Here is a 57671-nt window from a genome sequence, read left to right as displayed (position 1 = left end):
TTTGATCCTTTAAAAGCTCACATACAGCTTCAAGCATCGTGCGAGATCCCTGCGTCACTAAAGTATAGGGTGACTGTTCCGAAGCCTGAGAAAGATAGCGCCCGTCAGTAATGAGGAATGCGTCCTTTTCAGTTACCACCACCCCGGAACTGCTTCCCCTGAAGCCAGAAATGTAATAGACACTCTGCCAGTTGGCTCCTTCAGAAACCATCAAAACAACGGCATCAAGCCCCATAGAGTTCATCTGTTGTCGTAAACGCTCTGTCCTATTGAGAACATTGTCCGTTATCACGAAATCCCTCCTATTTATAAATCCAGCAGCCGCCAAAGTTCCTCTGTGGTGTCGAAACGACAATTTCCAGGCCCTTCTACTACGGTGCCTATAAAGGCTGATGGAATATTCCGTTTTTCAAATCGCTTCAAAGCCGTAGATATATGCTCTTCTGGAACAACCACTACAAGAACACCAGAAGATATGAGATGAAAAATATCGAACTGAAGAGTTTTGTGTACTTTTCGGGTAAGAGGGTGCACCAGTATCGCCTCTGCCTGAAGTTCCAGCCCCAGACCACTTAAACGGCAAATTTCTGCAAGCCCTCCGAAAAGACCTCCTTCTGTAGGGTCGTGCATAAAGCGGGCCAAATCACGGACTGTCTGTGCATCCTCAAGAATAGAAACAGATGAGAGCCATGAAGCTACTGTCTCTATCTCTGAAGTTGAAAGCACTCTCTGTAACAGATCTGGTCTGTCATGGGCAAGAATAGACATGCCTTCAAGGCCCGCATGTTTCGTCATAATAACCCCATCTCCAGGACGAATATCTGTAGCACGGTAAAGATATGAGGTTGGACCTAGCATTGTTCCTACTATTACAGGTTTTTTATAGCGGTCGGTAAACTCCGTATGTCCGCCTATAACCGCAATCCCCAACTCCTTACATGCCGTATCTATTTCTTCCATTACCGACGTCGCAAAAGGGAGTCCCATCTCTACCGGTATAATGAGAGTAACAATAAAATAGGCCGGATCCCCTCCCTTACATGCTATATCATTAGCATTGATATGAACCAGGAACGTCCCGGCCCCCGTCGTAGCTCCCACTATAGGATCAGACGCCACTGCCAGTAATTTCCCTTCCGGGAAACGGATGAGGGAGGCATCTTCTCCTATGCCAGGACCCACGAGAACGTCGGGGCGAAAGGCTCCGGAGTATTGCAATATGTGGCGTTCGAGAATATCTGGAGGAAGCTTGCCCACTGATAATGGCTTGCCTTCACTCTCCATGGAGGTCATCTCCCTTCCTTTCGCAAGCTATAGAGACACCCACAATAGGATTGCCTATAAAGCCTCATGGCTCGACTTGCTTGAACTGACCGAACAAAGCCGTTATTTTTTCTCCACACGCGATGAAGCCAAGTTAAACCGTAACGTCTGGCCACACCTTCACCAATGTTATTAATTCGTATTGGATCTTTATGAGGACTGATGGTCAAGGTGGTACAGAGAAAAGAACACTTATTCTGCAAAGCAGCCTGAGCCGCGCCCAGAAGCTGAAGGGTAAAACAGAGAGCACAACGATACCCTCCCTCTGGCTCATGAGCTAATAAAGCTCCTTTACGAAACCATTCTTCCGGATTGTATTCCTCTATAACTACAGGGCAAGAAAGCAGAGAGGCAAGGCGTTCCACAGCCACTCTGCGCTGGATATATTCCTCTACAGGATGGATATTATGGCCATAAAAGTATCCTGTAACATCATACCCTTCTTCTGCCAACGCAGGCCAGGGGATGGTCGCATCAGGAGCACAACAAATATGAAGCAATACCTTCTTTTTTTCCAGATTCATTATTTTTTAGAAAGAACCTCTTCAACTCTACTCGCAATGGAAGTGCTGTTTAAACCCATATGGTTGAATACGTCGTCAGACTTCCCTGAATCTCCGTATCGCCAAACTCCAAGAGGCAGGAAAGAAGCGAAGAGATGCTCCTGAGCCATGGCGAAAGCGGTAGCAGCTCCGAGACCACTTTGATAGTGATGGTCCTCTGCCGTTATCACAGCACCTGTAGAACATGCCTCTTTAAGAGCTTCCGTATCTATATGAAGAGGGCAGGACACTGAGAAAATCTTTACCGTAATGCCCTTTTCCCTTAAAATGTTCCACGCTTCCAGAGCTCGCCATGTCATTGCCCCTAAAGCAAAGATAGCCCCATCTTTCCCATCTCTTATTTTTACAGCCTTCCCATATTCAAAAGAATAATTTCCCGCAAAAATTGGAAGTCCTTCCTCATCAACAAGAGTGGGGAGCTTGCTCCGCCCCATGGCAAGACACACGTTACCAGGCTCTGTAAAGGCCCAGCGAGTAGCACGGTCTGTTTGGTTGGGATCAGCTGGTACTACAAGTTTCCAACCGAACATGTTGCGCAACAGTCCAATATAATCAATAGCCTGATGGGTCATTCCATCTTCTCCCACATCAAGACCTACATGAGTGAGGGCCAACTTCAACCCAGTCTTATTAATATCGTTGAGACGCTGCTGATTGTAAACTTCGCTGAGTCCGAAAACTCCAAAATCCGCCCAAAGGCTCGAAACCCCCGCTACAGAGGCTGCCCCTGCCATAGTAGCTGTACCATGTTCCTGAATGCCAGCCTGTATAAACCAATGAGGGCATGCCTTAGCAAATCCATCAGTTTTCACCGATCCGGCAAGGTCACAATCGAAAACAAGAAGAGGTGTTCCTCCCTTCTTCTCATAGTTTCTAGCTCCAATATCAGCGAGGGCATGTCCAAAAGCTGACCGGTTATCTGTCTTTTCTGTGGGGGAATAGGTTCGAGGCTCACCTACACATAGAGTTGACTGGGCTGGCGGTACCTCTCGCCCGAGAGGGAGAGGGTTTCCGCGTCGGGGGCGAACTTCATCAATAAAATGAGGATCTCCTCCGAGCTCTACAACCGCCTGACGATACTGTTCCATATTTGGAGCTTTTCCATGATAATCTGGAATGCCCTCCATAAAAGAAACGCCCTTCCCCATAAGCGTATGACATATGATGGCTGTAGGAACCCCGTCAGAGGCTCCATCTCGAAGAGCTGCGTAAAGCTCTGTAAAGGAATGTCCATCACACTCGAGAACTCCCCAGCCATCTGCCTCCCAAAGAGCCCGAACATCAGCCGGCATAACATTTTCTGTACGTCCCGATATCTGAATATGGTTGTAATCTATCAGGGCTGTGATATTGGAGAGCCCCTCCTTTACCGCTACACGCCTTGCCTCTGCGACCTGCCCCTTCGTCTGTTCTCCGTCGCCAAGAAGGACAAAGACTCGACCGTTATGCTGGCGTGCTTTTTGAGCTAAAGCAAAGCCCACGCCAGCAGCTAATCCCTGCCCGAGGTTCCCGCTTCCCCAATCAATGCCTGGTACTTCACGCTCTACATGGCCCTGGAAAGGGCTGGCACAAAGACGGAAATTAGCCGCAGCGTCCAAGGGATCGAAAAAACCCCAAGCCGCCAAAGCAGAATATGCTCCAGGCGAGGTATGCCCATGGCTTACTACAACATAATCGCGATCTACGTTGTTACAATTTTCGGGGGTAAGATTTGCAACACCATACGTCATGAGATACATATCCATACTGGAAAGGGACCCTGCCGGGTGGCCACTTCCTGCCAAAGCAACCATAGTTAAAACGTTGATTCTCGCTTGTCGAGCCATCTCTTCAAGAGATGTAATATCCTTGCAAGATAGAGTCTCTACAGAAAACCCGCGCAGGGAGGGTTGGTAATTTGTCATAGATAAAGAAGCCTCCTTCATGAATATAACTTCGTTTGATTATAACTATTTTTTTACATCAATGGTACCAGCAATACAAAAAAGGCTAGAATTTATAAAATGCACCCCAAAAGCAGGACAGAAAATCCAGCATTTGGAGGTGCACTTCATTGACATCCAGCCTTCTCAATAAATCTCTTTTTTAAAACAAATCTTCTAAAGAAAAGTTGCTTCACCTTTCCACTGAGATTTCTTCTATTTTTACACTTTCAAGATCAGGCATTATATACCCGAGGAACTCGTTTAAGGAACATAATTGGAACTTCGTAGTTAATAGTATTTCGCGCGCAAGCTATCTCCTCTGGCGTAATGACCTCGTTTCCTTGACGTCCGATAAGCACTACTTCGTCTCCCACTTTTACATCGTCTATACCTGTAACATCAATCATCATCTGGTCCATACAGATATTTCCTACAATAGGCACCTTTTTACCATGTATAAGAGCAGGTATTTTCATGGACAAAGCCCTTGAGTAGCCATCAGCGTACCCTATTGGCAATACGGCTATTTTTTCTCTTCCGCGAGTCATATAGCGAAGCCCGTACCCAATTCCACTATGCGAAGGAACTTCTCGAACTAAGGCAACTGATGTCTTGACCTCAAAAGTCGGTTTGAGATCAATAGGGCGAACGCACTCTTCTGAAGGCCACATTCCATAAAGAATGACTCCCGGCCTCACAGCATCCAAATATTTCTCAGGAGAATGAAGAATGCCCGCACTATTACAAACATGGCGAAGGGGTATTCCAACTCCTCTATTTTCAAATAAATGGTAGACTTTCATATATTGAGAGAATTGAAACTCTGTAAAATCCAACCTTTTTTCATCTGCTGTAGCAAAGTGGGTAAAAAGACCCTCTATTTTAATACCAGGCAATCTAATAATTTCATCAATCACTTCCTGCATTTCTTCTGGGAAAAAACCAATCCGCCCCATCCCTGTATCAATTTTTAAATGAAGCAATGCCGTTTTCCCCTGATTCACAGCTTCCTGACTCATAGCTTTAGCAAAATTCATATCAGTACAGGCTGCTGCTATATCGTAATGCACATATTCTTTAGCTGCATAATAAGGAGAAGGACCTAAAACAAGCACAGGATCGTTAATCCCTGCTTCTCGAAGCTCTATAGCTTCGTCGGGAGTAGCTACAGCAAATCGTTGACATCCAGCTTCTATAAGTGCCTTTGAGACTTTTATAGCACCATGTCCATACGCATCAGCTTTTACAACTGCAAAAATCTGAGGTCTCGTCCCTATGTGTTTCCGAATGGCTTTAAAGTTGGCCTGAATATTGGCGAGATTAACCTCCATACATGTTAAACGAAGAGACATCGCCATTACCCCCATTTTTAAAAGAACCTTTCCTTCTTGAAAAGAGAGCAGGGATCCTACTTCGCTCCTGCTCTCTTTTATTTAACACAATTTTAGAGAAATACTATACATAAAAAATTATTGTAATTCTCCAGACTTTCTCTTTGCATCAAAATCTTTAACAAGTCGACGAAGCTCATTGGAGAGCAGCAGCAACGCTACAAGGTTGGGAGCAGCCATAAGGCCATTGAGAGTATCAGAGAGGTCCCAAAGGTTCGTAAGGAAGGATGAGGCATCACCAAGAAGAGTTCCACCAGCCGCTCCAAGGAATATAAAAACAATCCAAAGACCTTTTAGTATTGGAATAACTTTAGGCCCAAAAATATATGCGCCAGCTGTTTCACTATACCAGTACCATCCAAGAATCGTGGAAAAAGCAAAGAGGGCCAATCCAATGGAGAGAATTACAGTCCCCGTTCCGCCAAGAACCGATCTGAAAGCGGAGAGCGTCAACTGAGCGCCCGATAATTCTGGTTGCCCCGTAAGAACACCGCTGGTTATAATAGTAAGGGCCGTAAGAGAGCAGATAATAATCGTATCAGTAAAGACTTCGAAGAGACCATACATACCCTGACGTACAGGATGATCCACAATGGCTGTGGCGTGAACCATGGGAGCAGATCCCAAACCAGCTTCGTTGGAGAAGACACCACGAGCAATACCTTTTGTGAGCGCTAGCTTAACTGTCCATCCTGCTACAGCACCAGGCATAGCCATGGGATCGCTAAAGGCATATTTAATAGCCGAACTAATAGCCGCAGGAACTGCTGAGGCGTGAACTGCAATAACAATTACACTTCCTATAATGTAGAAAATAGCCATAAAGGGAACGAGATATGTGGTTACATCAGAAATTCGTTTAAGTCCTCCTACAATAACGAGGGCCGTAAGAATAGCGACTACAATTCCGGACCACATATGGGGAATACCAAAACCAAGGAAAAAACCTTCTGCGGTAGAGTTCGCTTGAACTGCACAACCAATGCCAAAAGAGGCAAGGAAAGCGAAAAGAGCGAAGAGCCACGCCAACCACTTCTGGCCGGCACCTTTATCCAAAATGTACATGGTGCCACCACGCCAGTTGCCAATAGAATCTTTTTCTCTGAACCGAACAGCCAGGGTAACTTCGCACATTTTGGTGGTCATGCCAAAGACAGCCGATATAAGCATCCAGAAGAGAGCGCCTGGACCTCCAAGGTGAAGAGCTGTAGCTACACCAGCAATATTTCCAGTTCCTACAGTAGAAGCCAAAGCTGTAGAAAGAGCCGCAAAGGAAGAAATAGCCCCTTCCCCTTCCTTTTTCTTCCCAATATTACCAAAAACCTCACGAAACATAAGAACAAAATACCGAACTTGAGGGAAGCCAAGAATAAGAGTTAAATAGATTCCTGTACCTACCAATAGAGCCAACATCCACGGCCCCCACACGATTCCATTCAATACCCCATTTAACTTCATAACAGCTTCCATTGATGCAATTCCCCCTTCCGTTATAAGAATTGAAACGCATGCGCTCCTGCGCTCAGTCCCTTCACGTTCAATTCCCTCTTACACATTACCTAGTGCAAAGAAAACAAAGAGCGGGAATCCAGTTTATTCTGAAGCTTCTATCACCTCCTATTTATTGTTAGATTTAAAACAATCTAAAAACTGTAAAAATTATATCACTTTTGACAAACAAAAAAAGCGGGAAAACATTAAAATGTTTCCCCGCTCAGCGTTTATTCGTTATTGATAGCTAATTTCTAAATTTTATCGTTTTTTAGAGATATCCGTTAGCTTTCAATATTTCCTTCGCTTTCTCGGTATATTTTGCTGGAAGCTTTACCACTGGCCCTGTGCATCCCATGGCAGATTCAGCATATATTTTCTCTTTCCAAAGAGCCCGTACTGCATCTTCTATGGAAAGGACGTCTATTCCATGAATCTCATCATCAGTAGGCTCTGCCGGGGGAGGGGTCACTGTCTCCTCCGCTGCGGCTGGTTTAGGTTGAAGAGCTGCAATTATATCGTCAAGCCCAGCACGTTTGGCCCGTGCCATTTCATCTGCAACAAGGGCAGGAAGTTTCCCTCGAACAGCTGCTGCATTGAAAGCCAAGGCGTTGGCAATTACAGGAGCACCAGAAGCTCTGGAGATAATGGAGATCACGTGGGGCCAACCTTCTCCGGCGGAAGGACCATATCCCCAACCAAGCGCCTCATAGGAACCGCCAGTATTGAAAGAAGAGAAGACCTTCATCAATACGTTACCTGTCAATGTATCTGTAACACATACATCTACAGCTCCCGCTAAAATATCGTTTCCTCGAAGGACAGAACCGCCATCTTTACGGATACTCGTACCAAAGGTAATATCATATCCCTTTTCCTTGAGTTGGTTTAAAGCTCTGAAAACAAGCTGAGCTCCCTCTACGTTCAAAATACCCACAGTGGGATTTTTCTTCCCTATAGATTTAGCCACAGCTATACCGTAGATGGCATTTCTAACCATTGCTTCCACACGATGAATGGCCGAAGTTCCTGTTGAAGAGGCAATGATCATGTCTTTTCCTTTCGCAGGCGTTACTACACGACCGATAGTTGTAACTCCCATGGGGAAAGGATAGTGCATGGCAACAGCTCCCTGAATCGTTCCCTCTTTCAGGGCTTTTTCCATGGCTTCAGATACATCGGCCTCACATGCTTCGGTCTCAATCCAATCTAGAGTTTCGTACCCCTCGACTTTAGGGCCTATCATTACTACTTTTACGCCAGGGTATTGGTTCTGAGCCAGAAGACCGGCACATGCCAGCTCTTCTGAACCATGCTCACTGCCCATAGCCATAAGACCGACAGGAATACAAGGCCCTCCGCTTCTTGCTGTTTCTATAATCTCGGAGAGGGCTTCTCCAACTAGATGCCTAATTTCACTCATTCCGGTCACCTCGCTCCTACTACTGGAGCTTTTCCGTGATCTCGGACAGAACCTCGAGAATCAACTCTTTTACATCTTCCTTGCTCACGGCAGCTCCGGGTCCACCGCTGCTCGGCTCTATTAAGAAAGAAGCTCCATCAGACAAGTTAGTGAGACGAGCCAAAAATAGGCTTCCCTTGCCGATGATCATAGCTCGCTTCATAGTTCCAGCCTTAATAGCCTCACAAGCAGGGCCTACGAAAGGAACACCTGAAGGAATATGTCCCTGAGTATGGGCATATCCTATAAGGCCTCTCTCCTTAACAAAATCCATCATTTTCGCTTTTTCTACAGACTTCTTCATAACTCCCAGTGCCGCAATCATCTTCGTACTGGCCAATGGCACATCTCCAGCACCAGCAGGCAACGTAATTTCAGGAATATGAAGTTCAGCCGCATATTTATCTACATCGCTGAAGGAAAGTCCCACTTTCTGAAGGGGTTCATAGACAAGAGCTGACGTTACAGCCTGGGGAGAAGCACCAGAACCAACAGAGTGCTTACCCACTGCGTCAAGACGCATTACGGGGAGAGTGCCATCATCGGGAACAAGCATAACAGCAAGGTTTCCAAGGCAGTCCTCCAATGCGGGCATTTCCTTCTTAACGTGGTCACGGCTATTCATATAGAGTTTCGGAATAGCTCCACCGGCCAAAACAACACAATTTTTCCGCAGACCGGAAGCAACCTGAGATGCTGCCGCAAGCATGGCATTCACGGGACCAGCACAGAATCCTCGAACGTCACAGCCACTCGCATTGACACAGCCAGCAATTTCAGCAACAGCTTTAGCAAAGTTACCGCCACCACGCTGGTTCATATCGCCAGCAGCTTCTTCTGAGCACTCGATTACAAAATCAATCTCTTCAGGAGCTACGTCGGCATTCTTCAACATATGAAGAAGGGCAAGAACGCCGCCTGCTTTACAGGCAATATTCTCAAGCAAAACGTAGGGGAAGAGGCACTCGTCTACTTCATGGCCACTGCGAGCACATCCCACTACTTCGTTGTTGAAGTAAAGGGGCAAAGCCTTATGTTCTGCAACTTCCTTTTCAATTTCTTCTTTATCATGGCCTGCTTCAAGTCTGGCCAACACATGATCGTTGATTACAGGGTCCTGAGCCAGCTTTTCCTTTACAGAAGAAGCAAACCCTTTTTCAAGCCAAACAATATCAAAAACATCACATATATCGATGAGCCCAAGGAATTCATCTTCGGGCATAATTTCTCCGTATTTTCCATAGCGGCTTGAGCCTTCCAAACGGTTTTCATACCATGGCTGAGCTTTCGTTTCATATTCTTCAAGGGAAATGCCGCCAATATACGCCTGGTTAGGAGCGTAATCTCTAGCTTCCTCATAAGACTGCATATGCTTCGGCAGTCCTTTCAGGTACTCACTCTCTCCTTTATGATGATGCCTTTCTACATAAGGGGTATTCCCATAGTGCAAACCTAGCTCGGGGACATGGTTCAGGCAGTAAGCGTAACCCTTAATACCAACATTGGACATGGCTGCAAAAACCTCCTCATTAACATTCTCTCTGTCTTTGTTTTTCGTTATTTCTTACTCTATACAATCTACTTTCAGTCAAATAAAAGTAGAAGAGGGGCCCAGGAACTTCCCTGGGCCCTCTCTTCGAAGCAACTAGTCTGTAAAGACCGTCTGATCCTCGATTTCTGTCTGAAGGGCCTTCAGAGCCTTCTCTACCAAACGCCGGCGAAGAACCTTCTCTTCCTCAAACGGCTTAGTGGGATCACCAAGTGGGTGAGGAATAGCGATGGCTGGAACAATTCTGTTAGCACCTACTGTAAGGGAAATAGGAACGATAGTGCAGATATGAACTACCGGGAAACCTGCTCTTTCTATTTCTTTTACCATCGTTGCACCGCAACGAGTACAGGTTCCTCAGGTAGATGTGAGGATCACCGCATCGACGCCGTCTTTTTTAAGTTTCTGGGCAATCTCGGCACCGAAACGCTTGGCGCTGGCAACAGCAGTTCCGTTACCAACGGTGGTGTAGAACTTATTGTGGAGCTTTTTAAAGACTCCTTCTTTTTCCATCTCTCTCAAGACGTCAACCGGAAGAACACGGTCAGCGTCTGCATCGGCATAGGTTGCATCATATCCGCCGTGAGCTGTGCAATAGCTGTCGGCAGTCAGATCATTTACGCCGGTGATGTCATATTCGCCGTACTTGCTTGCACTGGAAGCTTCGATGTGATCGGGGTTCCCTTTGGGGCAAATACCGCCGGATGTGACAACGGCTATTGTTGCATTTTTAAGATCTTTAACAGCTGCATGTGGTGGAACGCGGTCAAAGACAGGCATAGGATACTCAGTGGTAAAAGGTTTCCCATGAAGCTTTGACACAAACATATCCACAGCTCTCTCAGCTGCCAATTTATCGTAAAACTTGTTTACACGAACTCCGCGCTCAATGTACCCTTCCTCGGAAGGCAAACCAATCTTCTCACCCTTAAGCTGTTTAAGGATAAGAGCAGCCATTGCCGGAACAGCTTTACCCATACCTCTGGCACTATCAGCTGCTTCAACAATGAAGAGGTTCTTTCTGTACATCTCTACACCCGGGTTCTCTGGGTACATAGCAGAAATTACAGGAATACCAAGCTCCTTCGATACGGCGGAGCAAATGGCGCCACATGCTGTACCATAACGGCCAGCATTAAAGGCAGGACCAGCTACAAATGCATCAGCCTTGCATTTTTTCACCATATCAAGGATCGTTTTTGTTGCTTCTTCCATGTTGGAAGCAAAATATGTATCTCCGCAGATAACGGTGGCTACAATCTCGGCTTCTCCCTTGAAAGCAGCCTTCAGGGCCATACCAGGACCAACTACTCCTTCACGAAGTTCGGGCTTGTAATCGGCCTTCTCCTCACCGCCGATACCAGCGAAGAACTGGTTTATATAATGAACGACACGGTAAGTCATATGTCCCCCTCCTTTCTTTTAAGGATTACAGCGTATATTTGCTGTACTCTTCTCGCATAGATTTCACAGCAGCGGAAAGGGCCTCAGGATCAAGAACCATTTCCATCATGCTAATCTGCTCTTCCCAGGCAGCCTGATCGGCTTCCTCACGAATTTCTGGCTCGAATACATGATATACTGCGAGTCCCAACGGAACTCCAGCCAAAGGACCTGCATACGTCGGATCTCCGTTCGTTACGGTCTCTGCGTAAATCTCGGCACCTTCCGCATCAGAAGAACCAAGAATGACCACAACGTTTTCGGCACCGAACTTCTCAGCAGCATCTTTAATGCGCTGCTGATTCTGCAAGTCCATGGCACCTGCAGCCGTTCAGACGAAACACTCGGTCACTGAGAATACGACCTCAGCGCCGCTATCTTTGAAGCATGCCTCCATGGCAGGTCCGGGAACGCCATCGCGCTCGCCGAGGAAAAGAACTTTCTTACCAGCCAACTTACCCATGCTTCGCACCTCCTTCTTATATTTCTTTTTTTAATTATTCAAATAAGAATAGATTTCCTACACGAACTAGATGGTATAAGCGCCAAGTTTAGTGTAACCAAGCTCGCTTGTAGCACCCAAAATCGCCTGAAGTTCGACGGTGATAGTACCATCTTCAGCGAGAGATCCCTGCCAACCACCAGCAATGATATTGGCTTCTTCGGGATGGCCGATAACCTTTTTCATTGGGGGCAGCACAATGACTTCATTAGCATTTCCTGCGGTAACACAGGCATCTGCCTCTTTACAGGAGTCGGCAAGAGACTGGCTTGCGCCATCCTGGCCCGCATACTCGTCGGTAAGAAGAGTTGTTTTAATGCCAGATTGCTCAGCCTTCCAGCAGTTCATGATAAGGTCAGCGTCGGGGTTACCGAACCCTTCTTCGGAAATAAGGATGCCATCTACGCCAAGAGTCTTGGCAAGATTAATTGCATAGGAAGAGCTACGTTTCTTATCCCCAAGGGTTACGTTTTCGTTGGTAATGATGCAACCAATAAAGTTGAAGTCCTTACCATGACGATCAAACATAGCCTTAATCACAGGATTATTCAGATGGGCGTAAGTATTGTTCTTATCACAGGCAGAAACACAGTTTCCTGAAATAATAGCACCATCAAAGACTTCAGTAGGATTAATGAACGTCGGCAGGGTTTTTTTGGCATCAACACCGTACACATAGGTATCGTGCAGAAGTCCCTGAGACTGAAGCATATAGAGGTACGCAACTTTGGGCAGCTCGGGGTAGGCCTTCATCGCTTCGTTGAAAGAAGGAAGTTCAAAGGCTTCTATCTCATCGGCCTTCACATCTTTGCAGGACTGAGCCAAATAGGCAGCGGCCTTAAGACCAGCCAAACGGCAAGCAGCCTCGTGATCGTGTTTCTCAAGCCCTTCAACAGGGTCAAGAACAAGAACTACGTTATTCGTTTTCGAATATGGAGTATAGTCTGCTCCAGGACCCATCATATCGATGATACCTTCCTGGAAGCGAACAATTTTCCCTGTGGTGACGACAGCTGCACCGTTCAGGACAAGGGTTTTTCCCTCTCCTACTGTGTCCACGTCACCGACAAATCCGGGAAACACTTCATTTTTGCCCTCAAGTTTGCATCTGGGCTGAACTACATCCTTCACTGGAAGAATGCGAACGCTTTCGCCGGGCATAGCAAGATCGACATCAATTTTGACAAGACGTTCATCATCAGAAAGCTTAGCTACAAGCTCTTCCTTATTAACATAGAGAACGCCGTCTTTTACTGTCGTCTTATCGCCCCAAGCGACTTTATTAACCTTGACGTTATGGAGTTCTAACTTCAAAAGACTCCCCCCCTTTTCACGGATTCTCCTACAACAATTTTTCTACATTCTCTTTGATTGCCTCAAGAGTTACATCGGCACCGCTAATCCGCGCCACTTCCTTCCCTTCTTTCCAGAAGAGGAACGTAGGCAACCCCATCACTCTATTATTGATGGCTACGCGACGATTCTGAGAAACGTCGACGGAACAGAATTTTACTTTTCCTTCGTACTCCTCCGCCATCTTATGCACGTTAGGAAGAAGGGCCATACAGGGGCCACACTTGGGTCCCCAGAAGTCGACCAGCACCGGAAGGCTGCTCTCCTTCACTTCTGCATCAAAGTTTTCTTTGGTTAGCTCAACCATTGCCATAAACTTCACCTCCCTTCAGAAAAACGTAGGCATAGAGCCCCTACCACGACAACACAAACCCCATTTATCCCTGTTTATTCCCCAACAGAGATAATCATTGAGTACTTTTCAAGGCTTTCTTTTAAAAGTTCCCGGTCTATGCAAGAATAATCTTCGAGCATTTCATCGGACAAAGAAGAAACGAGCATAAGCCTGTCTAAACAAGATCGATAAACTGAAAGAGCATTCTCAATCAAATTCAAAGAATATGCATCAATAGGAAACTTTTCCATTTCTTTCACGGGCGATTGTATAATTATAGAACGGAAAGGGTGCTGATAAGGACGCAGATTACCATATAAGGGATGAGTCAACAGAGCCCATCCTTGATGGACGTAATCTCGAACACGAACCAGAACTTCAAATGAAGAACCTTTCACAAACTCAAGATCAGGAACGTTCTTCTTAAAACCTGCATTATTGGAAACGAGGAGCTTGCGACTCATATACTTCATGCCTCCTATATAAATATAGGTGGGAAATTCTCTGTCGCATAGCCCCAAATCTATCGAAAAGTAAGGGCGGCTAATCATTCCAGAGCCCCGTCCAGCCACAATCCTTGAGCCTGAGAGTTTCCGTCTCTGAGCGACCAAGCCCAAAAACATTGCCCCTTCGGCGCCCCTCTACCTCTAGAGTAAAAAGGTCTCTCTTGTAGCTTTCATCCGGTAATCCGTTACGATTCTACACTATATAAAATGATAGTCAAGGGACTTGTGAAAAGCAAAACTTTTCTCATATTTGCTAAAGTATACATAAGGTAGGGGGACTCCCCTACCTTATGTATAACTGCACAAATTCACTTTTTCTCTATCAAATTGAAGCAATTACTTCTCCCAATTACCACCTCAGCCCCTGCCAGAAAATAATAGCAATAGCGATAGGAGCTATGGTACGACAAACCCATATCCAAGCTTCCATGATATTAAAATGGTAGGTCCCATCGTTGCTAACTTCTTTTCGAGCTCCCTCCGTCCAAATCCATCCCACAAAGAGCGCGATAAAGAGACCGCCAAGGGGCAATAAAATATTAGATGCAAGAAAATCCGCCGCATCAAGAAAATCTTTTCCTGCTATCTTAAAATTTCCAGTAAGTGAATAGGCTGACGGAATTCCAAGAAGGAATATAGCCAACCCCATAAGCCAAGCTGCCTTCTGTCGCCCCCAGTTCATTTCATCAATAAAGTAGGCAGCAACTACTTCCAAAAGGGAGATAGCCGATGTGAGGGCCGCTATGAAAACAAGAAGGAAGAAAAGAGATGACCATAAGGGGCCTCCAGGCATCTTCGAAAAGACAGATGGAAGAGTTACGAATGTCAGGCCCGCTCCAGCTCCGGCTTCAACACCAAAAGCGAAGGCAGCTGGAAATATAACAAGTCCCGCGAGGAGCGCCACCATGGTGTCAAGGAAGCAAATTTGAACAACAGCACTAGGTATAGTTGTTTCCTTGTTCAAGTAGCTTCCATATGTAATCATACATCCCATTCCTAATGACAAAGAGAAGAAGGCTTGTCCGAGAGCAGCCAAAACTGTATCGCCCGTTATCTTAGACAAATCTGGTTTTAAATAAAACTCCACTCCCTTGCCAGCCCCATCAAGGGTCAACGATCTAGCAATCAAAATTAAGAGAATGACAAAAAGCGCCGGCATAAGAATTTTGCAGTATTTTTCAATACCTTCCCCTATCCCTCGATAGACAACCCAAATAGTGGCAAGCATAAAAAGAGCTTGATAAAATACTACCTGGAAGGTATTTGAAACAAATCCGCCAAAAACGTCGCCTGCTTTCCCAGCAGCTCCAGCCTCCATGAGGCCTGTCCATGAACTTATAATATACTTAATAGTCCAACCACCGATAACTCCATAGTAAGAGAGAATAATAAACCCTGCTGCAACGCCCATCCATCCCACAATAGCCCATGCCCCGCCTTTCAACTTCTTGAAGGATCCCACAGCATTGAGTTGGGCACGGCGTCCTATAGCTACCTCCGCAAGCATTACTGAAAAGCCTATAATAAATACAATGGCAACATAAACTACGACAAAAGCTCCTCCTCCATTTTGTCCTGTAATGTAGGGGAATCTCCATATATTGCCCAGACCTATGGCTGATCCGGCGGCAGCTAAAATGAATCCTATTTTACTTCCCCACTGTTCTCTTTCTCCATTGTTACTCATCTTCTGTAAAACCCCCCTTTACTTATTTTTACTCCAAAGCTCACTCCGTCATTCCATCACCCTCACGCGGTAGCTCTCCCACCCCCTTTAATGCCATGCACCGCAGAGCTCTGTAATAAAAAGATCAAGATTGACATTATTCAATCTTTACTTGAATGTATTGCAATTATACACCATGTATTTTGATTTTGTAGTTCTTCATTGAAAATCAAATGTAGTAAAAATGCTTTCCCACTATCCGTTGCATGAAGGATAATATAGAGTAAAATGGCATGGGGAAAGGAGTGGTTGACAAGATGTGTCTGGCTGTTCCTCATCAGATAAAAACTCTTCTCGATGAACATCGGGCCATAGCTATGGCAGGATCTGTTCAGGTTGAAATACGAACGGATTTGTTAGAGTCTGTCGTAATAGGGGATACGGTGCTTGTGCATGCCGGTTTTGCCATAGAGAAATTGGAACCTAACGAATCGGCAGAGTTACAAATTCTTTGGGATGAGATCTATCGCTATGCAGGCCAAGATCTTGAAGCCTAATATGAAATCTTCCCGCACGATAATAGAAGCTATTTCTCAAAGGGCTTCGGAACCGCTGACTTTCATGGAGGTTTGTGGAACTCATACTGTTTCCATTTTTCGTTCGGGGATCCGCTCTCTCCTCCCTCCAAATATCTCTCTTCTGTCAGGACCTGGGTGCCCAGTTTGCGTAACAGATCAGGGCGAAATTGATTGCGCTATAGATCTTCTTGATACTCCTAGTATTATGATCGCTACATATGGAGATATGCTTCGGGTCCCAGGAACTCACGGTTCCCTAGCAGGGAAAAAGAGCGAAGGTCGCGAGGTGCAAGTAGTCACCAGTGCAGCTCAAGCGCTAAACCTCGCAAAGGAACATCCTAAAAAAGAGGTTGTTTTTTTAGCTGTCGGTTTCGAAACAACAGCTCCTGCCACAGCTGCTACAATTCTGGAAGCAGCAAAGGAAAGGGTGCGGAACTTTTCTATTCTCTGTTTCCATAAAAAAACCCCGCCGGTATTAAAGCAACTTGTACAAGACCCCGTCTTACAGATTGATGGTTTTATCCTTCCTGGACATGTGAGCGTTATTCTGGGCCATTCCGGCTACAGATTTATATCAAAAGAGTATGGCATCCCCTGTGCTATTGCCGGCTTTGAACCTATGGATATTCTTTTAGCTATAGCGGATCTTACTTTTCAGAGGACATCTTGCACAGCGGCCCTCCACTCTTTATATCCCCGAGCAGTGAGACCCGAGGGGAACCTCAAAGCCCTGAACCTCCTTGATTCTGTGTTCCAATCATGCTCTGCATCCTGGAGAGGGCTGGGTGTCATCCCCCAGTCGGGGTATCAATTAAAAGACTCATATTCATTCTTTGACGCTATTCCCAAACTGGAACTCACTATACCAACTCCTCCACCGCCTCACGGCTGTCGATGTGGAGATATTCTGTCCGGACATTTAGTACCCAGCCAATGTCCCCTTTTCGCTGCTCAATGCACACCCATGACGCCGATAGGGCCTTGTATGGTTTCTAGCGAAGGTTCATGTTCTGCATACTATAAATATAATAGAAGAGGTGTATCTTCTTGGAAAAAATTACCCTTGGCCACGGAAGCGGAGGACGCTTAACTCAAAACCTAATAGAAGCTATTCTCGGTGCATTCTCCTCTAAGGATACAGTTCCCGAGCTTGAGGATTGTGCGTTAGTGTGGGAGAAATATGGCATCACTATCGATAGTTTCACCGTGTCTCCTCGTGAGTTTCCCGGGGGGGATATTGGAGAATTGGCCATATGCGGCAGTGCAAACGATTTAGCCGTTCGGGGCGTTCGTCCCCAATTCATCGCCATGAGCGTAGTGGCAGAAGAGGGGCTTCCTATATCAGAACTTGCGCGATACATGGAAAGTGCCGCCCATATTTGTCATCATCTTGATATCAAGCTCGTAGCGGGGGATACAAAAGTTGTCCCAAAAGGACACGTAGAAGGGCTTTTCATTACTACTTGTGCTGTAGGAGAACAGGTTACCTCCTACCCGCTGGGAATGGATCGCCTTAAGCCAGGGGATAGCATTATTGTTTCCACCTCTATCGGCCGACATGGCGCAACAATCGGTGCGAGTCGTTTTGATTTGACGCCAGAGGGGCTTGAGAGTGATTGCGCTCCTTTATGGAATATGCTGGAACCCCTCCTGGACATAGAGGGGCTTCGATGTATGCGAGATTGCACTCGGGGTGGTCTTGGCACTGTTATGTGCGAATGGGCGGAAGGTCGAAAGATAGGGATTGAGCTTGTAGAAAAAAACATCCCTATCCGAGAGACAGTGCAGTCTGTCTGCGATATTTTAGGTTTTGATCCTCTCTATCTCGCTTGTGAAGGATGTGCAGCCATAGCCGTGGATCCTTCTCAGACTCAAGACATTTTGAGGCAATTGCATGCCCATCCTCTCTGCAAAGAGGCATCCCTTATAGGAACGGTTACAGAGGAGCACCCGGGGATGGTGGCTCTCATAACAGAGATAGGCGGGATGCGTGTTGTCGACATGCCTGTAGGGGAGATGCTCCCCCGCATTTGTTGATTCCGCAATGCCAGCAAAAAGAGGCGTTTCATAAAAATAATTGAGAATTTCATACGTACAATAAAAAAGAGGCCATCCCGATTTTTTGGGATGGTCTCTTTTACTTACACATATTGAACCTATACTTAGTCTTCTTTTGGCAGAAATCTCATGATTCTCTGTATAGAAAGAGCTTTTCCTGTTTCTTCTTCCACATCAATAAGCACAGCGCAGAGACGAAGATCATCCTCCGCCACCTGGAATCGAGAGGGAAGCGCTGTCAAGAAACGAGGAAGAACGCTTTCAAGAGTCATTCCGATAGCACTTCGGTGAGCACCTGTCATACCCACATCCGATATATAAGCTGTTCCATCGGGTAAAATTTCTTCATCTGCAGTCTGAACATGAGTGTGGGTTCCGAGGAAAGCTGAAACTCTCCCATCTAGATAGAAACCCAAAACTCTCTTCTCAGAAGTAGCCTCTGCATGAAAATCTACAAGGACAGGAACTCCATTCAGCTCTTCTAGAATTTCATCAGCCTTGCGAAATGGACAATCCAGATCGGGCATAAAAACCCTCCCCTGGAGGTTTAAGAGAGCTAATCTCTTCCCATTTTTAGATAGCACACTAACCCCTTGTCCGGGACATCCCGGGGGATAGTTGGCAGGTCGTACTACCCGAATTTCTTCATCCAGAACAGAATAGAAGTCTGAACGATCCCATATATGGTTCCCCGAGGTAATCCCATCGACTCCCATATCAAAAAGATCATTCATTATCTTTTCTGTCAGACCTTTTCCTGCCGCAGCATTCTCTCCATTCACAATAATAAAATCAATTTTCGCAAACTCTTTTTTCAGTTGGGGTAACAAAATTGACAAGGTCTTTCGACCTGGGCGTCCTACTATGTCTCCTATAAATAGTATTCTCATAACTTTTATAGCCTACTTTGCATATTCTGTAGCTCGTATTTCTCGCGTAACGGTCACTTTGATTTGCCCTGGATATTTCATTTCTTCTTCTATTTTTCGGGCAATATCGTAGGCTAATTTATAGACTACACCCTCATCTGTTACATTCGGAGAGACCACAACGCGTACTTCGCGCCCAGCCTGAATAGCGAAAGCTTTGCTAACCCCTTTAAAGGACTTGGCAACTTCCTCTAGTTTTTCAAGTCGCTTAATATACGCATCGAGACTTTCTCTTCGTGCTCCGGGACGAGAAGCGCTTACAGCGTCAGCAGCAGCGATAATAACATCATATACAGTATTCTGTTCCACATCTTCATGGTGAGCTGCTATAGCGTTAACCACTTCTGGAGCCTCATTGTAACGCTTAGCTATGTCAGCACCGATCAGAGCGTGAGGCCCTTCTACCTGGTGGTCCACAGCCTTTCCTATATCATGAAGCAATCCTGCACGACGAGCCAATTCCTCATCAAAACCAAGCTCTGCCGCCATGATACCCGCCAAATGAGCGACCTCCAAGCTATGCTGCAATGCGTTTTGCCCGTAACTATAGCGGTATTTCAACTGCCCAATAAGATGTACAAGATCATCGTGCATATTCTTAACCCCTGTTTCGAGAAGGGCTGTTTCGCCAGCCTCCAGAATCTGCTCTTCCACATCTTTTGTGGCCTTCTCTACCAGCTCTTCAATACGGGCTGGATGAATTCTGCCATCAGCCACAAGCCGTTCCAAAGAGAGACGGGCAACTTCTCTGCGTACAGGGTCAAAACTGCTCAACGTCACAGCCTCAGGAGTATCATCAACAATAAGATCTACGCCTGTTAACGTCTCGAAAGAACGAATGTTACGCCCTTCACGGCCAATAATACGTCCTTTCATCTCGTCGGAAGGCAGGGGCACAACACTTACAGCCACTTCAGAGGTCTGATCTACAGAACATCGCTGAACTGCCGTAACAATAATCTCTTTGGCTTTCTTTTCTGCGTCTCGTCGAGCCCTCTCTTCAAGGTCTTTTACCAACATGCCGAGATCGTGCTGCATGTTGTCTTCAGTCTGGACCAACAATATCTCTCGCGCCTCTTCCTGAGACATTTGTGCAATCTCTTCCAGACGAACGACCTGTTTCTGTCTCAAGGTATCAAGTTCAGCTATCTTTTTTTCAAGATCCTCTCGGCGAAGCCGAAGCTCTTCTTCCTTGTGAGAAACCCGATCAATTTTTTTATCGAGATTCTCCTCTTTCTGCTCAAGGCGCCGCTCCGCCCGCTGCAACTCGGCTCGACGATCCTTATTTTCCCTTTCCACTTCCTGACGGAGCCGATAAGCCTCTTCTCTCGCTTCCGTCAATTTTTCACGCTTCCGCTGTTCCCCTTCTTGTAAAGCCTCTTTTAAGAGCGCTTCCGCCTGAAGTTTAGCATTTTCAAGGTGTTTTGCTCCAATAGTTTTCGAAAGCATAAACCCAGCCGCAACACCAGCAGCCAGGCCTGCAGCTATTCCTAAAATTGCAGTCATAATTTGCATAATTGGCCTATCACTCCTCATTTTATTTTCAAGGTGCTGTCACTAGATTTTTAAGACCGCACACGTCGTGCTGAGGATTATATTTTACAGGTCAATAGAAGGGCTCACAAGTCCTTTCCAAAGCTTTTCTAACGGAATGAAGAGAAAAACCTCTCCGAATCAGCCTTCCTCGTATTTTTTCAGAGACTATACCCTGAGAACTCCATTCTATTACCAAGCTGCAAGCCCGGCTTTCTTCGTCGGGTTCCGCTTCCTCCAGCACTTTCAAAATTAAATCACGATGGACTCCTCGCCTGTGGAGTTCATCGTGTAACTTTCTATCTCCCCAACTGGTATGAGATGCTATGAAAAGAATACTATAGGCCTCATCATCCAAAAAGCCAAGTTCTGTATATTTTTCCACAAGTTGCTGAGCTACGTCTTCTGTAGCTCCTTTCTTCATGAGTTTATCTCGAATCTGCCAACATGTATACGCCCCCCGCGCCAATAGTCGGAGAACATATCTTTCAAAATTATACAACACTGTCATGCGATACCCGCCAGATCCAAATATTTCCCTACTGTCTGAAGGACATGAGAATAAAGTTCAGGCTCTTGAGAAAGGTAGGGATCCTCTGCTACCAAATCAAAAGCTTCTCTACGAGCCAATTCAAGCAAAGCACGGTCTTTCAACAAATCGGCTACTCTGAAATCAGTAATTCCATGTTGTCGAACCCCACAAACTTCTCCTGGACCACGAAGTTTCAAATCTGCTTCAGCTATTTTAAATCCATCAGTGGTAGCACACATTACCTTTAAACGCTGTACGCCTCCTCTTGTTGTGGGATCTCCCAAGAGAATGCAATATCCTTGCCGTCCATCACGTCCAACTCTGCCCCGAAGCTGATGAAGCTGAGAAAGGCCAAAACGATGAGCGTCCTCAACAACCATAACAGTAGCCTCAGAAACGTCAACCCCCACTTCAATCACAGTGGTAGCCACAAGAAGATCGATTTCACCAGCAGTAAACTTCCTCATTGTAGCCTCTTTTTCCTCTTGAGGAAGTTGGCCATGAAGCAACCCTGCTCTTATATCAGGGAAGATGGAACATATCTGCTCGTATCGTTCTGTAGCAGAGGCAACGGCTAAAGATTCGCTCTCTTCTATCAACGGACAGACCCAATACATTTTCTCCCCTTCACTGTGTCGCTCCCTGAGAAAGGGCCAAAGTCGATGGGTCTCTTTTTTACGAAGCCACCATGTCTTCGTGGGGAGGCGGCCAGGGGGCATCTCATCGATAATAGATACTGTGAGATCACCATATACTGAAAGTGTGAGAGTTCTAGGGATCGGAGTAGCCGTCATAACTAATACATGAGGAGCTTGTCCTTCCTGTGTCCCTTTGTTTCTAAGAGCGTTTTTCTGTAAGACGCCAAAACGATGTTGTTCATCTATAACCGCTAATGCCAATTTATGAAAAGAGACTGGATCGGAAAAGAGCGCGTGGGTTCCAACAACAACATGGGCTTCTCCTCTTTCTATTCTTTGTAAAGCATCCTGCCGATCCCGTGAAGAAAGAGAGCCTACTAAGAGCTCGACTGATACGCCTAAGGGAGTTAGGTACGAAGACAATCTATAGAAATGTTGCTGAGCTAATATTTCGGTAGGGGCCATAAAAGCTCCCTGAAACCCTCCCTCCACAGCTTGGAGCAGGGCTAAAACTGCTATTACAGTTTTCCCCGACCCCACATCGCCTTGAAGGAGTCGATGCATAGGTATCTCCTGAGCGAGATCGCTGGAAATCTCCCCCACCACCCTCCTTTGGGCGGACGTTAAGGGGTAGGGAATAACGTCTGACAGAAAACGCTTCTTTAACTCACCCTCACGAGGCAACAGAGGTGCTTTCTCCGCCAACCGGGATCGTTCCCCACGGCGAAGAGCTAATCCTACTTGAAGAGTAAAAAACTCGTCGAAAGCCAAGCGATCCCGTGCTGCTTTCCAGGGAGCCCCTGCACTAGGATAATGCATCTCAAAGACAGCATCAGAAAGAGGTGGAAAATTGTACTTTGAGCAGATATGAGCCGGCAAATGCTCTGCAGGGCGAAATTCTTCTGCCTCAAGACAGGATCGGACTAGTTTCCTGAACCAGCGCTGTTGCAATCCCAACGTAAGAGGGTACACTGGCACTATATGCCCTACAGAATCTGGATCTTCCCCCTCGTCTAACACCTCAAATTCAGGATTCGTCACCTGCATTTGCCCATAACGACGCTCCACCAGGCCATACAAGGCGACTTCCTTCCCTGGTGTCAGAATTCGTTCTAACCCTCTCCGATTAAACCATACTGCATGTACAAAATCCCGACCATCTGTAAAAAGGGCACGAGTAAGAGTTAATCCTGCCCGCAACGTTCGATGTTTTTCCATGGTCACAAGCCGGACTATTAAAGATACTGTGGAGCCAGGCTCTAAGCTGTTCAGAGGAGTCAGGCCCCGCCTGTCTTCATATCGGCGAGGGAAATAGAGCAACAAATCCTGAACCGTCCTGATATTAAGGCGGTTCAAGAGCCTCTCCCGTACAGCTCCCACTCCTTTTACGAAGCGTACAGACACTGTGGAATCTTTTTCCCTCACTCTGGCTGACGCTCCTCAAGAGTCTCCTCTTCATGCAACGTTTCGAGCATAGAGGTGTATTTAGAGAGCAACGCGGCCATGTCGCTTTTGAAAGTACGCTTCATTTCCTGAAGTCTGAGAGCATCTCGCCTAAAAGCATCACGCTGGTTCATAGCTTCAAATACAATACGTTCCCCTTTAGCCCGTGCCTCAGAGATAATGGCATCAGCTTCCTGTTTGGCAGCTTCTGTCTTCACCTCAGCGCTTCGTTGAGCCATGAGGAGCGTCTCCTGTAATGTGTCTTTCAAGTTGTTATAGTCTTTGAGTTGGTCTTCCAAACGCTGAATATCCCTTTCCAGATCAGTCGTTTTTTCAGCCATAAGGCGAAGTGTTTCTACTATCTGGTCAAGGAAGTCGTCTACCTGATCAGGATCATATCCCCTCAATGCTCTGGAAAAGGTTTTACTTTCTACATCCAGCGCCGTTATAAGCTCAGGCACGGTGTTCCTCCTTCCATTCCTCTACAATCCCTTTTCGTGGAGAGGCGACAAAGACTCCTGGAGATATTCTCGCCACGTCACCACGCATAGCAAAAGCTACTCCACAAAGAAAATCCAATACGCTCTGCCCTACATCGCGATCCATGTTTCTGAGGTCAACGATAACCATTTGCCCTTTATGAAGGGCCTCTCCCAGCTCTTCTCTGCGATCAAGACAAAGATTCCCCCGACATAAAACCACTTGAGCCTGGACAGGAGGAGTTTTTAACACCCTGCTCTGCCGTTCCTCCAAATCCTCTTCGGCTTGAACCGAAGGACTGTCTGGCGATCCGGTCATTCCCTCTTCATCGTAATCATATTCAGCAAGACCGAGTATCGCCATGAGGCGCTCGAACATTCAACCACCTCCACATATAAGAGGATCAATACGATCGGGCCCCGAAAATAGCCGACCCAACGCGAACCATGGTACTTCCTTCCTCTATAGCCCACCCAAAATCTCCGCTCATTCCCATAGAAAGTTCCTGTAAAGGAAGACCACTTGAAACTTCCAAGCGATCACGAAGTTCCCGTAAAGAAGCGAAGGCTTTCCGTATTGACATTTCATCTTCAGTAAGTGGACCAACTGTCATAAATCCCTTTAAAGAGAGTAGAGGGCACGTCTCTTGAACATGTTCAAGCAGAGTTTCTGCCTGTTCTGGTGCTACGCCATGTTTTGACTCTTCCCCAGATGTGTTCACTTCCAGCAAAATGGGGATACTTCTATTCTCTTCAGAACAGATACGTTGTAATGTATCCGCAAGAGAAATGGAATCTACAGATTGAATCATATGAAAAGATTCCAAGGCTTTACGAGCTTTATTTCTCTGTAAATGACCGATAAGATGCCACTCTACTTCAACATCTTCTGGCCACTGCTTTTTCTTTTCCAAGGCTTCTTGAACCCTATTTTCTCCAATAGCCGAGATTCCCCCGTGCTGTATGGCAAAGACCATCTCTTCTACTGAACGTGTTTTCGTTACTGCTATTAATGTAACATCTTTTCCGCTCCGCCCGCTTAAGCGAGCACTTTCTTCAATTTTAATTCGTATAGATTCTATGTTTTTTTGAATATCCTGCTCTACCATAACTCTATTCTGCCCTCCCTAGCGTGATCTGCTCGAAGCAAAATAATATTGCCCGGCTGAAGACCATCAAAAATAAAAAAAGAATGATCCGAAAGAGGGAATCCTTTCACTTCCTTGAATCGAACATAATTTCCTCCCACCCAAAAAACTCCCAGCTTCCCCTCTCTGGAAATTATAGACGACTGGGGAACTGCCACACCTACATAGCTTTCTGTAGAGATAAGATACGATACAGACCGTTTTTTAACAATATTAATAGGGAAAAAAGGGAGAGTAAGGTAGAGTTTGCACCGATATCCTAGCTTTTTCGCCACTCTAACCTCGCCCTGATATAAAGATGTATTCTTATCTCGTCTTAAAAGGACATTTCCCCTATCTATCCTCCTTTCAAGTGCTGGAGTCATATCAGCATAACCTACAATCCGAAGATCTTGAGGCATGGGAAGAAATTTCCCTATGGGATCTCCTTTTGATACTGTTTTTCCTTGTGGAAAGAGAGAGAGTTCCGGCGTATTCGGGATTTTTTCTATCCCGGGCCAAACGTTTGGATAACAAACCTGCCCTTCCAATCCATCAAGCCCAGGAATAAAATAACCTGTCTGCGGTGCTCGAAGTATTTGTTGAGAGCCATTATTTTCTAAAATAGCTATTTTATCTCCCTGAGCGACCCTTCCACCGTATCCTTCCACAGCATATTGAAGACGGCCGTGGGACGGTGATGTGAGAATGAATTCATTCCACAAAAGAATCCCCGGGAAAGGGAGCTCTTCTTCATAGGAGTAAGGCACCGCCTGAGCTATTCTCGGATGAGTTACGAGATAGTAGTGCCACCAAAGGCCATACAACCATACAGCGCCAGCTAACGCACAGAGCACAAAAACAGTATAAACGACCACCTTGCGTTTGCTACTATAATTCATCTGTCTCAGCTACGCCCTCTTTTGTAAGAAGTGTCTTTCTGTTAAGGCAGGAGAGCGGAATCTCTCCTTTCGTTAGTTTTTCCACATTCCCCGCAACAAAATGTAAAGCCCCCTTCAAGGAGGCATCAGTTACCCCGCCTATATGAGGAGTGACAGTAATGCGAGGATGATGAAGGATAGGGTCAGTCACTAACGGAGGTTCTGTCCAAAACACATCTAACCCTGCTCCTGCAATCCATTCTTCCTCTATAGCCTTCTCGAAGGCCTCTCGTATAACTAATCCCCCACGAGCCACATTAATAAAAAAAGCATTGCGGTCCATGGCGTAAAAGAAAGGTTCAGCTATACTATTTTGCGTTTCTGAAGTCAGCCCTAGGGTTACCACTACAAAATGACATCCGGGAAGGGCTTTTTCCATTTCCGCTAGAGGGTAGAAACTTTCAATTCCCCACTCTCGAAACTCAGGACGATACGTTCGGTTAACCCCCACCACAGACATTCCCAAAGCTATAAGACGTTCCACTACACAGTGCCCTAAATTCCCCAGTCCTACGACACATGCCCTCTTTCCCCAAAGAGTTATACCTGGAGGAGTAAAGATTTTCCCTTCCGATATTTTTTCCTGGGATCGAGCATATCTCCTCGCTAAAAGCATCATATGGAGTAAGGCTATTTCCGCCACCCCTTCCGCATTGCCAGTCCCCCTGGAAGGAATATTACACGCAAAAATTCCCAACTTGGTACATGCTTCTATATCAAGCCCCTCCACTCCCACTCCCCACTGCTGTACCATTTTTAAACGGGGAGCCTTACTGAGAAGCTCGTACGTTACACTCATAGGACGAATAATGAGGACATCCGCCCACGGAAGCTTGTCTTTCAGATCCAAATCATCTGCCACATCCATCTCATGTCCCTGAAAGGCTGGGAGCAAAAGATCCCATAATCGTAAAAATGATTTCCCCGCAAAAAGTATATGCATCGGAATCTTCCTCTCTTCTCCCTTTAGCATAGGGGGTGTTTAGCCTGATACATGTCTCTCCAGTTCAGCGAAAGCATCGTGATTATGAATGCTTTCAGAGCTCACCACTCGTACCCGGTACCAAGAAATTCGAGACTCTGCCTCTAGTTCCAACGCTGTATCACGAAGAACATCCTCTACAAACTTTGCATTCTGGTACGCTTGTTCAGTTACATACTTTTCATCCTCACGCTTCAATAACGAATGGAGAGGCGCAGAACCGCACCTTTCAGCAATTTCTACAAGTTCTTCTATCCATACAAAGTTTTTCATACGCGCCGCTACTTCAATTCGAGCACGTTGGTTATGAGCTCCAAATTCAGAGATTTCCCTCGAACAGGGGCACAAGGTCTGTACAGGCACAATAACAGTAGTGATAAGATCAAAAGATGAATCTTTCTGTGCCCAAAAAATGACATCATAACGAGAATAGCTGGGGATTTTCGTTACAGGTGCATGGCGTCGGATAAAATAAGGGAACTGGAAAGTTATCTCGGCCCGATCGGCACGAAGTGTCTGTCGAAGGTGTTCCGTAATGTGCTCCATTTGAGAAAGAGTCACTTTCCCCTGAAACTCCTCAAGAACTTCAATAAACCGACTCATATGGGTCCCCCTATAATGTTCTGGAAGAGAAACAGCCATAGAAACATTGGCTACTGTATGTTGCTCTTTCTGCTCTCTATCCAAAACAACAATAGGGTATGATAAATCTTTTATTCCTACAAGGTCGATAGGGATACGACGAGAGTCTCGCTCGCTCTGCACATCACGCATAGACATCTTCCTTTCTCAGAATAACGCCACTGGTAGCCGTCTCCCAGACCTCTATCTCAACAAGACAACAATGTGGGTAGCGTAACACTTCCTCTAACTGGTTCCACACCCACAAGGCAATATTTTCTGCCGTAGGCTGAGGAATAAAATCGTTAATATACGAATGATCGAGACGGGAAAGCACTCGTTCCTTAACAAGAGACGAGAGTTCACAAAAATCTATAACCATCCCTTCGTGATCTGGAGTTCCCTCTATAGTCACAACAAGGCGGTATGTATGCCCATGGAGCTTCTCGCACTTCCCTTTATAGTGAACCAAGTTATGAGCTGCATCGAAGGTGAATTCCTTCTTCAGAAACATTGCATCTCCATCTCCTTTCATTCTTCCAAAAAACGAAATATATATTGTTTGATTTTACACCAAAAGTTTCTTCTCTCCCGAAAAAATGAAGTATATGGAATGAAAGGATCCTACCCCTCTTTTTTACGACTCCATTCAAAGGAAACCCCATAAAAACTGCTTCTGACCAACAATATATATGCAAAAAAACTATTTTAAGATCTTTTTAGCAACTATATCTGCATTATAAACATTAATTTTATAAAAACTATTGACGACCACTCCCATAAAGTGCTATAACCTCTCCATTATTTTTTCTATCCGGACATGTTTTTGTTTCTTAAGGAGGAAAGCACATGACATACGATAAGCCACGGGATATTTTTGGAATGTACGTATTTGATCGACGGGCTATGAGAGAACGCCTCCCCCGGGATGTCTACGACGCCCTTATCGCTTCCATTGAGGGGGGACAAAAATTAGATTCAAGCATTGCCGATATGGTCGCTGCCGCCATGAAAGAATGGGCATTATCTAAAGGCGCTACACACTACACGCACTGGTTCCATCCCCGTACAGAATTGACGGCAGAAAAACATACCGCCTTTTTGGTTGCGGACGAAAATGGGCTTCCCATGGAGTCTTTTAAGGGAAAGGAACTTGTACAAAGCGAGCCTGACGCGTCTTCTTTCCCATCAGGAGGAATTCGTTCTACCTTCGAGGCCAGAGGGTACAGCGCCTGGGACCCTACAAGCCCGGCCTTCATTGTAACAAGTAAAAAAGGTGGTACCCTTTGTATTCCGTCAGTATTTATATCCTACGACGGTACGCCATTAGATTTGAAAACTCCCATGATGAAAGCATTGGACGCTGTGGAAACCAGAGCGTTGCGCCTCCTTAAGCTTTTCGGGAATCGGGGACTTAAATGGGCCAAGGTAACTGTAGGGGCTGAGCAAGAATTTTTTCTTATTGACGGAGCAGGGGCAAGAAAACGTCCTGACCTCCAATTCTGCGGTCGAACAATTATAGGCTGCCAACCTCCCAAAGGGCAACAGATGGAGGATCACTATCTGGGAGCTATTCCTCCTCGAGTTCTCTCTTATATGGAAGACGTGGAGAGAGACCTGTATCGTCTCGGTGTCGTTATTACTACCCGCCATAACGAAGCTGCCCCCTGCCAGTTCGAATTTGCACCTCAACATGCGGAAGCAAATTTGTCGTGCGATCAAAATCAGCTTATTATGGAAACATTAAGAAAGATGGCCCGCCGCCATGATCTCATGCTTCTGCTCCACGAAAAACCCTTCGCCGGACTGAACGGGAGTGGAAAACATATAAATTTCTCCATTCAGGATAGTGATGGGAAAAACATCCTGAAGCCATCGTCTAATCAGAGAAGAAACATTCAATTTCTTACATTTCTTTCGGCCTTTCTTCTCGGATTATCACGATACAGTGGCCTGTTGCGAGCCTCTATCGCTTCTCCCGGGAACATGCATCGCCTTGGGGGAAACGAAGCGCCACCTGCAATTATAAGCGCCTATCTGGGCGATACCCTTTCTATGATTTTGGACCGCATCGAACAGGGCTTGCCAGATGCTTTCCCCAGCAAGGGACTTATCGATTTGGGACTCAGCCGTCTGCCTGAAATTACAACAGACAACACTGACCGCAACAGAACGGCTCCCCTTGCTTTCACAGGGAATAAATTTGAATTTCGAGCACCTGGCGCCTCCCAATCTATAGCAGGGCCTCTTACAATGATTTTGGCCATCTGGGCCTGGGGGCTCGACCAAATCTGCTCTATGATCGAGTCGAGAATTGGCAATGGCGATGTGATAGATGCAGCTCTGGAAGCAGTGCGGTATGCGGCTCGGGAAAGCCGTAATATTCGATTTGAAGGGAACGCCTATAGCCAGGAATGGTATGAGGAAGCTCGTAAGAGAGGACTCATTATAGCTCATAACACTCAAGAGGCCCTCGCTCTTTACTTGGTCCCTGAGCATCGCCAGCTTCTCTCAGATCTTCATATTATGAACGATCGTGAAATTACCGCCTATTACGAAATTCGGCTGGAGCAATATGTAAAAACAGTAGAGATCGAGATGGGTATTTTACACTCTATGGTTTGGGAGGGGGTTTTACCCGCCCTTTCAAAGCAACTCGTATTAGAAAGCCAAGCTTTCAGCGCTATCGATCCAAGTCTTATGGATAATGCTGACGAGCCATGGAAAAACTTTATTCGGCGTTTGGGCACTCTCAAAACAGGCCTTCATACGGCAGTAGAGCACTTAGATAATTTAAGGCAAAAAATTCTTTCCATGCCTCTTGAAGAACAAGCTAAAGTGCTGACAGAAGAGGGGCTTCCTCTAGATGCTGCTATCAGAGGGATGTGCGATGCGGCGGAATCCATAACGGCCGGCAGCGTATGGCCATATCCTACATATAGGGAACTTCTCTATATTCCCTAAGAAGAACCTCACAGTTCGAGACACGGCGCCACCTACGGCACCGTGCCCCGAACTGACGGGTGAAGATAGCGAGACAATTCAAATACTAGATCTTTTTTCCCCAGCTTTATACCCCAATCCAAAAGAACCCGAAATTCCTTTACATGAGGTTCCTTTTGAAAGAGGGCATACATCCTATTGAGTCCTTCGGCAAGAAGTTCCGGATCTCGCCCTCCTTCACCGCAGGCAAGGAGAAGATGGGCAAGCTCTTTTTGAGCCAGGGAACGAACCATAAGAGATTGGGAGGCTCTATTCAGGCAATCCATCTGAAGAGCCATGTTTTTTTCTTCAAAAGCCTTTGCTATTAATCTATCACTATAAAGTCCATGCCCCAAAAAGATAAGACCGCCTACAGCCACTCCACTGAACAAGGCCATAATAAAGCGGTTTTTCTCCAGAGAAAAACGAACACAAAATTCTTCCTGTAGAATATCTCTGTTCGCAACTCCTAAAGCCACAGCCAGCCAGACAGCATCCTCAATACGATGAAAGGGACGGGTCCACAAAGCAGTCCCTCCAAAAAGAACCACAAGGGACGAGCCCCATAATGCTTCTAAGGAAAGGGGAGCCTTTTTATAAAGCACAGAAACAAAGTGACAAAACCACCAACAAACGACGGTAAAAAGAAGAGCACCTCCCACAACTCCTGTTTCACATAACCATTGAAGAAATTCATTGTGAGCCCAATATGTATACTGCCATTTCTTCTCTGGATGCTCTTCTAGCATCGCCCCCTGCGCTTTAAGATAGTTCCATTTATAATGTCCCAACCCTACACCGCGAAAGGGATGTTGACGAAACATATACCACGATGTAAGCCAAATGCTGTCTCTTTGCCCCACAGATGTGGGGTTTTCAACTATATCTCTAAATTTATCTTTTAATGTTCCAATGCGCCCTTCATTTAATTCCACAGTGGCTGTCATAATAGCGAAGAAAATCAAAATAATACATAACGCCCTTCGTTTTATATCCTTATTTCCAGAACACCACACCCCTATGCCCATAAACAACAATCCCGATATGATTCCGAAGATAGCGGAACGGCTAGTAGTGTTCCATAGCCCCCACTCTGTTACAGCCAAAAGAAGAATTAGAATGCCGTCTCGTGGTAAATCCCATCCCTTCTTTGAAAAAGCCGGTACGTAGAGAAAAAGGAACATGAGATTCAATGAGCAAATAGCCAACCAGAGGGCAAGCATGTTTTGTTGTCCTGTATTGGCTATGTAATGTCCTGGGGTTTGAAGAATAAAAAAGAAGGGTTTATGTAACGAGTGAATTTGAAGTTCTGCAAAAAAAACACTTACGGCCCCTGCCAAGCCGCTGCTTAAAAAAATCCACGGAAGCCACGTCTCATTAAAAATGTTAAACGTTATGATATAAAGAAGCCATAGGGCGGCAAAGGAAAACCAGGCAAGAAGGTATGTAGACCACGAAGAGATAGGGATCCAAAGGGGCTGGAGGGACAAAAATATAAGAAAAAATGTCGCAATAAGAGAAAAAGAATCCCATAAGAAACCTCTTGCCCTCTCGGCAAAGCTCTTTATAAAAGCAAAGAAAAGCATTATGCAGAGAGGAACAAGAGTTACGACCCACTTCATAGGATGAAGGGTCTGATACCAGAACTCTCCCGAAAAAACCATATTGGGTACTACGAGAAGAATTAAAAAACAACAAAAAGACAAGCCCTCTGTTTTGAACGAGGGCTTGTTCTTGTTATATTCTATAAATCCGTTACTCAGGGAGCCCATGTTCATGTACCTTGTCTTTTTCTGGGACTATATGTCCTTTGAGGTCTACTGTAATTTCAACTATAAGCTCTCTTTGAGCAAGTTCTTTAACTTTCCAGATGACAGGGATCCCTTTGCGCCTATTGCTTTCCACAAGAACAGCCAGATCCTTCAAAAGCTCCCCTGTAGGACCTTCTGGGCCTGTAAAGGAAAGTCCTTTGCTTCGACTCTTTCGAGAAACAGATTCATGATCTTTTGGGCGAAGAGCCTGTTTTTTGTTGCGAACTAACGCTTCCGCTTCTTTCGCATTGAGCTTCTCTTCTGCAATCTGTTGTGCAAGAAGCACCTGCTGTTCAGAAGCCAACCCTACAAGGGATCGAGCCTGCCGTTCTCCAATCTTCCCAAACATAATCATATTCTGCACGCCTTCATCAAGTTTAAGAAGACGAAGTTTGTTCGCTATAGATGACTGGGAACAACCAAGTCTGGAAGCAAGTACAGATTGGTTCCATCCTGTGCGATCTAAAATATTTCGAAGGCACTGGGCTTCTTCTATAGCGGAAAGATTGCTTCTATGGACATTTTCAACGAGAGCCAAGACCTGCTGGTCAGTGGGAGTAATCTGAGTTACTATAGCTGGAATTGTAGAGAGCCCCACTTTTTTGGCAGCCCTCAGACGACGCTCTCCAACTATAAGTTCATATCCCTTATCCACTTCACATACAACAATCGGCTGGATCACACCAAGTTCAGCTATAGACGATGCCAGTTCGTTAAGCTCGTTCTCATCGAAATACAGACGAGGTTGCATAGGGTTAGGCCGAATAAGGTCTACAGGCAATTCACAAAATTTCTTTTCTCCTCCACGAGGCTTTTCTTCATTTTTCCCGCCACGTAACAGTGCTTCGTTGCGAAGGAAATTCATCATACCTGCCATTCCGCTGCTCCTCCACAAATCAGACATAACACAATAACTCTAAATAAAGGTTCGCTCTGCATTAACAAATCGTGTATATTCCTTCAGGAATACTAAGTCCACATCTCCAGTAGGCCCATTACGATGCTTAGCGATACGTACAGTGGCCCGATTATCCTCCTCTTCCGGTGAACCAGCGCTATCATAATACCCCGGCCTATAAAGGAGAAGAACCAGATCCGCATCCTGCTCAATGGCTCCACTATCTCGAAGGTCTGATAGTTGAGGCATTTTATCTGTTCGCTGCTCCACAGCTCTCGAAAGCTGTGAAAGGGCTAGAACAGGTACCTCCAGCTCTCGAGCTACACCCTTCAGAGCTCTGGATATTTCAGCTACCTCCTGCTGTTTACTGTCAATACGCCGGGAAAAGCTCATAAGCTGCAAGTAGTCCACTACTATAAGCCCCACGTTCTCAAAACGAGCTTTAAATCGTCGTGCCCGTGCTCTAAACTCTAAAGTAGACAGCATGGAACTATCGTCTATAAAGATGGGAGCCTGGGTCAGACGCCCGGCAGCATCTGCCAATTTTTCCCAATCGCCATCTGAAAAAGATCCGTTTCGTATATCGTGGATATTCACTTTAGCCTCAGAACCTAGCATTCGCTGCACCAACTGCTCTGCACTCATTTCCAAGCTAAAGATCAAAATGGGGGTTTTTTGCTCCACGCCTCCATGTTGAGCCATATTCAGAGCAAGAGCTGTTTTTCCCATAGAAGGACGGGCTGCAAGAATATTGAGGCTCCCTGGCTGGAGCCCTCCAACCATTCGATCGAATTGATAAAAGCCAGTGCTGTACCCTGTTACATCCTGGTCTGACTTCCGATACTGTTCCTCTATCATTTGGAAGGTCTTGCCCAGAACATCTGAAACAGCCCTGAAATTTGTTCTGTTCCTGTTCTGAGCTATTTCAAAGACAGATTTCTCCGCCTCTTCCAGAATCTCATCAATTTCCAGCTCTTCAGAATAGCCTAGCCGAACTATTTTATTCCCTGCAGAAATGAGCCGACGGTGAATAGATTTATCTTTAACGATAAGAGCATAATATTCAGCATTTGCAGTAGTGGTGACGCCATCTACCAATCCAGCGATAAAGGGTTGTCCCCCTATTTTTTTATCGAACTCCCGTTTGGCAACTTCTTCGAGAAAGGTAAGGGGGTCAACCGGTTTGCCACGCTGAGCCATATCGCAGATAACCTCAAACGCCAATCGGTGCACAAGATCATAAAAATCGTTAGGGACCAAGACCTCCATAACCTGGTTCAATGCTTCCCTGTCTACGAGACAAGCTCCTAAAACAGCACGCTCCGCATCGAGACTTGTAGGGGGTACTCGATCATATATGTTTTCTGCCACCGCTATTCCGCCTCAACTTTTACGGTCATTCGAGCTTCCACTCCTTGATAGAGCTTAACCGTGAAAGAATATTCCCCCGTATTCCGAATGGTTTCATCAAGCTTTATATCTTTTTTATCGATAGAAACCTTTAGTTGTTTTTTTAGTGCCTCTTCTACATGAGCATTTGTAACGCTCCCAAAAAGCTTTCCTGACTCACCTGCACTCGCTTTAACTACTACCTGTTTCCCCTGCAAGTGACGACTCATCTCCTGAGCCTCCGCCAGCATCTTCTCTTCTTTCTTTTCCCGAGCCTTCATATCTTGCTTCCATTCGCTCAGCCTCGAAGGAGTCGCTTCTTCCGCCAAACCTCGTGGGATCAAGTAGTTTCGGCTATATCCGTCAGATACCTCTATAAGATCTCCTTTATTTCCTAATTTCGCTATATCCTGTTTTAGGATTACTTTCATTGCTACTCCCTCCTGATTCGTGACCTGAAATCAAACCACATATCCCCTATCCCTATACCCAAAGCAACTGTGGAAAGGAAAGGGATGAACATCACAAATATTATAACAATCCATCGAAGAACTTTCCCTACACCTCTCAAAGAAAGATAATACCAGATAGCAGATAGGCCCTGGAGCAAGAAAAGCATGTTGACAAGAAGTTTAAGGTTCATTCCCACTCGAAAAACGAGACTCGATTGTCCAAGCTGTATCCCAACTAAAGAGAACACAATGGAGACTACAAAAGCCCAGAATATACTTTTAGGGAACCGCCACTGATCAAAAGAAGGAAGAGATGGTAACGTACCGCTGCCGATGCGGTGGATCACAGCTCGACTAATAACATAGCTTAAGTAGCAATCGACAGAAGCAGCTAAAGTCAGTATGGCGGGGAACACCATGGGCAACATTTTCAATGTTACCATCATTTGTTGTTTCATAGATTCTATGGTCTCAGGAGATAATCCTTTCCCAGCATAAAATTCAAAAACCTTATTCATGGTGTTTTCTATCTCTACAGGGTCGATAGAAAAGGGGTTCATACCCATAACCTTACTCGCCACAACCATAAGCACCAGTTTACTGCCAAGAGAGATAAGGATTCCATATAGAAGTATCTCCACTCCGTGATCCAATCTCTTCGACAAATATCCTAAACCGATTCCTAATATTCCAAAACCTAAAATAAAAAAGAGCGCTCCTATAGGGCCCATAAAAAACATTATTAAAACTGCCGCTACACCTGCTCCGAGAATAGACTTCTTCAGATCATGCCGCAACCCCATAACAACTAGAGGTGCTGGGCAGAGAAAGGAAAAAGCAATACCTACAACTGGTAAAAACTGAGCCGCTAAAAAAAGAACTACCGCCAGTCCCACGAGGAGAGAAGATTCGACAAGACTTCTCGTTGGCGTCACATGTGAACATCCTTTCCTGCACAGGTTGTGCCGAAAAAACAGGGGGAGAAGCCGTAGCCACTCCCCCTGTACTCATACATACCTATTTCAACAGCTAGAGCCTATTCTACAGAGTAAGGCAGAAGCGCCATATAACGAGCTCTCTTTATAGCCCTTGTCAGCTGGCGCTGATGTTTGGCGCAATTCCCCGTTACCCGTCTAGGCATAATTTTACCTCGCTCGCTTACATATTTCCGTAAACGCTCTATATCTTTATAATCTACGTTGTCGAGTTTATCGACACAGTAAAAACAAACTTTAGGCCGTCTCTTGCCACCCCGTCTAGGGGCGCCGCCCCCTCTCTGTCCTCTTGAGGGGCCATTATTCTCAGCCATGAATGTACCTCCTCCCTAAAAAGGAATGTCTGCTTCTTCTCCAGCTTCAGAATCTCCCATTTCGGAGATATCCAGAGGAAATTCCTCACCATCGAACCCCTTATCCCGGATGCTGCCAAAATCATCGCTGCCTCCGCTGTAGGGGCTTTCTTTCACATCTTCATCATCTCGCGAGGCGCTGCCCAGGAAAGTTACCGACGAAGCTATCACTTCCGTGATCCAACGACGCTCTCCCGATTTATCTTCGTAGCTTCGGACCTGCATCCGCCCTTCGACGAGGACCGGACGCCCCTTCCGGAGATATCTCTCGCAATTTTCAGCCTGATTCCCCCACACGACAATGGGAATAAAATCTGTCTGATTCTGCAATTCTCCGTTTCGCCCTTTCCACTGGCGTCCTACAGCTACTGTCAACCTGGCTACTGCTTGCTTTGATGCCGTATATCGTATTTCAGGGTCTCTCGCCAGGTTCCCCATGAGAATGACTTTATTAAATCCTCTGGCCAAAAGATCTCCTCCTTACTCTTCGTCAAGACGGACGATCATCTGCCGATATACATTAGGCCGTAAACTCATAAGACGTTCAAGCTCTTCAATCTCATCAGAATCGAGCTTAAATGTCATCACTGCGTAAAAACCTTCGGTGTGCTTATCGATAGGATAAGCCAGCTTTCTCTTCCCCCATATATCGGTTTTAGAGTGCTCTCCACCAAGGCTCCGCACGACCTCCTCGATCTTACCGATCTCTTCCTTTGGATCTTCCAGTTCAGAACTTACTAGAACCATCATTTCGTAGGGTCGCACGTTCTTCACCTCCTCCCTTTGGACATTATGGTCTCTTTTCTACGAAAGAGACAGGGAAACATTCGAGTATTATACGCTACTGTTGTTTTTGCGGCAAGACATCGTCCGACGTTACAACAATACGATAGATGCGTTCCCCCGGAAAAACAAGATTATATTGATCTCTTGCGAGATGGGCCAATCCTTCCGGTGTTTTGTAAAAGTCTATCTTCTCCTGATATTCTTGAAGTTTGCGGGAGAGAGACGTTAAGCGAACCATACGAGAGTCCACCATCTCGGATAGTCGATGTATCTCTCGAAACTCGAAGACATATGCTGTCCCCATAATGGCCACAATAAGCCCCAGCATTACTGCAAGGAAGACCCACCGAAGCCGAGGCATACCGCACTACATCCTTTCAGGAGCCCGCACACCCAAGAGAGAGAGAGATCGAGACAAAACTGTCTTTGAGGCTTGAACGAGTAGGAGCCTCATATTCATTACTGGTAAACGTTCTCCAAGTATACGATTGGCATTATAAAAAGAGTGAAAATCTCCAGCCAAGTCGTAAGCATAATTAACAATAAGATAGGGAGCCCGCTCCAAAGCGGCTTTCTCCACTTCCTGAGGGAAAAGAGAGAGCCTGTTCACCAACTTTTTCTCCTCTTCAGCAAGGAGAAGTGACGGATCCAGGGCTTCCATTCCAGGGATAGCTATCCCACGAGTTTCAGCTTCTTTCAAGACGCTACAGATTCTGGCATGAGCATACTGCACATAATATACTGGATTTTCATTAGAAGACTGTTTGGCTAACTCCAAATCAAAGTCGAGATGGCTATCACTTCGTCGCATTACAAAGAAATATCGAGTTGCATCGACCCCTACTTCATCCATCACGTCCCGTAGAGTAACGAATTGCCCCGAGCGGGTGGACATGGCAACTTGCTCTCCGCTTCGAAGGAGGTTCACAAACTGAATGAGCACTATTTCAAGGCTGTCTCGCTCTTTTCCAAGAGCTTCTATGCCCGCTTTCATACGGGGCACATAGCCATGATGGTCTGCACCCCAAATATCGATGACTCTTTGGAATCCCCGACTAAATTTCTCCATATGATATGTAATATCAGACGCAAAATATGTAGGGACACCGTTGGTACGGATAAGGACACGATCCTTTTCGTCGCCAAAAGCCGTTGCCTTAAACCAGAGAGCTCCGTCTTCTTCGTAAGCATAGCCCCGTGCTTTAAGGGTTTCCATTGCTTGAGGCACAAGATCTCGTTCGTAAAGACTCTTTTCGGAGAACCAGACATTAAAACGAACCCCGAAATCAGAGAGATCTTTTTTTATTCCCTCTAAAATTCGGCCTGCTGCGTAACGCTGGAAGAAGGGCAGGCTTTCCTCCAAAGGTTTTTTAAGAAAGACATCGCCTTCCCTGTCGATAATCTCTTGAGCGATATCGTATATATAATCACCTTTATAGGCATCCTCTGGGAAAGGCGCCATCTCCCCCTGGCCTAAAAGCTCAAAATATCGGGATTGGGCGGAACGCCCCAATATCTGCATTTGAAGCCCTGCATCGTTAATATAGTATTCTTTTTCTACTTCCCAGCCAGCAAAGCCCATAATTCTGGCAATAATGTCACCAACAGCCGCCCCACGGCCATGACCAACATGAAGAGGTCCGGTAGGGTTTGCACTTACGAACTCTATCTGTACTTTTTCTCCCCCTCCAAGATTGGAACGGCCATATTCATCGCCTTCTTCTATAATAGTCCGCACGGCTTCCCCCATCCATTTCTGGGAAAGGCGGAAATTGATAAATCCTGGCCCTGCTATCTCCACAGACGTAAAATAATCACAATCGGCAAGGCGGGCCACCAAATCTTCTGCCAATTTTCTGGGTTTTTCCTTGAACACCCTGGCAAGTTGCATGGCAATATTTGTAGCCCAGTCGCCATGTTCTGCTTTTTTAGGCTTTTCGATAACATACTCCGGTAATTCTTCTGTTGGTATTCCCCGTTCCTCCGCAGCTGACTGAACTGCATTATCCAAAAGACCGCGAAGGGTCTGTAACACATCGGCCATTTGTACACCTCCAAGATCTTTACTTGGCACGCAGAGGCAGTGTTTTTGCGTTAAAGTCGGCGAACCGACGAACAGATTCATTCAAAGCCGACGCTATGGACTCATCAATACGATCCACAGACACAACAACCTTCGCGCTACCGCTAATAAGATTTTTTCTCTGTCGATAGTCTATTTTTTCATAATACTTCACCTTTCCCATATCCCTACTCGCTGTTCCAGGCAACATCACCACGTCCATAGTGGAGGGAATGCGAAGATCGTACTCCATTTCCACAGCAAAAGGGAATCTCAGCGAATAGGGAGGACGAACTCCACCTATTTCTTTGAGACACATAGGGAAAAAAGAGGGCAATTTTACCAGCATCTGCTGTCCTGTAGCTCCAGTAATGGCTCCTAATATCTCTATAGGGAAGGAGATTTCATACCCATATTTCAATTGACGGATCTCCGCTTTCTTCCCGTCAAAAGGAACACCTGTACAGGCGGATAATACATCTGCAGCTTTCGGACCGTCAGGAATATCCCCGCCAAAGAAAAGTCCCGTCCATCCATTCCTGACAAAAAAGGAGACTTTCCCCGAAAGAACTCCCGACTCATTCAGAGTCATATTCCATCGAAGAGAAAGGCGATGATCAGCAGCTCCGCCGCCCTGTATAACATCTGTTTTTATTTCTTGATCTACAAGTCCATACACCCGATTCCCCCAAAGAGCCGGGGGAGTTTCTCCAAGAGGAATACCTTGCTCCAAATCGAAAAAGAATACTCCTGCCCCAGGGTACGAAGCTTCTATAACAGGCTTCAGCAGAAGGCCTTTAGTTACAGGGGTATCACCGGCTATTTCCGTAGCCGTAACCCACTTAATTCGCGTCTGCCATCCCGCTAAAGGAAGCCACCGAGACAGTACTATTGTTTTTTCCCAATCAGACCATGGACCTTCAGCAGGGATAGAAGATCTCAATGCCTGAGCAGGGACAGACACTGGGAAGGAAGGAATATTTTTTACATATCGTATAATTTCATTCCCAGCCTTTACTTTATTTGCATTTTTTGCTGACGTGGAAACAGCTTCTGGCGCATTTGGGGTAGAAACACCTTCCATTGCCTTGAGCAGACGATAGAAGGAATCCCTCCCTTGTTGCAAACTAAAAGCTATAAAGGGTTCAAAAGAGCTCAGGAGCGAGCGTCCAGACCATGTGGGATGGTTGACCACTAACCATTTATACTGATCTCGCCCTCCTACTTTTTCCACCGACGGCTCTATCCCTTCACTTGATATCCACGCCAAGTTGGCCCCCGACGGAACATCCACAGAGATACGCTGTTCCCACTGAGGCAAATCCAGCCCTGTCTTAATATACCCATCCACACCCACTTTCCCTGGGGAAAGGACTTTATAAGAAAGGGCAAGAATCATTTCATCTCGCACAGGGAATTGCACCTGGCATATCTTATTCTCGCCAACTTCTAAAAAAGAAGTATCGGCTTCTAATTCTTTCAGGCCAGTACCTGGATCATATATATCTGCTGCTATAACATCCACGTTTCCACCTTCAGGGACAGGAATAGCCCAATTCAACCATCGCGGATCAACAGAACTTCGGGCCAAGATGACCCAAGTAACAGTACTTTCCATACTTCCATCAGCTAAAAGAGCGTACTGGTGATCTTTCAGCCAAACAATGCCGGAGGCATTCCCGTATAGGGAAAAACCCGGCGCTTCCTGTATCATCCGTTGGATATCAAAATCTTGCGCAGCATGCGCCACTCTCACTTCGCTTGTTCCACCAAAAAGCAAACAGGAGATGACAACACAAAGGGCTATTTTACGAAAACGTAGGCCCATATTTTTACCTCCTCGTTTTTAAGCGTTTTTACCACAACAATGTTTATACTTCTTGCCACTCCCACAAGGGCAGGGATCGTTTCGACCTACTTTAGGCCCCTTCCTTATTGGCTGTGGTTTTTCATCTCCAAAACGCTCTGAGTGAACATCTTCACCGGAAGCAAAAGGCAAAGCAAAATCCCGGCTTTCTCTCACTCCCTGACGATCTGAAGCTCTACGAACATCTTGTGACACAACTGTCACTCGGAAGGCCAGCTCCGCAACAGATTCGCGAACTCTCTCCATCATGGCCTGGAAAAGGTTATACGACTCGAACTGATATTCGAGAAGGGGATCTTTTTGCCCAATAGCCCGCAGACCTATCCCTCGTCGAAGCTCGTCCATGGCCAAAAGATGATCCTTCCAACTCGTATCAAGAGTATGGAGAACAACAAAGCGCATGAGTTCATCAGCAATAGCTGTTCCCAACGTCTCCATTTTTTCATGGAAACGTTTCCCGATTTCTTTTTTAAGCTTTTCCACAGCTTCAGGCAAAAGCCGACGACTGTCTACTCCCTCAAGGAATATATCGAGCCCGGCTCCAAAGAGAGAACGAAGTTTAGATGCCGCTCTCTGAGGTTCCGCTTCCCCCTCCTCAGGGAAATAATGGTCAAGAACGTCATCCACAACACCAGAGATGACCTCCCATGTATGCTCTATAATATTTTCATCTTCCAAAATCAGGCGTCGCTCATTATAGACAGCTTCGCGTTGCTGGTTCATGACATTATCGTAAGCTAAAAGCTGTCTTCGAATATCAAAGTGCATCTCCTCTACTTTTTTCTGGGCTGATTCTATAGCTTTGGTGAGAAGGTTGTGTTCTATGGCTTCCCCTTCCTCCATGCCTAACTTCTCCATAAGCCCCTGGATACGATCTGATCCGAAAAGTCTTAAAAGATCGTCTTCCAATGAAAGATAGAAACGGCTTGATCCAGGATCCCCCTGTCTTCCAGATCGGCCACGAAGCTGATTATCAATTCGACGAGATTCATGCCGCTCTGTTCCAATAATTTTCAGCCCTCCGTACGTTAACACTTCCTCTCTCTCTTTGGAACATTGCTCTCGAAACTCTTCCAGCAGTTCCTTATAACGCTCCGGATTATTCATTTCGTCCTTTTCTTCTCTTCTAAGTGCCTCTTTTGCCAAAAACTCCGGGTTACCCCCGAGCACTATGTCTGTTCCTCGTCCTGCCATATTGGTAGCTACAGTAACAGATCCCAAACGGCCTGCCTGAGCTACTATCTGAGCTTCTTTTTCATGATATTTTGCGTTCAAAACTTGATGAGGTATTTTCCTCGCCTTGAGTAGTTTGCTGACACGCTCAGAATTATCAATAGACGTGGTTCCTACAAGGACAGGCTCTCCTGTTGCATATGTCTCAGCAACTTCATCTGCTACCGCATGGAATTTCTCAACTGTCGTACGGTAAATTACATCGGCAAGATCTTCTCGAATCATGGGTTTATTTGTAGGAACAACGATGACTTCAAGACCATAAATTTCTTTGAATTCTTCCGATTCCGTTACTGCCGTACCAGTCATGCCTGCCAGTTTTCGATACATACGGAAATAATTCTGAAGAGTGATAGTAGCTAACGTCTGGCTCTCTCTGCCAACTTTCACCTTTTCTTTCGCTTCTATAGCCTGATGAAGACCATCGGAATAGCGTCGGCCAACCATAAGACGACCGGTAAATTCGTCTACTATAACGATCTCTCCATCTTTAACAACGTAATGCACGTCCTTTTGGAAGAGAACATGGGCCTTTATAGCCTGAACTATACGATGGGCCAAATCGGAGCGAGCGGCATCAGAGAAAAGCCCCGGCATTTTCAGAAGGTGTTCGCACCGAGCTATTCCTTCTTCGGTAATCGATACGTTCCGCTCCTTCTCATCTTTCTCAAAATCCTTGCCCTCTCGAAGCTGACGAGCAATCTGATCCGCTGTAGCGTACATTTCCACGTTGTCTTCAGAAGGGCCAGAAATAATGAGAGGAGTACGAGCTTCATCTATAAGAATAGAGTCCACTTCGTCGACGATGCAGTAGTAATGGCCTCTCTGAACAAGTTGCTCACGAGAGACAGCCATATTGTCTCGCAAATAATCGAAACCAAATTCGCTGTTCGTTCCATAGGCTATATCAGCAAGATATGCTTTTTTACGTTCTTCCTGATCCATATATGCATATATAACCCCAACAGAAAGGCCCAGGAATTTATAAATAGGCCCCATCCACTCAGCGTCACGTTGTGCCAAGTAATCGTTCACAGTCACAACATGCACGCCCTTACCTGATAGCGCATTAAGAACAACCGCTAAGGTCGCTACCAGCGTTTTGCCTTCCCCCGTCTTCATTTCTGTAATTTTCCCTTCATGAAGAGCAACTCCGCCCATAAGCTGAACATCAAAATGGCGAAGTCCCAAGGTTCGGCGGGATACCTCTCTAACGAGGGCAAAAACTTCAACTAAAAGGTCATCAGGGCTTTCTCCTGATGCTATTCGCTGTCTGAAATCAGAAACCAGAGACTGTAACTCCACGTCTTTCCTGGCCATCATTTCCGGTTCCAGACCGTTGATTTCGCCGACGATCTGGCGATACCGCTTCAACGCGCGTTCGTTAGGGTCAAGCCCAAGAGCGCGCTTAAGGCCATTGAACATATATTTCACCTCTGCTAAAAAAGTGGTCGTTGTTCCACGAAAAAGTATTATATGCTTAAAAGAAGGGATGGGTCAAAAGTATTTTCGCTGATGCAAAACAGGGCGGTGATCTTCCAGATCCCGCCCTGTTTTTTCTATTCCATTCCCACCATCATAAGAGCAAAAACTTTCGTCTCGTTGAGCAAGTGTTCTATCTCGCAATATTCATTAGGCATATGAGCTACATCTGCTTCATGCGCCCACACTACAGCCGGGATACCTTCCTTTCTGAAAAAAGCAGCGCACGTACCGCCGCCAACACCACCAATCACTGGTTCAAAACCATATACTTCACGTAAAGAAGACTCTAGCAAACGTACCACTGGAGCATCTGAGGGGGTAGGTAACGTAGAATCAGTACGTTGTAGAATTGAAAAAGAGATACTGCCACCTTCCGCCCGCTCAACCTGGTTTTTGACCTGAGACACAACATTCAGAACAGCATCTACATTCACAGATGGTAATATACGGCAGTCAAAGCAGAAAGTTTCCTTCCCTGGGATAGTGTTTACATTCCCTACATTACTATTGCGCCGTGTAGGTTCAAAGGTAGAGACTGAAGGATTAAAAAGGCTATCCTTATCAGGGAAGGCCCCATGAAGAGCTCGATCTAATTCTACAGCAAATACGTTGGCAATCCGACATGCATTGAGCCCCAAATCAGGACGACTGGCATGAACCTGCTCTCCTTCAACAGAAAACTCTAGCCATAAAATACTCTTCTCTGCAACCTCTATAAAATCCCCTTTATCATTACCCCCATCGGGGACAACAATACAATCATCCTTTTGAAAAATGCCTTCTTGAATCAAATGTTGAATCCCATATACACTGCCAACTTCCTCATCCGCAACAAAACAAAGGCAAACTTCATACTTTGGCTGGATACCTCGTTTGGTCAGAAGAGATGCAGCGTAAAGGCTTGCTATAAGTTCCTGCCCATTATCATTACTGCCCCGACCATAAACCCGGCCATCTTTTACTACAGCCGTGAAGGGATCTGTATGCCACAACGCCAAATCTCCTTCTGGAACCACATCCATGTGAGAAATAATCCATAAGCGTTTTGAAGTTGCGCCAGGGAGCCTAACAATCAAATTGGGACGGTATCCTTCAGGAGCTTTTTCATCGGGAGCATTATGCCATTCCGCCTGAGGCAAACCTAGTTTTTCGACGAGCTGGGCTATATATTGAGCTTTTTTTACCTCCCCAGTCCCTCCTTCGTGAGGAGAAACTGAAGGATAATGTACCAGAGCAGCTACGCTTTGTACTATCTCGTCTTTCTGGTCATCCACCCATTGCATTATTTGTGTTTTCATACCCAAACGCCACCTTTATTGGGATTAAGATGCATCAAAAAGGATATCCTTACCTTTGATAAGGTACTCCATGCCAGACCATACAGTAAGAATCATAGCAATCCACATGGCCCACAGCCCTCCTGGGAAATTAAAGATGAGAAGGGTTATAGCTATAATCTGGCTCACCGTCTTGATTTTCCCCATTTTAGACGCCGCTATTACAATTCCTTCCACAGCAGCTACCAAACGAATGCCAGTGACTATAAAATCTCTGGAAATAATGACCACTACAATCCACGCAGGAAGCCGTTGAAGCTCCACCAACGAAATAAGCGCTGCCACAACCAAAATCTTATCGGCAAGAGGGTCGATAAATTTTCCTAAATTTGTAACAATCCCCTTCTTTCGCGCTATGTATCCATCTGCTGTATCAGTAATAGCTGCAAGTATAAAAACAAAACCAGCGATAAGATCTCCATAATTAACCTGAACTCCCAGTTTTTCAAGAACAAGTACCGGAGTACTTATTTTAAGGGTTAGAAAAATCACTACTAACGGAGTAAGAAACACTCGTAAGAGACTGAGCATATTGGGAACATTTAGGGCCGACATTTGGACGTGCCGCCTCCTTAACCAAATATAGTAGCTAGAACTCTCTCATATTATGACACAACGAAGGGGACGGCAAGTCGCCGTCCCCTGAGACTTCACAAAAAGAAGTTTTTGAGTCTTCCTTACCCTCCCAAATAAGCCTCTTTAACCTTGGGATCTTTCAGTAACTCTTCGCCTGTTCCTTCCAGCACAATACTTCCCACTTCCAGAATATACGCATAATGGGCAACTTTCAACGCGGCGTACGCATTTTGCTCGACAAGAAGAACCGTTCGCCCTTGAGCATTAATTTCCTTGATAATATCAAAAACTTCCCTTACCAAAATCGGGGCAAGCCCAAGAGAAGGCTCGTCCATCATCACAAGGTCAGGGCGACTCATAAGAGCCCGTCCAACAGCCAACATTTGCTGTTCGCCGCCAGAAAGAGTACCGCCTTTTTGCCAGGCCCGTTCTTTCAGTCTAGGAAAAAGAGAGTAAACATGTTCTACATCCTCTCGTATCCCATCTTTATCATTTCGAATGTACGCTCCCAAAAGAAGATTTTCCTCCACTGTGAGTTGAGGGAGGATCCGGCGGCCTTCTGGACTCATGGCAATGCCTCGTTTAACAATCTGCTCTGGCGTTTTACCGAGGAGGTTATCTTCCTTTCCAGCTGTGTCGGTGAAAAGAATATTTCCTTTTGCCGATTTCACTAAACCAGCAATGCTGCGGATAGTACTGCTCTTTCCAGCACCGTTAGCTCCGATAAGGGTTACTATCTGCCCTTTAGGAATAGTCAAATTAATCCCTTTCACTGCATGAATGCCACCATAATAGACGTGAAGATCCTCTATCTTAAGCATTTTTTCCGTACTCCTCTCCGAGGTATGCTTCTATCACTCGAGGATTCGACTGGATAGCCTCCGGGTCGCCTTCTGCAATGAGCTTCCCATAATCTAAAACCCAAATATACTCGCAAATACCCATAACAACCCTCATATCATGTTCTATAAGAAGAATTGTCACATTGAATTCGTCCCTGATACGTCGTATAAAAGTCATGAGATCTTGCGTTTCCTGGGGATTCATTCCTGCAGCTGGCTCGTCAAGCAAAAGGAAATGCGGTTCTGTAGCGAGAGCTCGAGCTATCTCAAGACGCCGTTGATCTCCGTAAGGTAGGGAACTCGATATTTCCTCAGCCTGTTCGGCTAAATCTACAGCTTCTAAGAGCTTTTGAGATTTTTCACGGATCTCTTGTTCTTCATGGATAAGAGAGGGGACAGGAAAAGGCGCCATCCACCACTTGCTTTTTTGGCGTACATGACATCCAATCATAACATTTTGCAATACCGTCTCATTATTAAATAATCTAATATTCTGAAACGTTCTTGCAATCCCACTCTGACAAACTGTATGAGGTCGAAGTCCTGTTATGTCTTTACCATGAAAAAAGACCTTCCCCTCGCTAGGTTTATAAAAACCTGTAATGATATTAAAGACTGTGGTTTTTCCCGCGCCATTGGGACCAATCAGCCCCACAATGCTTCCTTGAGGGACAGACATGTTAAAATTATTGACAGCAACAAGGCCGCCAAAGCGGATAGTGATATTCTGAGTTTGAAGAGCTACCTCACGCTGCTGATTCACTTAGTTTCCCCCCTTTTGGAAAAACGGGATATCATTGTGTCCCATCCAAACTCCCTCATCCCCATTATTCCTTCGCGTCTGAAAAGGATAATGAAAATAAGGGCCAGAGAGAAAATGACCATACGCATGCCGGGAATGCCGGGTATTTCAAAAGAGCCAATTGTAAGGGGGTTCTCCACAAAACGAAGCCATTCAAGAAGAATAGTAATAATAATACTCCCGATAACGCTGCCGGTAATAGAACCTAAGCCGCCAGCGACAGTGATCATCAACACATTAAAAGTAAGGGTAAAAACAAACATTTTAGGGTCTATCGTGGTAATAAGGCTTCCCATGAGAGCACCGCCAATACCTGCGAAAAAAGCTCCTATCGTGAAAGAAATAACCCGATATTTGAACGTATTAATTCCCATGTTTTTGGCAGCTATTTCGTCATCTCGAATAGCCTTCAACACATTTCCAAAGTTGCTGTTCATAAATTTAACTATAAAGTACAACGCAAAGAGTAACCATCCATAATTCCACCAAATATTCGCATATGACGGAATGCCTTTAATGCCCAAAGCACCATTCGTAACTGGTGTTATATTCGTTAATACAACACGAATAATTTCTGAAAAGCCAAGTGTCGCAATACCTAGATAGTCACCACCGAGACGAAGAACTGGAAGAGCAATGAGCAACCCAAAGAAAGCGGCAATAAGACCGCCTGCTAAAACAGCTATAAGGAAAGGAGCGCGTATTACGGAAAAGGGCCATATGATAGGCTCTAAAATCCACAAGGCTTGTTTTTGAGCCGGAGAAAGAATGAGGATTGCACACACATACGCCCCTATAGCCATAAAACCAGCATGTCCAAGAGAAAACATTCCTGTAAAACCATAAATCAGGTTAAGACTCAGTGCAAGAATTGCATTTACCGCTACTAAGTTAATAACCTGAATTTTATACCCGTCAAGATTTCCCTGAGCCCAGTAAAGTGCGAGAGCTAATAATCCTATAGCGCATACGTTCAAAATGAAGTTCCTTCTTTTTTTATCCATCAGATCTTGTCCTCCAGCTTCTCCCCCATAAGACCTGTCGGCTTAATGAGGAGGATTACGATCAGAAGAATAAAAGCAAAAGCATCGCGATACCCGGAAAGAGCCGGGAAAAAAGCGACAACCATAATTTCAATAAGACCTAATAGCATGCCCCCTATCACAGCCCCTTGAATAGAACCAATGCCACCAAAAACAGCTGCGATAAAAGCCTTAAAACCCGGGACAACCCCCATAAAAGGGTTAATTTGAGGATATCGAAGGGCCCACATAATGCCAGAAGCAGCAGCAAGAGCTGAGCCAAGTGCAAATGTGAAAGCAATAACTTTATCTACAGAAACCCCCATAAGTCTGGTGGTTTCTATATCTTTGGAAATTGCTCGCATGGCTAATCCCGGTTTCGTTTTATATACAACCCAAAGAAGAGCTAAGACAAGAAGAAAGGTAACCGAAGGGACAAGTATAGCTAAAGGCAAAATTCTGATTTGACCAACCTTAATAATGCGCACAAGCCAATCAGGGCGCATAACAGGCCGAGGCAATCCCGTAAAAACTACAAGGCCTAAGTTCTCAATAAAAAACGAAACTCCTATAGCACTAATAAGCGCGGAGATACGAGGAGCATCCCGTAGAGGCCTATAAGCCACGCGATCCACCAATATTCCGCAGAGAGTGGAAAGTAATACGGCCACAATTACGGCTACTCCCCATGGTAATTTGGCAAGTACTATAGCAAAAAAAACAAAATACGCACCAAGCATAAATATATCACCATGAGCAAAATTGATAAGCCGCAAGATGCCATAAACCATGGAATAGCCAATGGCAATAAGGCCGTACAGAGACCCGAGAGTAATGGCATTAAATAAATGCTGAATAAACATATTCAGGCTCACAGCAGCTTCCTCCTTGTTTAAGAGGCAGGAGAACTAGCGTTCTCCTGCCTCTGCGTCTGTATAAATGGAATCATACGAAAAGAGGAGTAAAGGGCTTATTACATTTCGGGTTTAACCGTTCCGATGAAGGTTTTCTTCCCTTCTTTAATCATTACAATACCCACTTCTTTTTCAGCATCATGAGTTTCATTAATCGTGGTATTGCCCGTTACGCCGGGGAAGTCTTTGGTCTCCGTCAAGGCCTTTGTTATGGCCTCGGGTTCTGCTACACCAGCTCGTTTTATGGCATCAAGGACGAGAAGATACGAGTCGTAACCAAGGGCTGCATTTACGTTGGGATCCTTATCAGGATGGAGCTTTTTCCAATTCTCTGTGAATTTTTGTGCCATGGGGCTCATATCTTTCATAGAAGGATCGTACGGGAAAGTTGTATGCATGAATCCTTCTACTGCCTCTCCGCCGATGCTAACGATTTCCGGGTTATCCATGGCATCGCCACCCATAATTCTAAATTCAGCACCGAGCTCCGCAGCTTGTTTCATAATAATAGCTCCCTCTGCAAAATAAGAAGGAATAAACATAATATCAGGTTTTTTGCTGATTATTTCAGTAAGCTGTGCCGTAAAGTCTTGGTCACCAGTATTATATTTCAGCTCAGATACTATCTCTCCATTAAGTTTGAGGAAAGACTGCTTAAAGAAACCAGCCAGACCCACGCTATAATCGTTAGAAACGTCCACAAGCAGAGCTGCTTTTTTAGCTCCCAATTCCCGTATAGCATATGTGGCAGCAGCAGCGCCCTGATAGGGGTCAATAAAGCAGGCGCGGAAATAATATTTTTTACCTTGAGTTACAAGGGGGTTCGTACAAGAAGTTCCCATAACAGGTATGCTGGCTTTTTCCGCAACTTCCCCACCAGCCATGGCAAGAGAGGACCCATAGGTTCCGATAATGGCTACAACTTTTTCCTTCTCAATCAGCCTTTTTACAGCGTTAGCTGACTCTACCTTATCGGACTTATTGTCCACCACAAAGAGTTCCACTTTTTTCCCTAGAATTTCTGGAAACTCTTGGTGAGCCATCTTCACACCGTCCAGTTCCAACTGCCCGCCAAAGGCATTTTGCCCTGTAAGAGGAAGATATACACCGATACGAATAGTATCCTCTGCGAACGCCACACCGCCAAGAAGCAACACTACCATCAATGCCAATGCTACCCTTCTCAACTTCATGAACAGTACCCCTCCTTTAAAAATAAGATCCAGAAAGATAATACTATTATACACGAAGATCGAATCTGACAATGACGTAAATTCTCTTTTGAATGACAATAGCTACATGGCAAGCTTGTGGAGGAAAGATTAAGGACCAGAAAATACACAGAAAGAGAGCCGGTTTTATGGCTCTCTTTCTGTCACAAGACGTGTTATTTCTTTTTGAAAGCTCGAAAGATCTGTGAATTCCCTGTATACGGAAGCGAAACGAACATATGCCACTTTGTTGAGGTGTTTTAATTCTTCCATTACCCGTTCTCCAATGATCGAGACTGGGATTTCACCAACACCACTTGCACGGAATCCCTCTTCAATCCTTGATACAACTTCTTCTATCTGTTCTAAGGAAACTGGTAGTTTCTCGCAAGCCTTACTGATGCCGCGAGTAATCTTTTCTCTATCAAAAATTTCCCGTCTTCCGTCCTTTTTGACTACCCGTAAGGTTCGTTTCTCCTCGATTCTTTCATAAGTGGTAAAACGGGCTAAACATTCAGGACATTCTCGACGACGACGAACAACTCTACCTTCATCGGCTGTACGTGTTTCTATAACTCGCGTCTCCATGGCACTGCATTTTGGGCATCTCATTCTCTTCTTCCCCCAGATACATAAAAGAAAAAGCCGGGCAGTCACCCGGCTTTTATACTCTGAAACGCTACTCTACTAGGGACTGCAAATATGCCTGGACCCTTGTTTTTACCCGTTTCCCTTCGGCGCGTCCTCGGACCTCGTTCATAATCCGCCCCATGACGCGCCCCATATCTTTCGGGCCCGTTGCCTTTACCGCCGCTGCAGCCTTTTCGATCATATTGTCCAATTCATCATCAGGCAGTTGTTCTGGAAGAAACGTCTCAAGGAACGCCGCTTCCCTTAGCTCTTCCGCTGCTCGATCTGAAGCGCCGCCAGCTGTAAACTGCTCTGCTGATTCATGCCTTTGTTTTATAAGCCGCTGAATAAGGGCAACTACATCCTCGTCGGCAAGCTCCGTGGAACGCCCTTTTTCAGTTTGGGCTTTCTGTATTTCTGCTTTCAACATACGTAACGTCGAAAGTTCCATTTCTTGCCTAGCTTTCATCGCCGTTACAATATCTTTCTGAATACGTTCCAACAGCTCGCTCACCTTATCTTACCCCCTGGATCTACTCCGCCGTTTTCTTGCAGCTTCGGCTCTTTTAGCTTTCTTAACTTCGCTAGGTTTTTCATAGTGCTCTCGCTTCCGAGCTTCGCGAAGGGTTCCAACCTTAGAGACCTCCCGCTTGAAACGCCTTAGCGCATCCTCAAGGGACTCATTTTCTCTCCGAATGATCGTCGTCATACTGGATCCCCCCTTTCTGTGCCACCCACATCAACTAACCTGGTGGCCAGCGGAACGACCGTCCCGCCAACAGGTGAACATGAAGGTGGGGGATTGTCTGTCCAGCCTGAGCACCACAGTTGATTACTAATCTATAACCATTGTCCTCAAGCCCAAGGCTTCTAGCTACTAGAGTTACAGCCCCCATAAGATGGCCCCACATCCCATCTTCTTTAACCATAGCCGCAGAGCTGATATGCTGTTTAGGAACAATTAACACATGTACAGGAGCTTGAGGATTTAAATCCCTAAACGCAAGAACATGGGCATCTTCGTAAACAACATCCGCTTTAACTGATTTCTCAATAATCTTGCAAAAAATGCAACTCCTGTCCACTACAACCCACCTCTCAACTTCAGGCTATTCTATACCAGATTTTTCTTCCGGACAATAGACCCCGCCCAAACTCGTACAGCTGGAGCATTATGAGAACGAGCCAAAAGGCAAACCCTTCCCATTGCCCATTCGGGACATCCTTTTCTCTTTAAAATTTGTAAGAGTGGCACCAAGATCCTTTCATCATCGCTTCTCAACAATCGTAATACGCTGATTTCATCAGGAGCTTCTCCATTATAAGGCCAGCGGCTGAGTGCTTTCACTATAACTTCTACAGAAGGATGGGAGAGAAACCGCTGTAAAAGAGATTCTCTACAAGGCACATTGCCTATCCATCGTAAATATGATAAAGCCGCTTTTTCAGAAACCTGACAGGCTTTAGCTGAAACAGCTTCAGCAAAAGTCAGAAGTACCGGCTGATAAAATATCCCTTCAAAAATCAGTGTCAAAGAATCTTCGTCTTCTGGATATCTATCCGCCATGTTGACAAAACTTTCTGCTACGCCAGGCTGATCGAAATATTTTATCAAAAATCCCGCCGCTAAACGACGCACTGCAGGATGAGTACTTAGAAGTCTTTGCTGCGATCTCGCAAGATCTGTTTTACCATCAACTTCCTGTGCACGTTCAAGCAAATGAGCCATCTTTAGTTCCGTGTCCACAAGAATTTTTTCTAACCGCAGCTGACGGATTCGTTCGGAGTTTTTTGTGTTCTGAGCTGTCTCTCTCTCAGGTTGTTGCTGCGTATTGCGCGCCCTGCCCTGTTTCCAGGCCCCTCCTCCCTGTCTCAGCGTAGCTACATCAGATTCCTTAGATTTAAGAAACATATAAGCCGCTGTGATTTTTTCAAATTGAGGCGCTGCCTGAGGTCCAGCTATGTCTGGATGGCAAGTTCTGGCCAACTGTCGAAAAGCAGAGCGGATATCTTTCATTGAAGCCCCAGACATGAGACCAAGAACAGCGAGACTCTCCTCGAGCCGAATAGACGCGTCCATCATAAAGAGATCCTCTCCATATTGTCAGCTAGGTGAGACAATAGCTCCACCGCTTCTCCGTAACAACTCTGCTCCACCAGCGCTCCAGCCGATCCGACAAGAGCCATCAACCTACTCTGCTGCGAGGCTGATAGGGGGAGGGCCAATCTAGCCAATCGTTTCTCTATTTCTTTAAGTTCGGGAGGATTTTCTTCACTATGTGCCAGACACTCATCCACAGAGAAGGGAGGGATATCGAACAACTCTCCAGACTCTCGTCTCAGCTGTATAGAAAGGAGTCCTCCAGAATCTACAGAGAAGTAAAGATCCACTTCTTCACCTTTTTTGAGAGAATCGACAAAAACTCGATTCAGAACCATCCATCCAGGGCTCTCGGCTTCACCCTGCACTATTTCCAAATCTATACGTCCATTTCCAACGCTAACAAAATGGCGGGTAGCTCTACATGGCAAAGGAAGGCCTTTTTCCAAAACAGGAACAAAATTCCCCTCCGCAGAAACTATCCCCAAACTTTGAGAGAGAACATCTATAAGGAAACGTCCTTCTGTTGCCGAGCCAAAAAGAGCTGCTCCCATGGCGATAGCTTCGTCTGGGCATTGACTCACATACTCTGGATGAGCCACTTTCGACTCTAAAACAGATCGGAAAAAAGGGATGCGACTACTTCCCCCAACAAGCAGCAAATGACTTGGAGTATATTTTTCCCAAAGCTGGAAAACTATTGTAGCCACCTGAAGGACCATGGGGCGAATGAGCTCTTCGAACTCATGACGAGATATATTTATAGAATGAGAGGAACGAGAAAGGGCCTGCGTTGGTTGCCACGTATAGTTTGAACATGAAGAGAGGGCTATTTTTATGTTTTCAGCCTCTCCTAAAAGATAACGCCACATGCTATCATCTGCAGGAAGCGCCTCTGTGCTCAAAAGAAGTCGTTTTTCTAAAAGCCGGGCCATCAAAAAATCAATTTCTCGGCCACCGATAGTAGAATCTCCAACGCTTTCCAACACTTGCCAAACTCCCTTTTCCATTTCTACAACTGAAACATCTACAGTTCCAGCTCCAAAATCTACAACGAGAGAAACTCCTTCTTTCCCATATGCAAAAGCTGCTGCTGTAGGTTCGTTAATGATACGCAAAGACTCAAACCCCGCAGAATAGGCAGCACGAGCAATCGCCTGGCGTTCCGCAAAGCTAAAAGCAGAAGGGACGGTTAGAACGCATGCAGTTACAAAACGGTTCAGAACCGCTTCCGCATCTTCTCGCAACAAAACAAGTAAAGGGACCAAAACTTCTTCTGGCGCAAAACAACGCCAACCACAGCGAATTTTTCCTTGTCGGCTTATTTGCCGTTTCATATCCCAAAAGGTTACCTCAGGATGGGCTATCTCTCTTCGCGCCGCCTCTTCGCCGGCAACCCAACCAGAGGGACTCCAGGAAACCACAGAAGGGGTGCGTTTCATCCCCCACCGGCTAGGCAAAACCTCCACATTCCCATCAATATTACAGGCTGTCATGGCATAACGGGTGCCAAGGTCTATTCCAAGCATCGGATACTTCATACCTACAGACCGCCTTCCAAAAAACAACAATATATTTCATATTACATAGTTTATTATACCAGCCAAACATCTTATTTTCAGAGAGTAAGAGTTATGCTCGAAGAGATTCGGAAGCGTAGGAGAAAGGGCGAACTGTCACAATATCTCCTATAGAAAATTTTTGGGCAGTTTCTACTTTTACAAAAAAGGGAGTAAGGCCAGTAGATCTGCCATCCGACACTTCTTCCACAAGAATTGGGATATCTTTTCCCAGCCATTGGCTACAATAAGATTTCAACAATTCCTCACCTTTTGTTATGGTTTGATGAACTCGTTCCTGAGCAATCTCCCGAGGAATTTGCTCCTTAAAAGATGCAGCTCGCGTTCCCTGTCGAATAGAGTAAGGGAAGACATGTACTTTCCCCAAACCTATCTCGTCCATTATACGGAGGGTATTACGAAAAGCCCTGTCGCTTTCTCCAGGAAATCCTACAAGGATATCAGTACTGATATGAACTCGCTCGCCCAGAAAAGAGCGGATCCTTTTTACAGACGCCATAAAATCGGAGACAGTATAGCCTCTTCCCATCCTTTCGAGAACATCATCATCCCCACTCTGTAACGGAAGGTGCAAATGAGGACAAAATTGAGGAGTTTCAGCAAGGGCAGATAACAAGGTGTCATCAATACCGAAAGGTTCAAGAGACCCGAAGCGTATCCGACGAACACCTGGAACAGAACCAATCCGACGGACAAGCTCTCCCAGAGAAATTTCGCCATAAGCACCATATAAGCCAAGGTGGACACCAGTAAGGACTACCTCTGAACATCCTGAATCCACTATAGAATGGACCTCATTCAGTACATCCTGCCATGGACGGCTCACTGGTTTGCCTCGCACGAAAGGGATGATGCAATACGAACAAAAATGATTGCATCCGTCTTGTACTTTGACGAAAGCCCGAGTATGCAAGAGAGGATGCCTTTGAAAAAGAGGATCCCACGAGGAATCGTAAAGAACATCACTGCGTAAATCAGTAAAGATATTATTTTTCTTCTCGAAGGCTTCCTCCATAAGGGTCGGGATACTCGCTTTTTGTCTCGTGCCAACAAGAATATCCACACCAAGGCCTTGAGCTATCTGAGAAGGCACTTTCTGAGCCCAACATCCGCACGCCACTATAACAGCATCTTTCGATTCACGTCGCAACCGTCTTGCAAACTGACGGCTCTTTTTATCTGCCATAGAAGTAACAGTACAAGAAACCAGAATAGCTCCATCATAAGGAGGCGAAGAGACAATATGAGCGCCAAAAGCCTCGAGCATAGAGGCTAGGGCATCGGCTTCAGACTGATTTGTTCTGCACCCCATGGCTATTATGACTATTCGCTTGTTTATTAACGATCTCTTCATTTTTTCGTTACTGCTACCCCCCACCAATCATTGCAAGCTACGTCGTCAATAATCTCAAGACCTATTTCTTTCAACGCTTTTATGAAGGTTTCCTTTTCCTTCAGTAATAAACCGGAAAAGATAGCTATCCCATCCTCTTTCAATGCGGCAGGTACGCTTGGAAGCATTGTGAGAAGAGGCTCAATAACTATATTAGCCATAAGGATATCCACTGTTTCATGAAACCCCTTAAGGAGATCCCCCTCCTGCAAGTCTACATCCTCTTTATAGACGCCGTTAAGTTCCATATTATTCAAGACCTCATCCAGCACCGCCGGATCCAAATCTCGAGCATAGACATGACGGGCACCAAGCCGAACAGCTCCAATAAAAAGGATGCCAGACCCTGTGCCAATATCTGCTACATCAAAATCAGGCCGCATATATTTCTCAAGGAGGGACAACGCTATTTGCGTGCTTTCATGATATCCAGTACCAAAAGCGGAGCCTGGATATATATAGAGAGGGATTCTATCCTGAGGTTCGCTTCCTCTATGCCATGGAGCTAAAACCACAAACCGCTCCCCCACAGGGAGAGGAGGAAAAGCCTCTTTCCACTCTGTATGCCATTGTCTGTTCTCTATTTTTCCCATATCTACAACAGATACCCCTGGCCATGAACCTAAGTATCTATTCAACTCTTCAAGCCAATAGCCTAAATCTTGGAAGGTGCGGTAATAAATCCTCATTCTGACGCTGCCAGAACTCTCATGCTCTTCAGAACCAATACCTCCAGAAAGATCGGCAAGTGAAGACAGCACTTCTTCAAGCTCTAATGTAGCTTCAAGGGTAATGTACCACCAAAAGCTATCTCCCTTGGTCATGATGTGTCCTCCTCTTTTAGAAAAATCCTGTGAAAAATCGGGGAGGCTTCAAGCCTCCCCGATTGACGTCGAGTCTATCACGTATGGAAGGATTTTACAGCTATACCTCAAGAACCAAAGATGTTTCTGAATTTAGAGAAGAGCCCCTCATCCTTAACATCTAATTCCATCTCTTTCGCTAATCCTTCAATGAGAGCCCGCTGCTTTTCAGTTAAACGAGTGGGAATATCGATCGTTACATGAACAAATAAATCCCCTCTTCCTCGTCCACCTCGAAGCCTGGGCATCCCTTTACCCCGAAGTCTAAAAACCTTACCTGGCTGAGTCCCTGCTGGAATTTCAAGTTTCTCCACTCCATCAATGAGCGTCTCAACCTCAATTGAGCCCCCAAGAGCAGCCATAGGAAAGGCTAGCACTGTCTTCCGATGGAGATCCCCCTCGTCTCTTTTGAAAACAGGATGGTCTTTCACCTGAATTACAAGGAAAAGATCCCCTGGAGGACCTCCATTAAAGCCAACTTCGCCTTCTCCATGAATACGCAGCCTTGTGCCTGTATCTACGCCAGCTGGTATGCGAACTTTCAGACGGTGGGGAACTTTCTGCCGTCCCTGACCGCCACACTGGCTGCATTTTTGTTTGATAAACTGTCCAGATCCACCGCACTGAGGACACGTAGTAACGGATACAAATTGACCAAAAGGCGTCTGCTGGCGCGTCTCTATTTGCCCAGTGCCACCACAACGAGAGCATGTTTCCG

General features: G+C 45.6%; 57 protein-coding genes and 1 riboswitch (2 of these 58 running past the window's edge). Of the genes, 4 read left to right on the top strand and 53 right to left on the bottom strand.

All coding sequences use genetic code 11. From position 1 onward, the window contains the following. From K360_RS0103880 to K360_RS0103800, 14 genes are all read right to left on the bottom strand, one after another. Nucleotides 1-292: the 5' portion of a M24 family metallopeptidase gene (locus K360_RS0103880; RefSeq protein ID WP_024821878.1), read on the bottom strand. 815 nt of this gene lie to the left of the window's left edge; the window shows 292 of its 1107 coding nt (coding positions 1-292); it begins with the start codon at nt 290-292; its stop codon lies beyond the left edge, outside the window. 14 nt (nt 293-306) lie between these two features. Then, nucleotides 307-1284 carry an AIR synthase family protein gene (locus K360_RS0103875; RefSeq protein WP_024821877.1) on the bottom strand — a complete coding sequence of 326 codons (978 nt, stop codon included), beginning with the start codon at nt 1282-1284 and terminating at the stop codon, nt 307-309. A 5-nt stretch (nt 1285-1289) separates the two neighbouring features. After that, nucleotides 1290-1847, bottom strand: coding sequence for an epoxyqueuosine reductase QueH (locus tag K360_RS0103870; RefSeq protein ID WP_051461098.1), 558 nt, complete (start codon nt 1845-1847; stop codon nt 1290-1292). Further along, the gene (locus K360_RS0103865; RefSeq protein WP_024821875.1) at nt 1847-3790 is read right to left on the bottom strand and encodes a transketolase; all 1944 of its coding nucleotides are present in this window, start codon (nt 3788-3790) and stop codon (nt 1847-1849) included. Before K360_RS0103865 ends, K360_RS0103870 begins: the two co-directional genes overlap by 1 nt. A 254-nt stretch (nt 3791-4044) precedes the next feature. After that, on the bottom strand, nt 4045-5163 hold the full coding sequence (gene alr / locus K360_RS0103855) for an alanine racemase (RefSeq protein WP_024821874.1): 1119 nt from the start codon (nt 5161-5163) through the stop codon (nt 4045-4047). 117 nt (nt 5164-5280) lie between these two features. Further along, nucleotides 5281-6672, bottom strand: a complete 1392-nt coding sequence (locus K360_RS0103850; RefSeq protein WP_024821873.1) for an alanine/glycine:cation symporter family protein — start codon at nt 6670-6672, stop codon at nt 5281-5283. Nucleotides 6673-6964: 292 nt separating this feature from the next. Beyond that, the gene (gene grdD / locus K360_RS0103845; RefSeq protein ID WP_024821872.1) at nt 6965-8116 is read right to left on the bottom strand and encodes a glycine/sarcosine/betaine reductase complex component C subunit alpha; all 1152 of its coding nucleotides are present in this window, start codon (nt 8114-8116) and stop codon (nt 6965-6967) included. A gap of 19 nt (nt 8117-8135) precedes the next feature. Then, nucleotides 8136-9665 (bottom strand): glycine/sarcosine/betaine reductase complex component C subunit beta, encoded by a 1530-nt coding sequence (gene grdC, locus K360_RS0103840; protein ID WP_024821871.1) that lies wholly within the window; start codon nt 9663-9665, stop codon nt 8136-8138. A 135-nt stretch (nt 9666-9800) separates the two neighbouring features. Next, nucleotides 9801-11108: a glycine reductase complex selenoprotein B gene (gene grdB / locus K360_RS0103830; RefSeq protein WP_084043866.1), complete on the bottom strand. Its 1308-nt coding sequence runs from the start codon at nt 11106-11108 to the stop codon at nt 9801-9803. Nucleotides 11109-11133: 25 nt separating this feature from the next. After that, entirely contained in the window at nt 11134-11610 is a 477-nt protein-coding gene (gene grdA, locus K360_RS0103825; RefSeq protein WP_084043865.1) for a glycine/sarcosine/betaine reductase complex selenoprotein A, read from the bottom strand. Nucleotides 11611-11676: 66 nt separating this feature from the next. Next, complete coding sequence (locus K360_RS0103815; protein ID WP_024821866.1) at nt 11677-12963, bottom strand: glycine/sarcosine/betaine reductase component B subunit; 1287 nt, start codon at nt 12961-12963, stop codon at nt 11677-11679. A gap of 28 nt (nt 12964-12991) precedes the next feature. Beyond that, nucleotides 12992-13309: a thioredoxin family protein gene (locus K360_RS0103810; RefSeq protein ID WP_024821865.1), complete on the bottom strand. Its 318-nt coding sequence runs from the start codon at nt 13307-13309 to the stop codon at nt 12992-12994. 80 nt (nt 13310-13389) lie between these two features. Then, nucleotides 13390-13800, bottom strand: a complete 411-nt coding sequence (locus K360_RS0103805; RefSeq protein WP_024821864.1) for a GrdX family protein — start codon at nt 13798-13800, stop codon at nt 13390-13392. Nucleotides 13801-13897: 97 nt separating this feature from the next. Beyond that, nucleotides 13898-14016, bottom strand: a riboswitch (glycine riboswitch). Nucleotides 14017-14191: 175 nt separating this feature from the next. Beyond that, a complete protein-coding gene (locus K360_RS0103800; protein ID WP_024821863.1) occupies nt 14192-15529 on the bottom strand; it encodes a sodium-dependent transporter in 1338 nt (445 codons plus the stop codon). Between the two features lie 272 nt (nt 15530-15801). On the opposite strand from K360_RS0103800, the gene K360_RS0103795 reads away from it, so the two are divergent. From K360_RS0103795 to hypE, 3 genes are read left to right on the top strand one after another with little or no spacing between them, the layout of a single operon-like run. Then, a complete protein-coding gene (locus K360_RS0103795) occupies nt 15802-16065 on the top strand; it encodes a HypC/HybG/HupF family hydrogenase formation chaperone (protein WP_245587079.1) in 264 nt (87 codons plus the stop codon). After that, entirely contained in the window at nt 16040-17176 is a 1137-nt protein-coding gene (gene hypD / locus K360_RS0103790) for a hydrogenase formation protein HypD (RefSeq protein WP_024821861.1), read from the top strand. The genes K360_RS0103795 and hypD overlap by 26 nt, the downstream gene beginning before the upstream one ends. Beyond that, nucleotides 17134-18123 (top strand): hydrogenase expression/formation protein HypE, encoded by a 990-nt coding sequence (gene hypE / locus K360_RS0103785; RefSeq protein WP_024821860.1) that lies wholly within the window; start codon nt 17134-17136, stop codon nt 18121-18123. The genes hypD and hypE overlap by 43 nt, the downstream gene beginning before the upstream one ends. 125 nt (nt 18124-18248) lie before the next feature. Here hypE and K360_RS0103780 read toward each other — a convergent pair whose 3' ends face one another. From K360_RS0103780 to queD, 11 genes are all read right to left on the bottom strand, one after another. Continuing rightward, entirely contained in the window at nt 18249-19034 is a 786-nt protein-coding gene (locus tag K360_RS0103780) for a TIGR00282 family metallophosphoesterase (RefSeq protein ID WP_024821859.1), read from the bottom strand. Between the two features lie 12 nt (nt 19035-19046). Continuing rightward, nucleotides 19047-20588 (bottom strand): ribonuclease Y, encoded by a 1542-nt coding sequence (rny, locus tag K360_RS0103775; protein ID WP_024821858.1) that lies wholly within the window; start codon nt 20586-20588, stop codon nt 19047-19049. Between the two features lie 91 nt (nt 20589-20679). After that, nucleotides 20680-21117, bottom strand: coding sequence for a regulatory protein RecX (locus K360_RS0103770; protein WP_024821857.1), 438 nt, complete (start codon nt 21115-21117; stop codon nt 20680-20682). After that, the gene (gene recG / locus K360_RS0103765; protein ID WP_024821856.1) at nt 21114-23201 is read right to left on the bottom strand and encodes an ATP-dependent DNA helicase RecG; all 2088 of its coding nucleotides are present in this window, start codon (nt 23199-23201) and stop codon (nt 21114-21116) included. The genes K360_RS0103770 and recG overlap by 4 nt, the downstream gene beginning before the upstream one ends. Further along, nucleotides 23198-23680 (bottom strand): DivIVA domain-containing protein, encoded by a 483-nt coding sequence (locus K360_RS0103760; protein ID WP_024821855.1) that lies wholly within the window; start codon nt 23678-23680, stop codon nt 23198-23200. Before K360_RS0103760 ends, recG begins: the two co-directional genes overlap by 4 nt. After that, entirely contained in the window at nt 23673-24077 is a 405-nt protein-coding gene (gene sepF / locus K360_RS0103755) for a cell division protein SepF (RefSeq protein WP_024821854.1), read from the bottom strand. Before sepF ends, K360_RS0103760 begins: the two co-directional genes overlap by 8 nt. 25 nt (nt 24078-24102) lie before the next feature. Further along, nucleotides 24103-24807, bottom strand: a complete 705-nt coding sequence (locus K360_RS0103750; protein WP_024821853.1) for a YggS family pyridoxal phosphate-dependent enzyme — start codon at nt 24805-24807, stop codon at nt 24103-24105. Continuing rightward, nucleotides 24801-25727 carry a hypothetical protein gene (locus tag K360_RS0103745; protein WP_024821852.1) on the bottom strand — a complete coding sequence of 309 codons (927 nt, stop codon included), beginning with the start codon at nt 25725-25727 and terminating at the stop codon, nt 24801-24803. Before K360_RS0103745 ends, K360_RS0103750 begins: the two co-directional genes overlap by 7 nt. Beyond that, nucleotides 25717-26709, bottom strand: coding sequence for a 2-hydroxyacid dehydrogenase (locus K360_RS0103740; RefSeq protein WP_024821851.1), 993 nt, complete (start codon nt 26707-26709; stop codon nt 25717-25719). Before K360_RS0103740 ends, K360_RS0103745 begins: the two co-directional genes overlap by 11 nt. Nucleotides 26710-26748: 39 nt before the next feature. Continuing rightward, a complete protein-coding gene (folE2, locus tag K360_RS0103735; RefSeq protein ID WP_024821850.1) occupies nt 26749-27522 on the bottom strand; it encodes a GTP cyclohydrolase FolE2 in 774 nt (257 codons plus the stop codon). Continuing rightward, nucleotides 27515-27883 (bottom strand): 6-carboxytetrahydropterin synthase QueD, encoded by a 369-nt coding sequence (queD, locus tag K360_RS0103730; RefSeq protein ID WP_024821849.1) that lies wholly within the window; start codon nt 27881-27883, stop codon nt 27515-27517. Before queD ends, folE2 begins: the two co-directional genes overlap by 8 nt. A 335-nt stretch (nt 27884-28218) precedes the next feature. On the opposite strand from queD, the gene K360_RS0103725 reads away from it, so the two are divergent. Next, nucleotides 28219-30333: a glutamine synthetase III family protein gene (locus K360_RS0103725; protein WP_024821848.1), complete on the top strand. Its 2115-nt coding sequence runs from the start codon at nt 28219-28221 to the stop codon at nt 30331-30333. Nucleotides 30334-30365: 32 nt separating this feature from the next. On the opposite strand, the gene K360_RS0103720 is transcribed toward K360_RS0103725, so the two are convergent. The 28 genes from K360_RS0103720 to dnaJ all read right to left on the bottom strand — a co-directional run. Beyond that, the gene (locus K360_RS0103720; RefSeq protein ID WP_169728659.1) at nt 30366-32057 is read right to left on the bottom strand and encodes an O-antigen ligase family protein; all 1692 of its coding nucleotides are present in this window, start codon (nt 32055-32057) and stop codon (nt 30366-30368) included. 49 nt (nt 32058-32106) lie between these two features. Further along, nucleotides 32107-33066, bottom strand: a complete 960-nt coding sequence (locus K360_RS10455) for a ParB/RepB/Spo0J family partition protein (protein WP_084043862.1) — start codon at nt 33064-33066, stop codon at nt 32107-32109. Between the two features lie 12 nt (nt 33067-33078). Beyond that, entirely contained in the window at nt 33079-34431 is a 1353-nt protein-coding gene (gene dnaB / locus K360_RS0103710) for a replicative DNA helicase (protein WP_024821845.1), read from the bottom strand. A 2-nt stretch (nt 34432-34433) separates the two neighbouring features. After that, nucleotides 34434-34880 carry a 50S ribosomal protein L9 gene (gene rplI, locus K360_RS0103705; RefSeq protein WP_024821844.1) on the bottom strand — a complete coding sequence of 149 codons (447 nt, stop codon included), beginning with the start codon at nt 34878-34880 and terminating at the stop codon, nt 34434-34436. 2 nt (nt 34881-34882) lie between these two features. Continuing rightward, the gene (locus tag K360_RS0103700; RefSeq protein WP_024821843.1) at nt 34883-35836 is read right to left on the bottom strand and encodes a YybS family protein; all 954 of its coding nucleotides are present in this window, start codon (nt 35834-35836) and stop codon (nt 34883-34885) included. A gap of 101 nt (nt 35837-35937) precedes the next feature. Then, nucleotides 35938-36210, bottom strand: coding sequence for a 30S ribosomal protein S18 (gene rpsR, locus K360_RS0103695; protein WP_024821842.1), 273 nt, complete (start codon nt 36208-36210; stop codon nt 35938-35940). Between the two features lie 15 nt (nt 36211-36225). Beyond that, nucleotides 36226-36717 carry a single-stranded DNA-binding protein gene (locus K360_RS0103690; RefSeq protein ID WP_024821841.1) on the bottom strand — a complete coding sequence of 164 codons (492 nt, stop codon included), beginning with the start codon at nt 36715-36717 and terminating at the stop codon, nt 36226-36228. Between the two features lie 12 nt (nt 36718-36729). Continuing rightward, nucleotides 36730-37014 carry a 30S ribosomal protein S6 gene (rpsF, locus tag K360_RS0103685; RefSeq protein ID WP_024821840.1) on the bottom strand — a complete coding sequence of 95 codons (285 nt, stop codon included), beginning with the start codon at nt 37012-37014 and terminating at the stop codon, nt 36730-36732. Between the two features lie 76 nt (nt 37015-37090). Next, entirely contained in the window at nt 37091-37396 is a 306-nt protein-coding gene (locus tag K360_RS0103680; RefSeq protein ID WP_024821839.1) for an FtsB family cell division protein, read from the bottom strand. Nucleotides 37397-37402: 6 nt separating this feature from the next. Then, complete coding sequence (argS, locus tag K360_RS0103675; RefSeq protein ID WP_024821838.1) at nt 37403-39079, bottom strand: arginine--tRNA ligase; 1677 nt, start codon at nt 39077-39079, stop codon at nt 37403-37405. 19 nt (nt 39080-39098) lie between these two features. Then, the gene (locus K360_RS0103670; RefSeq protein ID WP_024821837.1) at nt 39099-40925 is read right to left on the bottom strand and encodes a hypothetical protein; all 1827 of its coding nucleotides are present in this window, start codon (nt 40923-40925) and stop codon (nt 39099-39101) included. A gap of 18 nt (nt 40926-40943) precedes the next feature. Beyond that, nucleotides 40944-43622: a preprotein translocase subunit SecA gene (secA, locus tag K360_RS0103665; protein ID WP_024821836.1), complete on the bottom strand. Its 2679-nt coding sequence runs from the start codon at nt 43620-43622 to the stop codon at nt 40944-40946. A gap of 134 nt (nt 43623-43756) precedes the next feature. Then, entirely contained in the window at nt 43757-44980 is a 1224-nt protein-coding gene (locus tag K360_RS0103660) for a M20 family metallo-hydrolase (RefSeq protein ID WP_024821835.1), read from the bottom strand. Nucleotides 44981-45004: 24 nt separating this feature from the next. Beyond that, nucleotides 45005-45574 (bottom strand): CDP-diacylglycerol--glycerol-3-phosphate 3-phosphatidyltransferase, encoded by a 570-nt coding sequence (gene pgsA, locus K360_RS0103655; RefSeq protein ID WP_024821834.1) that lies wholly within the window; start codon nt 45572-45574, stop codon nt 45005-45007. Between the two features lie 122 nt (nt 45575-45696). Continuing rightward, the gene (locus K360_RS0103650) at nt 45697-46416 is read right to left on the bottom strand and encodes an ABC transporter ATP-binding protein (protein WP_024821833.1); all 720 of its coding nucleotides are present in this window, start codon (nt 46414-46416) and stop codon (nt 45697-45699) included. Then, on the bottom strand, nt 46409-47200 hold the full coding sequence (locus tag K360_RS0103645) for an ABC transporter ATP-binding protein (RefSeq protein WP_024821832.1): 792 nt from the start codon (nt 47198-47200) through the stop codon (nt 46409-46411). The genes K360_RS0103650 and K360_RS0103645 overlap by 8 nt, the downstream gene beginning before the upstream one ends. After that, a complete protein-coding gene (locus K360_RS0103640) occupies nt 47197-48243 on the bottom strand; it encodes a branched-chain amino acid ABC transporter permease (RefSeq protein WP_024821831.1) in 1047 nt (348 codons plus the stop codon). Before K360_RS0103640 ends, K360_RS0103645 begins: the two co-directional genes overlap by 4 nt. Further along, nucleotides 48243-49136, bottom strand: coding sequence for a branched-chain amino acid ABC transporter permease (locus tag K360_RS0103635; protein WP_024821830.1), 894 nt, complete (start codon nt 49134-49136; stop codon nt 48243-48245). The genes K360_RS0103640 and K360_RS0103635 overlap by 1 nt, the downstream gene beginning before the upstream one ends. A 98-nt stretch (nt 49137-49234) precedes the next feature. Further along, the gene (locus K360_RS0103630) at nt 49235-50368 is read right to left on the bottom strand and encodes an ABC transporter substrate-binding protein (RefSeq protein ID WP_024821829.1); all 1134 of its coding nucleotides are present in this window, start codon (nt 50366-50368) and stop codon (nt 49235-49237) included. A 165-nt stretch (nt 50369-50533) separates the two neighbouring features. Further along, a complete protein-coding gene (gene nrdR, locus K360_RS0103625; protein WP_024821828.1) occupies nt 50534-50998 on the bottom strand; it encodes a transcriptional regulator NrdR in 465 nt (154 codons plus the stop codon). Nucleotides 50999-51065: 67 nt separating this feature from the next. After that, nucleotides 51066-51530, bottom strand: coding sequence for a GatB/YqeY domain-containing protein (locus tag K360_RS0103620; RefSeq protein ID WP_024821827.1), 465 nt, complete (start codon nt 51528-51530; stop codon nt 51066-51068). A 6-nt stretch (nt 51531-51536) separates the two neighbouring features. After that, complete coding sequence (rpsU, locus tag K360_RS11180; RefSeq protein ID WP_084043861.1) at nt 51537-51725, bottom strand: 30S ribosomal protein S21; 189 nt, start codon at nt 51723-51725, stop codon at nt 51537-51539. A 34-nt stretch (nt 51726-51759) separates the two neighbouring features. Further along, nucleotides 51760-52101 carry a histidine triad nucleotide-binding protein gene (locus K360_RS0103610; RefSeq protein ID WP_024821826.1) on the bottom strand — a complete coding sequence of 114 codons (342 nt, stop codon included), beginning with the start codon at nt 52099-52101 and terminating at the stop codon, nt 51760-51762. A 29-nt stretch (nt 52102-52130) separates the two neighbouring features. Further along, complete coding sequence (locus tag K360_RS0103605; RefSeq protein ID WP_024821825.1) at nt 52131-53099, bottom strand: J domain-containing protein; 969 nt, start codon at nt 53097-53099, stop codon at nt 52131-52133. After that, the gene (locus tag K360_RS0103600) at nt 53096-54658 is read right to left on the bottom strand and encodes an Hsp70 family protein (RefSeq protein ID WP_024821824.1); all 1563 of its coding nucleotides are present in this window, start codon (nt 54656-54658) and stop codon (nt 53096-53098) included. The genes K360_RS0103605 and K360_RS0103600 overlap by 4 nt, the downstream gene beginning before the upstream one ends. Nucleotides 54659-54749: 91 nt before the next feature. Then, nucleotides 54750-56051, bottom strand: coding sequence for a tRNA (N(6)-L-threonylcarbamoyladenosine(37)-C(2))-methylthiotransferase MtaB (gene mtaB, locus K360_RS0103595; protein ID WP_024821823.1), 1302 nt, complete (start codon nt 56049-56051; stop codon nt 54750-54752). Beyond that, nucleotides 56048-56914 (bottom strand): 50S ribosomal protein L11 methyltransferase, encoded by an 867-nt coding sequence (locus tag K360_RS0103590; protein ID WP_024821822.1) that lies wholly within the window; start codon nt 56912-56914, stop codon nt 56048-56050. Before K360_RS0103590 ends, mtaB begins: the two co-directional genes overlap by 4 nt. Before the next feature lie 107 nt (nt 56915-57021). Further along, a protein-coding gene (gene dnaJ / locus K360_RS0103585; RefSeq protein ID WP_024821821.1) for a molecular chaperone DnaJ crosses the window boundary here: on the bottom strand, nt 57022-57671 show its 3' portion. Its footprint extends 493 nt past the window's final position; the window shows 650 of its 1143 coding nt (coding positions 494-1143); the start codon falls outside the window, past its right edge — the gene reads right to left on this strand; the stop codon is at nt 57022-57024.

The organism is Aminobacterium mobile DSM 12262, from assembly GCF_000526395.1.
GTDB lineage: Bacteria > Synergistota > Synergistia > Synergistales > Aminobacteriaceae > Aminobacterium > Aminobacterium mobile.
The sequence above is the reverse complement of the archived record's forward strand: the minus strand, read 5'-3'. Positions and strand labels throughout refer to the sequence as shown.

Excerpts from the sequence above, each read along its gene's own strand:
- K360_RS0103875 (WP_024821877.1), bottom strand. The coding sequence starts at position 1,284 with ATGGAGAGTGAAGGCAAGCCATTATCAGTGGGCAAGCTTCCTCCAGAT.
- K360_RS0103870 (WP_051461098.1), bottom strand. The coding sequence starts at position 1,847 with ATGAATCTGGAAAAAAAGAAGGTATTGCTTCATATTTGTTGTGCTCCT.
- K360_RS0103865 (WP_024821875.1), bottom strand. The coding sequence starts at position 3,790 with ATGACAAATTACCAACCCTCCCTGCGCGGGTTTTCTGTAGAGACTCTA.
- alr (WP_024821874.1), bottom strand. The coding sequence starts at position 5,163 with ATGTCTCTTCGTTTAACATGTATGGAGGTTAATCTCGCCAATATTCAG.
- K360_RS0103850 (WP_024821873.1), bottom strand. The coding sequence starts at position 6,672 with ATGGAAGCTGTTATGAAGTTAAATGGGGTATTGAATGGAATCGTGTGG.
- grdD (WP_024821872.1), bottom strand. The coding sequence starts at position 8,116 with ATGAGTGAAATTAGGCATCTAGTTGGAGAAGCCCTCTCCGAGATTATA.
- grdC (WP_024821871.1), bottom strand. The coding sequence starts at position 9,665 with ATGTCCAATGTTGGTATTAAGGGTTACGCTTACTGCCTGAACCATGTC.
- K360_RS0103810 (WP_024821865.1), bottom strand. The coding sequence starts at position 13,309 with ATGGTTGAGCTAACCAAAGAAAACTTTGATGCAGAAGTGAAGGAGAGC.
- K360_RS0103805 (WP_024821864.1), bottom strand. The coding sequence starts at position 13,800 with ATGAGTCGCAAGCTCCTCGTTTCCAATAATGCAGGTTTTAAGAAGAAC.
- K360_RS0103800 (WP_024821863.1), bottom strand. The coding sequence starts at position 15,529 with ATGAGTAACAATGGAGAAAGAGAACAGTGGGGAAGTAAAATAGGATTC.
- K360_RS0103795 (WP_245587079.1), top strand. The coding sequence starts at position 15,802 with ATGGGGAAAGGAGTGGTTGACAAGATGTGTCTGGCTGTTCCTCATCAG.
- hypD (WP_024821861.1), top strand. The coding sequence starts at position 16,040 with ATGCAGGCCAAGATCTTGAAGCCTAATATGAAATCTTCCCGCACGATA.
- K360_RS0103780 (WP_024821859.1), bottom strand. The coding sequence starts at position 19,034 with ATGAGAATACTATTTATAGGAGACATAGTAGGACGCCCAGGTCGAAAG.
- rny (WP_024821858.1), bottom strand. The coding sequence starts at position 20,588 with ATGCAAATTATGACTGCAATTTTAGGAATAGCTGCAGGCCTGGCTGCT.
- K360_RS0103770 (WP_024821857.1), bottom strand. The coding sequence starts at position 21,117 with ATGACAGTGTTGTATAATTTTGAAAGATATGTTCTCCGACTATTGGCG.
- sepF (WP_024821854.1), bottom strand. The coding sequence starts at position 24,077 with ATGTTCGAGCGCCTCATGGCGATACTCGGTCTTGCTGAATATGATTAC.
- K360_RS0103750 (WP_024821853.1), bottom strand. The coding sequence starts at position 24,807 with ATGGTAGAGCAGGATATTCAAAAAAACATAGAATCTATACGAATTAAA.
- K360_RS0103745 (WP_024821852.1), bottom strand. The coding sequence starts at position 25,727 with ATGAATTATAGTAGCAAACGCAAGGTGGTCGTTTATACTGTTTTTGTG.
- K360_RS0103740 (WP_024821851.1), bottom strand. The coding sequence starts at position 26,709 with ATGCATATACTTTTTGCGGGGAAATCATTTTTACGATTATGGGATCTT.
- folE2 (WP_024821850.1), bottom strand. The coding sequence starts at position 27,522 with ATGCGTGATGTGCAGAGCGAGCGAGACTCTCGTCGTATCCCTATCGAC.
- queD (WP_024821849.1), bottom strand. The coding sequence starts at position 27,883 with ATGTTTCTGAAGAAGGAATTCACCTTCGATGCAGCTCATAACTTGGTT.
- K360_RS0103725 (WP_024821848.1), top strand. The coding sequence starts at position 28,219 with ATGACATACGATAAGCCACGGGATATTTTTGGAATGTACGTATTTGAT.
- K360_RS10455 (WP_084043862.1), bottom strand. The coding sequence starts at position 33,066 with ATGTCTGATTTGTGGAGGAGCAGCGGAATGGCAGGTATGATGAATTTC.
- rplI (WP_024821844.1), bottom strand. The coding sequence starts at position 34,880 with ATGAAAGTAATCCTAAAACAGGATATAGCGAAATTAGGAAATAAAGGA.
- rpsR (WP_024821842.1), bottom strand. The coding sequence starts at position 36,210 with ATGGCTGAGAATAATGGCCCCTCAAGAGGACAGAGAGGGGGCGGCGCC.
- K360_RS0103680 (WP_024821839.1), bottom strand. The coding sequence starts at position 37,396 with ATGCCTCGGCTTCGGTGGGTCTTCCTTGCAGTAATGCTGGGGCTTATT.
- argS (WP_024821838.1), bottom strand. The coding sequence starts at position 39,079 with ATGGCCGATGTGTTACAGACCCTTCGCGGTCTTTTGGATAATGCAGTT.
- K360_RS0103670 (WP_024821837.1), bottom strand. The coding sequence starts at position 40,925 with ATGGGCCTACGTTTTCGTAAAATAGCCCTTTGTGTTGTCATCTCCTGT.
- secA (WP_024821836.1), bottom strand. The coding sequence starts at position 43,622 with ATGTTCAATGGCCTTAAGCGCGCTCTTGGGCTTGACCCTAACGAACGC.
- K360_RS0103660 (WP_024821835.1), bottom strand. The coding sequence starts at position 44,980 with ATGAAAACACAAATAATGCAATGGGTGGATGACCAGAAAGACGAGATA.
- pgsA (WP_024821834.1), bottom strand. The coding sequence starts at position 45,574 with ATGTCGGCCCTAAATGTTCCCAATATGCTCAGTCTCTTACGAGTGTTT.
- K360_RS0103650 (WP_024821833.1), bottom strand. The coding sequence starts at position 46,416 with ATGCTTAAGATAGAGGATCTTCACGTCTATTATGGTGGCATTCATGCA.
- K360_RS0103640 (WP_024821831.1), bottom strand. The coding sequence starts at position 48,243 with ATGGATAAAAAAAGAAGGAACTTCATTTTGAACGTATGCGCTATAGGA.
- K360_RS0103630 (WP_024821829.1), bottom strand. The coding sequence starts at position 50,368 with ATGAAGTTGAGAAGGGTAGCATTGGCATTGATGGTAGTGTTGCTTCTT.
- nrdR (WP_024821828.1), bottom strand. The coding sequence starts at position 50,998 with ATGAGATGCCCAAAATGCAGTGCCATGGAGACGCGAGTTATAGAAACA.
- rpsU (WP_084043861.1), bottom strand. The coding sequence starts at position 51,725 with ATGACGACGATCATTCGGAGAGAAAATGAGTCCCTTGAGGATGCGCTA.
- K360_RS0103605 (WP_024821825.1), bottom strand. The coding sequence starts at position 53,099 with ATGATGGACGCGTCTATTCGGCTCGAGGAGAGTCTCGCTGTTCTTGGT.
- K360_RS0103600 (WP_024821824.1), bottom strand. The coding sequence starts at position 54,658 with ATGAAGTATCCGATGCTTGGAATAGACCTTGGCACCCGTTATGCCATG.
- mtaB (WP_024821823.1), bottom strand. The coding sequence starts at position 56,051 with ATGAAGAGATCGTTAATAAACAAGCGAATAGTCATAATAGCCATGGGG.
- K360_RS0103590 (WP_024821822.1), bottom strand. The coding sequence starts at position 56,914 with ATGACCAAGGGAGATAGCTTTTGGTGGTACATTACCCTTGAAGCTACA.